52 protein-coding genes and 1 tRNA gene (1 of these 53 running past the window's edge) are annotated in these 57671 nt (G+C 71.5%); 49 read left to right on the top strand and 4 right to left on the bottom strand.

The window, feature by feature from the left end:
* The 42 genes from rpsD to pyk all read left to right on the top strand — a co-directional run.
* Window positions 1-42, top strand: the final stretch of a protein-coding gene (gene rpsD, locus QZL85_RS15020; protein WP_295578284.1) for a 30S ribosomal protein S4. The gene continues 588 nt to the left of window position 1, outside the view; the window shows 42 of its 630 coding nt (coding positions 589-630); the start codon falls outside the window, past its left edge; the stop codon is at window positions 40-42.
* Window positions 43-115: 73 nt separating this feature from the next.
* Window positions 116-433 (top strand): ATPase, encoded by a 318-nt coding sequence (locus QZL85_RS15015; RefSeq protein ID WP_295578282.1) that lies wholly within the window; start codon window positions 116-118, stop codon window positions 431-433.
* A 66-nt stretch (window positions 434-499) separates the two neighbouring features.
* The gene (alaS, locus tag QZL85_RS15010) at window positions 500-3166 is read left to right on the top strand and encodes an alanine--tRNA ligase (RefSeq protein WP_295578280.1); all 2667 of its coding nucleotides are present in this window, start codon (window positions 500-502) and stop codon (window positions 3164-3166) included.
* Window positions 3163-3636 carry a Holliday junction resolvase RuvX gene (gene ruvX / locus QZL85_RS15005; RefSeq protein ID WP_295578278.1) on the top strand — a complete coding sequence of 158 codons (474 nt, stop codon included), beginning with the start codon at window positions 3163-3165 and terminating at the stop codon, window positions 3634-3636. The genes alaS and ruvX overlap by 4 nt, the downstream gene beginning before the upstream one ends.
* Window positions 3636-5108: an endolytic transglycosylase MltG gene (gene mltG / locus QZL85_RS15000; RefSeq protein ID WP_295578276.1), complete on the top strand. Its 1473-nt coding sequence runs from the start codon at window positions 3636-3638 to the stop codon at window positions 5106-5108. Before ruvX ends, mltG begins: the two co-directional genes overlap by 1 nt.
* Before the next feature lie 3 nt (window positions 5109-5111).
* The gene (locus QZL85_RS14995; protein ID WP_295578272.1) at window positions 5112-5945 is read left to right on the top strand and encodes a shikimate dehydrogenase; all 834 of its coding nucleotides are present in this window, start codon (window positions 5112-5114) and stop codon (window positions 5943-5945) included.
* Window positions 5946-5949: 4 nt separating this feature from the next.
* Window positions 5950-7161 carry a chorismate synthase gene (aroC, locus tag QZL85_RS14990; protein ID WP_295578269.1) on the top strand — a complete coding sequence of 404 codons (1212 nt, stop codon included), beginning with the start codon at window positions 5950-5952 and terminating at the stop codon, window positions 7159-7161.
* Window positions 7158-7664 carry a shikimate kinase gene (locus QZL85_RS14985; RefSeq protein ID WP_295578267.1) on the top strand — a complete coding sequence of 169 codons (507 nt, stop codon included), beginning with the start codon at window positions 7158-7160 and terminating at the stop codon, window positions 7662-7664. The genes aroC and QZL85_RS14985 overlap by 4 nt, the downstream gene beginning before the upstream one ends.
* On the top strand, window positions 7661-8737 hold the full coding sequence (gene aroB / locus QZL85_RS14980; RefSeq protein WP_295578264.1) for a 3-dehydroquinate synthase: 1077 nt from the start codon (window positions 7661-7663) through the stop codon (window positions 8735-8737). The genes QZL85_RS14985 and aroB overlap by 4 nt, the downstream gene beginning before the upstream one ends.
* On the top strand, window positions 8734-9270 hold the full coding sequence (locus tag QZL85_RS14975) for a GNAT family N-acetyltransferase (RefSeq protein WP_295578260.1): 537 nt from the start codon (window positions 8734-8736) through the stop codon (window positions 9268-9270). Before aroB ends, QZL85_RS14975 begins: the two co-directional genes overlap by 4 nt.
* Before the next feature lie 25 nt (window positions 9271-9295).
* A complete protein-coding gene (aroQ, locus tag QZL85_RS14970; protein WP_295578256.1) occupies window positions 9296-9769 on the top strand; it encodes a type II 3-dehydroquinate dehydratase in 474 nt (157 codons plus the stop codon).
* A gap of 76 nt (window positions 9770-9845) precedes the next feature.
* Complete coding sequence (efp, locus tag QZL85_RS14965) at window positions 9846-10406, top strand: elongation factor P (protein ID WP_295578253.1); 561 nt, start codon at window positions 9846-9848, stop codon at window positions 10404-10406.
* A gap of 3 nt (window positions 10407-10409) precedes the next feature.
* The gene (gene nusB, locus QZL85_RS14960) at window positions 10410-10820 is read left to right on the top strand and encodes a transcription antitermination factor NusB (protein ID WP_295578250.1); all 411 of its coding nucleotides are present in this window, start codon (window positions 10410-10412) and stop codon (window positions 10818-10820) included.
* 23 nt (window positions 10821-10843) lie between these two features.
* Complete coding sequence (locus tag QZL85_RS14955) at window positions 10844-13786, top strand: DEAD/DEAH box helicase (RefSeq protein ID WP_295578246.1); 2943 nt, start codon at window positions 10844-10846, stop codon at window positions 13784-13786.
* An 80-nt stretch (window positions 13787-13866) separates the two neighbouring features.
* Entirely contained in the window at window positions 13867-15447 is a 1581-nt protein-coding gene (locus tag QZL85_RS14950; RefSeq protein ID WP_295578243.1) for a Rieske (2Fe-2S) protein, read from the top strand.
* Window positions 15448-15565: 118 nt separating this feature from the next.
* Window positions 15566-16111 carry a bifunctional pyr operon transcriptional regulator/uracil phosphoribosyltransferase PyrR gene (gene pyrR / locus QZL85_RS14945; RefSeq protein ID WP_295578240.1) on the top strand — a complete coding sequence of 182 codons (546 nt, stop codon included), beginning with the start codon at window positions 15566-15568 and terminating at the stop codon, window positions 16109-16111.
* Window positions 16108-17079, top strand: coding sequence for an aspartate carbamoyltransferase catalytic subunit (locus QZL85_RS14940; RefSeq protein ID WP_295578236.1), 972 nt, complete (start codon window positions 16108-16110; stop codon window positions 17077-17079). The genes pyrR and QZL85_RS14940 overlap by 4 nt, the downstream gene beginning before the upstream one ends.
* Entirely contained in the window at window positions 17076-18380 is a 1305-nt protein-coding gene (locus QZL85_RS14935) for a dihydroorotase (RefSeq protein ID WP_295578235.1), read from the top strand. The genes QZL85_RS14940 and QZL85_RS14935 overlap by 4 nt, the downstream gene beginning before the upstream one ends.
* On the top strand, window positions 18377-18898 hold the full coding sequence (locus QZL85_RS14930; RefSeq protein WP_295578233.1) for a hypothetical protein: 522 nt from the start codon (window positions 18377-18379) through the stop codon (window positions 18896-18898). The genes QZL85_RS14935 and QZL85_RS14930 overlap by 4 nt, the downstream gene beginning before the upstream one ends.
* A complete protein-coding gene (gene carA, locus QZL85_RS14925; protein ID WP_295578229.1) occupies window positions 18895-20040 on the top strand; it encodes a glutamine-hydrolyzing carbamoyl-phosphate synthase small subunit in 1146 nt (381 codons plus the stop codon). The genes QZL85_RS14930 and carA overlap by 4 nt, the downstream gene beginning before the upstream one ends.
* A complete protein-coding gene (carB, locus tag QZL85_RS14920) occupies window positions 20040-23327 on the top strand; it encodes a carbamoyl-phosphate synthase large subunit (RefSeq protein ID WP_295578226.1) in 3288 nt (1095 codons plus the stop codon). Before carA ends, carB begins: the two co-directional genes overlap by 1 nt.
* Window positions 23324-24187, top strand: a complete 864-nt coding sequence (gene pyrF, locus QZL85_RS14915) for an orotidine-5'-phosphate decarboxylase (RefSeq protein ID WP_295578224.1) — start codon at window positions 23324-23326, stop codon at window positions 24185-24187. The genes carB and pyrF overlap by 4 nt, the downstream gene beginning before the upstream one ends.
* Window positions 24180-25076 carry a guanylate kinase gene (gene gmk / locus QZL85_RS14910; RefSeq protein ID WP_295578222.1) on the top strand — a complete coding sequence of 299 codons (897 nt, stop codon included), beginning with the start codon at window positions 24180-24182 and terminating at the stop codon, window positions 25074-25076. Before pyrF ends, gmk begins: the two co-directional genes overlap by 8 nt.
* Window positions 25077-25163: 87 nt before the next feature.
* A complete protein-coding gene (rpoZ, locus tag QZL85_RS14905) occupies window positions 25164-25418 on the top strand; it encodes a DNA-directed RNA polymerase subunit omega (protein WP_028495727.1) in 255 nt (84 codons plus the stop codon).
* Between the two features lie 105 nt (window positions 25419-25523).
* Window positions 25524-26717, top strand: coding sequence for a methionine adenosyltransferase (metK, locus tag QZL85_RS14900; protein WP_295578219.1), 1194 nt, complete (start codon window positions 25524-25526; stop codon window positions 26715-26717).
* A gap of 10 nt (window positions 26718-26727) precedes the next feature.
* Window positions 26728-28680 (top strand): primosomal protein N', encoded by a 1953-nt coding sequence (locus tag QZL85_RS14895; protein WP_295578217.1) that lies wholly within the window; start codon window positions 26728-26730, stop codon window positions 28678-28680.
* 8 nt (window positions 28681-28688) lie between these two features.
* Window positions 28689-29621 (top strand): methionyl-tRNA formyltransferase, encoded by a 933-nt coding sequence (locus QZL85_RS14890; RefSeq protein ID WP_295578214.1) that lies wholly within the window; start codon window positions 28689-28691, stop codon window positions 29619-29621.
* Window positions 29618-30973 carry an RsmB/NOP family class I SAM-dependent RNA methyltransferase gene (locus QZL85_RS14885; protein ID WP_295578212.1) on the top strand — a complete coding sequence of 452 codons (1356 nt, stop codon included), beginning with the start codon at window positions 29618-29620 and terminating at the stop codon, window positions 30971-30973. The genes QZL85_RS14890 and QZL85_RS14885 overlap by 4 nt, the downstream gene beginning before the upstream one ends.
* 24 nt (window positions 30974-30997) lie before the next feature.
* The gene (gene rpe, locus QZL85_RS14880) at window positions 30998-31678 is read left to right on the top strand and encodes a ribulose-phosphate 3-epimerase (RefSeq protein ID WP_295578210.1); all 681 of its coding nucleotides are present in this window, start codon (window positions 30998-31000) and stop codon (window positions 31676-31678) included.
* A gap of 49 nt (window positions 31679-31727) precedes the next feature.
* On the top strand, window positions 31728-31991 hold the full coding sequence (locus tag QZL85_RS14875; protein WP_295578207.1) for a phosphoribosyl-ATP diphosphatase: 264 nt from the start codon (window positions 31728-31730) through the stop codon (window positions 31989-31991).
* A gap of 42 nt (window positions 31992-32033) precedes the next feature.
* On the top strand, window positions 32034-32876 hold the full coding sequence (gene hisG, locus QZL85_RS14870) for an ATP phosphoribosyltransferase (protein WP_295578205.1): 843 nt from the start codon (window positions 32034-32036) through the stop codon (window positions 32874-32876).
* Between the two features lies 1 nt (window position 32877).
* Window positions 32878-33642, top strand: coding sequence for an imidazole glycerol phosphate synthase subunit HisF (gene hisF / locus QZL85_RS14865; RefSeq protein ID WP_295578202.1), 765 nt, complete (start codon window positions 32878-32880; stop codon window positions 33640-33642).
* Window positions 33639-33995, top strand: coding sequence for a phosphoribosyl-AMP cyclohydrolase (gene hisI, locus QZL85_RS14860; RefSeq protein ID WP_295578200.1), 357 nt, complete (start codon window positions 33639-33641; stop codon window positions 33993-33995). The genes hisF and hisI overlap by 4 nt, the downstream gene beginning before the upstream one ends.
* Entirely contained in the window at window positions 33992-34591 is a 600-nt protein-coding gene (locus tag QZL85_RS14855) for a Trp biosynthesis-associated membrane protein (protein WP_295578197.1), read from the top strand. Before hisI ends, QZL85_RS14855 begins: the two co-directional genes overlap by 4 nt.
* A gap of 72 nt (window positions 34592-34663) precedes the next feature.
* Complete coding sequence (locus QZL85_RS14850; protein WP_295578195.1) at window positions 34664-34894, top strand: DUF6704 family protein; 231 nt, start codon at window positions 34664-34666, stop codon at window positions 34892-34894.
* Window position 34895: 1 nt separating this feature from the next.
* Entirely contained in the window at window positions 34896-35672 is a 777-nt protein-coding gene (trpC, locus tag QZL85_RS14845) for an indole-3-glycerol phosphate synthase TrpC (RefSeq protein WP_295578193.1), read from the top strand.
* The gene (trpB, locus tag QZL85_RS14840; RefSeq protein ID WP_295578191.1) at window positions 35669-36928 is read left to right on the top strand and encodes a tryptophan synthase subunit beta; all 1260 of its coding nucleotides are present in this window, start codon (window positions 35669-35671) and stop codon (window positions 36926-36928) included. Before trpC ends, trpB begins: the two co-directional genes overlap by 4 nt.
* The gene (gene trpA / locus QZL85_RS14835; protein ID WP_295578188.1) at window positions 36925-37710 is read left to right on the top strand and encodes a tryptophan synthase subunit alpha; all 786 of its coding nucleotides are present in this window, start codon (window positions 36925-36927) and stop codon (window positions 37708-37710) included. The genes trpB and trpA overlap by 4 nt, the downstream gene beginning before the upstream one ends.
* 163 nt (window positions 37711-37873) lie before the next feature.
* Window positions 37874-38842 (top strand): prolipoprotein diacylglyceryl transferase, encoded by a 969-nt coding sequence (gene lgt / locus QZL85_RS14830; protein WP_295578186.1) that lies wholly within the window; start codon window positions 37874-37876, stop codon window positions 38840-38842.
* Window positions 38843-38896: 54 nt separating this feature from the next.
* Window positions 38897-43486, top strand: a complete 4590-nt coding sequence (gltB, locus tag QZL85_RS14825) for a glutamate synthase large subunit (RefSeq protein ID WP_295578184.1) — start codon at window positions 38897-38899, stop codon at window positions 43484-43486.
* A complete protein-coding gene (locus QZL85_RS14820) occupies window positions 43479-44945 on the top strand; it encodes a glutamate synthase subunit beta (protein ID WP_295578182.1) in 1467 nt (488 codons plus the stop codon). The genes gltB and QZL85_RS14820 overlap by 8 nt, the downstream gene beginning before the upstream one ends.
* Before the next feature lie 50 nt (window positions 44946-44995).
* Window positions 44996-46444 carry a pyruvate kinase gene (pyk, locus tag QZL85_RS14815; RefSeq protein ID WP_295578181.1) on the top strand — a complete coding sequence of 483 codons (1449 nt, stop codon included), beginning with the start codon at window positions 44996-44998 and terminating at the stop codon, window positions 46442-46444.
* A 67-nt stretch (window positions 46445-46511) separates the two neighbouring features.
* Here pyk and QZL85_RS14810 read toward each other — a convergent pair whose 3' ends face one another.
* Entirely contained in the window at window positions 46512-47657 is a 1146-nt protein-coding gene (locus QZL85_RS14810) for a ScyD/ScyE family protein (RefSeq protein ID WP_295578179.1), read from the bottom strand.
* Between the two features lie 118 nt (window positions 47658-47775).
* Window positions 47776-47856: transfer RNA gene (locus tag QZL85_RS14805), tRNA-Leu, on the bottom strand.
* A 59-nt stretch (window positions 47857-47915) separates the two neighbouring features.
* Here QZL85_RS14805 and QZL85_RS14800 point away from each other — a divergent pair.
* A complete protein-coding gene (locus QZL85_RS14800) occupies window positions 47916-48536 on the top strand; it encodes an ANTAR domain-containing response regulator (RefSeq protein ID WP_295578177.1) in 621 nt (206 codons plus the stop codon).
* 12 nt (window positions 48537-48548) lie between these two features.
* On the opposite strand, the gene QZL85_RS14795 is transcribed toward QZL85_RS14800, so the two are convergent.
* A complete protein-coding gene (locus tag QZL85_RS14795) occupies window positions 48549-48983 on the bottom strand; it encodes a hotdog fold thioesterase (RefSeq protein WP_295578175.1) in 435 nt (144 codons plus the stop codon).
* A 56-nt stretch (window positions 48984-49039) separates the two neighbouring features.
* On the opposite strand from QZL85_RS14795, the gene polA reads away from it, so the two are divergent.
* Both polA and QZL85_RS14785 read left to right on the top strand, forming a co-directional pair.
* Window positions 49040-51673 carry a DNA polymerase I gene (gene polA / locus QZL85_RS14790; protein WP_295578174.1) on the top strand — a complete coding sequence of 878 codons (2634 nt, stop codon included), beginning with the start codon at window positions 49040-49042 and terminating at the stop codon, window positions 51671-51673.
* Between the two features lie 32 nt (window positions 51674-51705).
* Window positions 51706-53382: a DUF885 domain-containing protein gene (locus QZL85_RS14785; protein WP_295578173.1), complete on the top strand. Its 1677-nt coding sequence runs from the start codon at window positions 51706-51708 to the stop codon at window positions 53380-53382.
* A gap of 6 nt (window positions 53383-53388) precedes the next feature.
* Here the strand turns inward: QZL85_RS14785 and QZL85_RS14780 are convergent, their stop codons facing one another.
* Window positions 53389-54015: a phosphoribosyltransferase gene (locus QZL85_RS14780; protein ID WP_295578172.1), complete on the bottom strand. Its 627-nt coding sequence runs from the start codon at window positions 54013-54015 to the stop codon at window positions 53389-53391.
* A gap of 108 nt (window positions 54016-54123) precedes the next feature.
* Here QZL85_RS14780 and QZL85_RS14775 point away from each other — a divergent pair, with 108 nt between their 5' ends.
* From QZL85_RS14775 to QZL85_RS14760, 4 genes are all read left to right on the top strand, one after another.
* Complete coding sequence (locus tag QZL85_RS14775; RefSeq protein WP_295578171.1) at window positions 54124-55155, top strand: LLM class flavin-dependent oxidoreductase; 1032 nt, start codon at window positions 54124-54126, stop codon at window positions 55153-55155.
* Between the two features lie 32 nt (window positions 55156-55187).
* Window positions 55188-56549: an MFS transporter gene (locus QZL85_RS14770; protein WP_295578170.1), complete on the top strand. Its 1362-nt coding sequence runs from the start codon at window positions 55188-55190 to the stop codon at window positions 56547-56549.
* Window positions 56539-57315: an SGNH/GDSL hydrolase family protein gene (locus tag QZL85_RS14765; protein ID WP_295578169.1), complete on the top strand. Its 777-nt coding sequence runs from the start codon at window positions 56539-56541 to the stop codon at window positions 57313-57315. The genes QZL85_RS14770 and QZL85_RS14765 overlap by 11 nt, the downstream gene beginning before the upstream one ends.
* An 88-nt stretch (window positions 57316-57403) precedes the next feature.
* Window positions 57404-57661: a DUF6458 family protein gene (locus tag QZL85_RS14760; protein WP_028495755.1), complete on the top strand. Its 258-nt coding sequence runs from the start codon at window positions 57404-57406 to the stop codon at window positions 57659-57661.
* Window positions 57662-57671: the final 10 nt, after the last annotated feature.

Raw genomic sequence — 57671 nt, 5'->3', positions numbered from 1 at the left:
TGTGACGTGCAGCTCGTCGTCGAGTACTACGCCGCGCGCTGACACATCAGCACGCACACGAAGGGCGCCGGGGTCACCCCGGCGCCCTTCGTCGTTTGCGCCTAACATGGAACCCATGAAGAACGCGCTGTGGTTCCTGCTGGGCATCACCGGCGGCTTCGTGGCCGCACACCTCGTCAACAAGGACCCGCGTGGCCACGAGGTCCTCGCCGAGGTCGACGCCCGCATCTCCGAGTTCACGGAGCGCATCGGCGACGCCTACCGCGCGCAGGAGGCCAAGATCGAAGGCCTCGTCGCCGACGCGAAGGACGCCGCGTCCCACGTCGTCGACGCCGCGCAGAAGGCTGCATCGGCAGCCGCCGACGACGTCGCGGATGCCGCGGCCGAGGCCGTCGAGGCGTCCAAGGACGCCGCCGCCAAGCTCACCGACTGACCCGCGTCACCGCGGCGCCCCGTACGGGTGCGCCGCGTCCGCATGCTCTCCCGAGGGACCCACTCCATGAAGACCGCTGAGATCGCCCAGCGCTACCTGTCGTACTTCGAGAAGAACGACCACGTCATCGTGCCGTCGGCATCCCTCGTGAGCCCCGACCCCTCCGTCCTGTTCACGATCGCGGGCATGGTCCCGTTCATCCCGTACCTCAACGGCACCGTCCCGCCGCCCTACCTCCGCGCCGCGGACAACCAGAAGTGCATCCGCACGAACGACATCGAAGAGGTCGGCAAGACCGCTCGGCACGGCACGTTCTTCCAGATGCTCGGCAACTGGTCGTTCGGCGACTACTTCAAGGAGGAGGCGATCGGCTACGCGTGGGAGCTCCTGACCTCCGCGCGCGCCGACGGCGGCCTCGGCTTCGCCGAGCGCGACCTCTGGGTCACCGTCTACGAGACCGACGACGAGGCCGCCGCACTGTGGCAGAAGGTCGCGGGGCTCCCCGAGCACCGCATCCAGCGTCTCGGGCGCGAGGACAACTACTGGTCCACCGGGCAGCCGGGCCCCGCCGGCCCGTGCTCGGAGATCTACTTCGACCGGGGGCCGAAGTACGGCCAGGACGGCGGACCCGCCGTCGACGACAACCGGTTCACCGAGATCTGGAACCTCGTGTTCATGCAGGACGCGATCGCGAACGTCCGCTCCAAGGTCGACTTCGACATCGTGGGTGAGCTCCCCAACAAGAACATCGACACCGGCATGGGCCTGGAGCGCGTCGCGTTCATCACGCAGGGCGTCGACAACATGTACGAGACCGACCAGGTGCGCCCGGTCCTCGACCGCGCCGTCGAGCTGTCCGGCCGCCGGTACGGCGCCGACCACGGCGACGACGTGCGCTTCCGCGTCATCGCCGACCACATCCGCTCGTCCCTCATGCTCCTCTCCGACGGCGTCACGCCGTCCAACGAGGGCAGGGGGTACATCCTCCGCCGCCTCATGCGCCGCTCCGTGCGCGCCATGCGCCTGCTCGGCGTCGACGCCCCGACCTTCCCGGAGCTCTTCGCCGCGTCGCGTGACGCGATGAAGGCCGCCTATCCCGAGGTCGAGACCGACTGGCACCGCATCTCGCAGTACGCCGTCGCCGAGGAGGAGACGTTCCTGCGGACCCTCGCGGCCGGCTCGACGATCCTCGACCTCGCCGTCGAGGACACCAAGCGCTCCGGGGGCGACTCGCTCGCCGGCTCCGAGGCCTTCCTCCTGCACGACACGTACGGCTTCCCCATCGACCTCACCCTCGAGGTCGCCGAGGAGGCGGGGATCTCCGTCGACCGCGACGCGTTCGACGCGCTCATGCTGGAGCAGCGCACGCGCGCGAAGGCGGATGCCAAGTCCCGGCGCCGCGCCCTCGCCGACCTCAGCGTCTACAGCGCCCTCCGCGCGAAGGGCGAGACGGTCTTCACCGGCTACAGCGACCTGGAGACCGAGTCCACGGTGCTCGGCCTGCTCGTCGACGGCCAGCCGGTCGATCGCGCCGCGCAGGGGCAGATCGCCGAGGTCATCCTCGCGGAGACCGCGCTGTACGCCGAGTCCGGCGGCCAGGTCGCCGACAAGGGCGTCATCGTCGGCCCCGGGTTCGAGCTCGAGGTCATCGACGTGCAGAAGCCGGTGCCGGGACTCGTGAGCCACACCGTCGAGGTGACGACGGGTGAGGTCGGGGTCGGCCAGCCCGCGACGACCGTCGTGGATGCCGTGAACCGCCGCGCCGCGCGTCAGGCGCACTCCGCGACGCACCTCGTGCACGCGGCGCTGCGCGACACGCTCGGCAGGTCCGCGACGCAGGCCGGCTCGCTCAACCGCGCCGGATACATGCGCTTCGACTTCACGTGGGGCCAGGCGCTCTCCGAGGCGACCCGCACGGAGATCGAGGAGATCGCCAACAACGCCGTCCGGGACAACCTCGAGGTGACGACCCGCGTCCTCCCGCTCGCGGAGGCGAAGGAGCTCGGGGCCATGGCCCTCTTCGGCGAGAAGTACGGCCAGACCGTGCGCATGGTCGACATCGGCGGCCCCTGGTCGCGCGAGCTGTGCGCCGGCACGCACGTGTCCACGAGCGCCGAGGTCGGTCTCATCAACCTCGTCGGCGAGTCGTCGGTCGGCGCCTCCAACCGCCGCGTCGAAGCCCTCGTCGGACTCGACGCGTTCCGCGAGCTCGCGGCCGAGCGCGCCATCGTCTCCCAGCTGACCTCCTCGCTGAAGACGCCCCGCGACCAGATCCCCGCCCGCATCGCGGAGCTGACCGCGAACCTCAAGGCCGCCGAGAAGAAGATCGCCCAGTTCGAGGCGAAGGCCCTGGGCGAGCGGCTCCCCGCACTCCTGGAGACGGTCCAGCGCGCCGGCGCGCATCGCGTCGTCGCGCAGTCGCTCGGCGCCGTGGCCTCCGCGGACGACGTGCGCGGCCTCGCGCTGCAGCTGCGCGAGCGGCTCGGCTCCGATGCGGCCGTCGTCGCCCTCGGCGCGGATGTCGGCGGGCGTCCCGTCGTCATCGTCGCGACCAACGACGCCGCACGAGACGCCGGCGCCAAGGCGGGAGCCCTCGCGAAGACGGCGTCCGCGACGCTCGGCGGGGGCGGCGGCGGCCGCGACGACCTGGCGCAGGGCGGCGGCACCGACGTGTCGGCGCTGCCGGTCGCGCTCGCGGCGATCGTCACGGCGCTGGAGTCGGCGACCGCGTGAGCGGGTTCCGTCGCGGAGTCCGACTCGGCGTCGACGTCGGGACGGCCCGCGTGGGCGTCGCGCGATGCGACCGCGACGGCCTCCTGGCCGTCCCCGTCGAGACCGTCCCCCGCACCGACGCCGCCGCGGCCCGCGTCGCGGAGCTCGCGGCGGAGTACGACGCGTTCGAGATCCTCCTCGGCCTGCCCATTAGCCTGGGCGGCAGGGAGACCTCCTCGACCGCCGACGCACGCGCCTTCGCCGCGGCCGTCGGGGCGGCGTCCGGCCTGCCGATCCGGCTCGTCGACGAGCGTCTCAGCACGGTGTCGGCGCACGCGGCGCTGCGGGACTCTGGGAGAACACAGAAGTCGTCTCGTAGGATTGTCGACCAAGTCGCGGCGGTCGTCCTGCTCCAGCAGGCGATCGACGTCGAGAAGAGCACCGGCAACCCGGCCGGCACGCCATTGCCTGATCCGCAGGAGTTCGTCTGATGCCCGACACACCGTCGAACGACGATCAGTTCGCGGACCTCTTCAGCAAGCTGCCGACCCCGACCGAACGCGGGGGCGTGCACCCGGAGTCCGAGCCGCCGACGTCCGCCGGCGCGCCGTCCGCCCCGCTCAGCCGCCGCGCCGCCCGACAGGCCGCGACCACCGGAACGACGCCCACGGTGTCGAGCTCGCCGTCCGGGGCGCCCCTCGCCGCGTCCGCGGGTCCGGTCAGCGCACCGACCGCACCCGTCGCAACGGGCGCCGCGACCGCCGACTCCGGCGTCGCCGAGACGTCGCGCTCCACGATGACCATCGACGCGCTGTTCACCGATGAGACGCACCCCGGGGAGAAGCACCTCGTCGATGAGCGTCACGAGCGCGACCGCCGCAAGGGCCGCATCGCGGGGTGGGTGATCCTGCTCGTCGTCCTCGCGATCGTCGGCGGCATCGCCGCCGGTGGCCTGTGGGTCTGGAACACGTATGAGGAGCCCATCCGCGATCTGTTCGGGTGGAGCGAGCCGAAGGACTACGAGGCCGGAATGGCCGAGGGGGAGGCGCTCGTGACGATCGTCTCGGGCGACACCGGCGCCACGATCTCCGAGCACCTCTACGAGGCCGGGGTCACGAAGACCTCCGGCGCGTTCTACGACCACCTCATCTCGACGGGCCAGAACCCGACGTTCGTGCCCGGGGTGTTCACGCTGCAGCAGCAGATGACCTCCGCGGCGGCCCTCGAGGCCCTCATGGATCCCGCCAACAAGCAGGAGAACACCGCGCAGCTGCGGGAGGGCCTCACGGTCGAGAACACGCTGCCCCTCCTGGCGGACGGCATCGGCCTCCCCATCGAGGACTTCCAGGCCGCGGTCGCCGATCCGTCGGACTACGGCGTGGACGCGGACAGCCTGGAGGGCTGGCTCTTCCCGGCCACCTACACGTTCGATCCGGGCGTGACGGCGGAGGAGGTCATCCAGGCCCTCGTCGACAAGACGGTCAGCGTGCTGGACACCGTCGGCGTGCCCGCGGACCGCCGGGGCGAGATCCTCACGATCGCGTCGATCATCGAACGGGAGGCGCGCTTCGAGGACGACTTCTACAAGGTCTCGCGCGTCATCCAGAACCGTCTGGACGAAGGCAACGACGAGACCTACGGCAAGCTGCAGATGGACTCGACGGCGCAGTACGGCTACGGCGAGATGCACGACGGCACCGTCAGCTCGTCGCAGGAGGCCCTCGAGGACGACAACCCGTGGAACACGTACGTGCACGCGGGGCTGCCGGTCGGTCCGATCGCGAACCCCGGAGAGCTCGCGATCGATGCGGCGCTGAATCCCGTCGACGGGCCGTGGCTGTACTTCGTGACCGTGAACCTCGACACCGGCGAGACCGAGTTCACCGAGACGTACGCCGAGCACCAGCAGGCCATCGAGAAGTGGACCGCGTGGTGCGAGGACAACCCGGACTCGGGCTGCTGAGCGGTGGCGGACGCCGCGCTGGAGGTCTGGGGCGACCCGATCGAGCACAGCCTTTCGCCGGCGCTGCACGCGGCGGCGTACCGGCAACTCGGCTGGGACTGGACCTACGGCCGGCGTCGGGTGACGGAGGCCGCGTTCCCCGGCGAGCTCGCCGCATCCGCCCCCGCGCTGCGCGGACTGTCGCTCACGATGCCGCTCAAGGCGGCCGCGTTCGCGGCCGCCGCGACCCGCGATGAGCGCGCCGCGCTGACCGGCGCCGTCAACACGCTGCTCCTGACCGGCGCCGCGCCGCGCGGCTTCAACACCGACGTCGGCGGCATCGTCCGCTCGCTCGCCGAGGAGGGCGTCGACGGCGTCGAGGATGCCCGCATCGTCGGCGCCGGCGCCACCGCGACCTCCGCCCTCGTCGCCCTCGCCGAGCTCGGGGCCCGCCGCGTCGAGGTGGCGGCGCGCCGCCCCGCCGCCGTCACGCCCCTGCAGGTCCTGGGTGACCGGCTGGGGATCACGGTCCTGCCGGTGCCCCTGACCGCGGATCCCTTCGCGCCGGTGCCCCTCACGATCGCGACCCTCCCCGGCGGCGCGCCGCTGGAGCCGCTCACCGCCGACGCCCTCGCCACCGGGGGTGGCCTGCTGCTGGACGTCGTCTACGGGCACTGGCCCACGGCGCTCTCGGACGCCTGGGAACGCGTCGGCGGGCGCGCCGTCAGCGGGGCGGGGATGCTGCTGCACCAGGCGGTGCTGCAGATCCGGATCTTCCGCTCCGGCGACCCCGCCGAGCCCCTGCCGGACGAGACCGCCGTCGTGGCCGTCATGCGTCGCGCGCTCGTGGGAGGATAGGGCAATGCTCCGCGTGCTCACGGCCGGCGAATCGCACGGCCCCGAACTCGTCGCCGTCATGGAGGGCCTGCCCGCGGGCGTCCCCGTCTCGCGCGCCGCCATCCAGGCCGACCTCGCTCGCCGCAAGCTGGGCTACGGCCGCGGCTCGCGGATGAAGTTCGAGGAGGACGAGCTCACGATCTCCTCCGGCGTCGTGCACGGGACGAGCATCGGCAGCCCGATCGCGCTGCGCATCGGCAACACCGAATGGCCGAAGTGGGTCGAGGTCATGAGCCCGGAACCCGTCGAGCTCACGGAGAAGTCCCGGGGCCGCGGCGCCGCGCTGACCCGCCCGCGCCCCGGCCACGCCGACCTCGTCGGCATGCAGAAGTACGGCTTCGACGAGGCCCGTCCGATCCTCGAGCGGGCCAGCGCCCGGGAGACCGCCGCACGCGTCGCGCTCGGCGCCATCGCACGCGGCTTCCTCGGCGAACTCGGCATCCGCCTCGTCAGCCACACGCTCTCCATCGGCCCCGTCCGCGTGCCGGAGGACGTCGCCGTGCCGGCGCCGGACGATGTCGACGCGCTCGACGCCGACCCGCTGCGGTGCTTCGACGCCGCCACGAGCGCGGCCATGGTCGAGGAGGTCGACGCGGCCCGCAAGGACGGCGACACCCTCGGCGGCATCGTCGAGGTGCTCGCGTACGGGCTGCCGCCCGGGCTCGGCTCGCACGTGCAGTGGGACCGACGCCTCGACGCGAAGCTTGCACATGCGCTCATGAGCATCCAGGCCATCAAGGGTGTCGAGGTCGGCGACGGCTTCGAGACCACCCGGCGCCGGGGGTCCGCGGCGCACGACGAGCTGTTCGCCACGGGCGCCGGCATCGCACGCGCGACCGACAAGGCCGGCGGCACCGAGGGCGGCATGTCCACGGGGACGGTCCTCCGCGTCCGCGCCGGGATGAAGCCGATCGCCACGGTCCCGCACGCACTCCGGACCATCGACGTCGCGACGGGTGAGGCGGCCACGGCGCACCACCAGCGCTCCGACGTCTGCGCCGTTCCCGCGGCCGGTGTCGTGGCGGAGGCGATGGTCGCCATCGTGCTGGCCGAGGTCGTCCTGGAGAAGTTCGGCGGCGACAGCGTCGCCGAGACCCGTCGGAACCTCGACGGCTACCTCGCCGCCATCCCGGACAGCCTGCACACGGCCCCGGGCAGCGACGACTCGCTCGGATGACGAGCCCCGCGATCGTCCTCATCGGTCCGATGGGCGCGGGCAAGACCAGCATCGGCAAACGGGTCGCGAAGCGGCTCGGGGTGACCTTCTACGACAGCGACGTCGCGGTCGTGCGCGCCCACGGTCCCATCGAGGCGCTGTTCAGCACGCACGGCGAGGAGCACTTCCGCGCACTCGAGCGCGCCGCCGTGCACGCGGGCCTCGCGCAGGGCGGCATCGTCGCGCTCGGCGGGGGCGCGGTGCTGCATCCCGACACCCAGGCGGAGCTCGCCGGCCACCACGTCGTGCTGCTGACGGTGTCGCCGCACACGGTGGGTTCCCGCATCCGCGGGTCGAAGCGCCCGCTGCTGCACGGCGAGGACCCCATCGCGCGCTGGCGCGAGGTCTTCGAGTCCCGACGCGAGCTCTACGAGCAGCTCGCCGACGTCACCTTCGACACGTCCACCGGCCCCCTGCAGGACGTCGTCGACGCCATCACCGACTGGGTTCAGGAGAACACATGAGCCAGACCACCGTCATCACGGTCGCCGGCGACCAGCCGTACGACATCACGATCGGGCGCAGCATCCTGCCCATGATCGGCGACGTCCTTCCCGCGGCGGCCCGCCGCGTCCTCATCGTGCACCCGCCGACGCTGTCCGCACAGGCAGAGAAGCTCCGCGCGCTGCTGGGGGAGGACCGCCAGGTGCTCCTCGCCGAGATCCCGGATGCCGAGCAGGGCAAGCGCGTCGAGGTCGCCGCGTTCTGCTGGCAGGTCATGGGGCAGGCGGACTTCACACGCACCGATGTCGTGATCGGGTTCGGCGGCGGCGCCGTCACCGACCTCGCCGGCTTCGTCGCCGCGACGTGGCTGCGCGGCGTCACGCTCGTGCAGGTTCCGACGACGGTCCTCGGCATGGTGGATGCCGCCGTCGGCGGCAAGACCGGCATCAACACGGCCGAGGGGAAGAACCTGGTCGGCGCCTTCTGGCCGCCCCGCGCCGTGGTGTGCGATCTGGAGATGCTCGACTCGCTGAGCGACAACGAACGTGTCGCGGGCTTCGCCGAGGTCGTGAAGGCCGGCTTCATCTGGTACCCGGAGATCCTCGATATCATCGAGGCGGACCCGAAGGCCGCCGTCGACCCGCACAGCGCGGCCTTCCGGCGGTGCATCGAACTCGCCATCGAGATGAAGGCGCGCGTCGTGGGGGAGGACCTCCGTGAGGCGGGTCTGCGCGAAGTCCTCAACTACGGCCACACGCTCGGTCACGCCATCGAGCACTCCGAACGGTACCGCTGGCGGCACGGCGCCGCGATCTCGGTCGGCATGGTCTTCGCCGCGGAGCTGTCCCGTCTCGCGGGCCGACTGCCCGACGCCGTCGCGCAGCGGCACCGCGACATCCTCGAGCTCCTCGGGCTGCCGACCACGTACCGCGCGGGCGCGTGGCCGTCGCTGCTCGCCACGATGCAGCGCGACAAGAAGTCCCGCGGCTCGATGCTGCGCTTCATCGTGCTCGACGACATCGCCAAGCCCACCGTGCTGCAGGCGCCGGACGAGTCGCTGCTGTTCGCGGCCTACCAGGAGGTCGCGGGGTGACGGACCCCGTCGAGGTGCGGCGCGTGCGCCTGCACGAGTGGCGGGAGGTGCGGGACCTGCGGCTGGAGGCCGTCAGCGACCCCGCCGCCTCGATCGCCTTCCTCACGACGCGGGAGGAGGAGCTCGCCCGCGACGAGGCGTTCTGGCGGCAGCGCGCGGCGGGCGCCGCACTGGGCGACACCTCGGCGCAGTTCGTCGCGATCGCGGACGGTGACTGGGTGGGGACCGCCACCGTCCTGCTCCGCGAGCGCGGCACACGGGACCACCTCGGCCGCGAGGTCGAGGCTCCCCGTGCCGACATCGTGGGCGTGTTCCTCGCCGCCGCGCACCGGGGGACCGGGATCCTCCCGCGGCTCTTCGAGTCCGCCGCGGCGTGGGCCGCCGACCACGGCGTCGACGCGCTCACCCTCGACGTCCACGTCGACAACGCCCGCGCGCAGGCGGCCTACCGCACGGCAGGGTTCGTCCCCACCGGCGTGACGTTCACGAGCGCGATCGGGCCCGAGCTCGAGATGCGCCGCGCGCTGCCGTGAGCGCGGACGGCACTAGGGTGCTGACGTGAACACCTCGCGCCGCCTCCTGCTCGTCAACGGGCCGAACCTCAATCTCCTGGGGATGCGCGAACCCGAGATCTACGGCCGAGACACCCTCGCCGACGTCGAGCGGCTCGTGTCCGAGACCGCCGGGGCGCGCGGCTTCGAGGTCCGTGCCGTGCAGAGCAACCACGAGGGCGTCCTGATCGACGCCATCCACGCCGCCCGCGAGGACTGCGCCGGCATCGTGATCAATCCGGGCGGGCTGACGCACACCTCGGTGGTCCTCCGCGACGCGCTGTCCGGGGTCGCGCTGCCGGTCGCGGAGGTGCACATCTCCAACGTCTACGAGCGGGAGGCGTTCCGGCACCACTCGTTCGTGGCCGACGTCGCCGCCGTCCACGTGATCGGCGAGGGCGTGCCCGGGTACGCGCGTGCGACGCAGCTGCTCATCGACCTGCTCTCGGGCAGTTCCGACCTCCCAGCGGTCTTCCCGTAGAATCGACTGTCGGCCCGCGCTTCGACCCCGTCAGCGCTGCGGCCCCGAATCCCACACGAACGGAAACTTCACACTCATGGCATCTACCGCAGACATCAGGAACGGCGTCGTCCTCAAGATCGACGGACAGCTCTGGAGCGTCGTGGAGTTCCAGCACGTCAAGCCCGGCAAGGGCGGCGCGTTCGTCCGCACGAAGCTGAAGAACGTCGTCTCCGGCAAGACCGTCGACCGCACCTACAACGCGGGTACCAAGATCGAGATCGAGAACGTCGACCGTCGCGACTACACGTACCTGTACAACGACGGCGACAGCTTCGTCTTCATGGATGTCGCCGACTACGACCAGCTGAGCGTCCCGGCGGCGACCGTCGGCGACGCGAAGAACTTCCTGCTCGAGAACCAGCAGGTGCAGATCGCGCTCAACAACGACAACCCGCTCTACGTCGAGCTGCCGGCATCCGTCGTCCTCGAGATCACGTACACCGAGCCGGGCCTGCAGGGCGACCGCTCGTCGGCCGGCACGAAGCCCGCGACCGTCGAGACCGGCTACGAGATCCAGGTGCCGCTGTTCCTGGAGACCGGCACCAAGGTCAAGGTCGACACGCGCACGGGCGACTACCTCGGTCGCGTGAACTGAGCATTGAGCGCCCGCAGCAAGGCGCGCAAGCGCGCCCTGGACATCCTGTACCAGTCCGACATCCGCGGTGACGACCTCGCCGTGACGCTCGCCGCGGAGGCCCAGCGCGCTGCGAGCGAGCCGTCCCGCGAGGCGTCGTGGCTGTACGCCCGCGAGATCGTCGACGGTGTCATCGACAACCGCGACGACATCGACGAGCAGATCGTCACGCACGCGCGGGACTGGAAGATCGACCGGATGCCGGCCGTCGACCGGGCGATCCTCCGCATGGCGGTGTGGGAGCTCCTGCACAACGACGATGTGCCGACCGCCGTCGCGATCGACGAGGCCGTCGAGCTCGCGAAGGAGTTCTCCACCGACGACTCGAGCTCCTTCGTCCACGGCGTCCTCGCGCGCATCGCCCGCTCCAGCTGACTCCGGGACGAAGGCCCGCCGCCATGGATGCCGCGCGCCCGACGCCGGGTGAGCCGGCAGCGTCGTGGCGCTCGCTTCTCCCGTCGCCGCCCGCGGAACCCGTCGAATCGCTCGCCCTCGGCGTCGAACTGCGCCAGCGCGAGACATCCGCGGAGGCGCATTGGGCGCCGCGCCGCATCCAAGCCGTCACGCCGCGGAGGTTCGCGCGTGACCCGCACGACCTCCTCGTGGGCCTCCGGCCGCTCATGCGCGGCGCCGGTGGCTGGATCAAGGGCGACGTCACGTGGGAATCGCTGCGACGCAGCGGACGTGGCCGACGCTGGGGCGCGGCCCAGGTGCGCTGGTTCACCGAGCTGCACGCTCTCGCGCGCGACGACCGGATCCTCGGCGGGTTCACCGACACCTCGGAGTGGCTGACCCTCGACACCATCGAGGCCTCCCTCCTGTGGGTGCACCTCGGCGCCGCGGCGGCACTCGGCATCCCGGTGGTCCCCACCCGGAAGGACCTCGACGTCGCCCTCGCGCGCGGCGCGGACGTCGACGTCGTCCTGACGCGCGAGGACGAGGGCCTCCGACTCGCACCGCGTGTCGAGATCGACGGCGCCCCCGCGGACGCGCCCACCGTGCGCCCCGTGGCCCGCAGCGGCCTGTACGCCGTCGCGCCGGACGGCGCACGCCTTCGCGTGACGCTCGCCCCCGTCCCGCTCAGCGAGACCGCGCGGGCGGTGCTCCTGTCACCGGGGCCCATCATCGTCCCCGCACAGGAGGTCGACGATTTCGTGCGCGACGCGTATCCCGCGCTCTCCCGGCACCTCACGCCGGCGCCGGAGCTCGACCTTCCGGCCCCGCCGCACACGACCCTCGTCGCCGCGGTGGCCTTCCGGCCCGGCGACACGATCGAGTACACCTTCCGCTGGGAGCGCGCGGGTGCGGGGAGCGGTGCCTACGACCCGCCCGCCGACGACACCGAGTCCGCCGCGGCCGACGCCCTCGAACGCGCCTGGGCGGACTCCGTCCCGCTCCCGTTCGCCCCGGCCGCGACGCTGCGGGGCATCGACGCCGCCGAGTTCGGCGCACGCGCCCTGCCCCTCCTCGAATCGCTCGAGGGCGTCCGCGTCGTCGTGACGGGTACCCGGCGGAGCTACCGCGAGCTCACCGACGACCCGCGGATCACCGTCTCGACCGTCGAGTCCACGGACCCGGACTGGTTCGACCTGGGCATCATCGTCGAGATCGGCGGCCGGCGCGTCCCGTTCACACCGCTGTTCACCGCCCTCGCCCTCCGCCGGAAGAAGATCCTGCTCAGCGACGGACGGTACTTCTCCCTCGCGCACCCGGCCCTGGACCGTCTCCGCGAGCTCATCGACGAAGCCGCCGGGTTCGACGAGTGGGAGGCCGGGCCCCGCATCAGCCGCTACCAGACGGCGCTCTGGTCGGACTTCGAGGACCTCGCGGACATCTCCGCACCGGCGGTGAGCTGGCGGGAAGCGGCGAGCGCGCTGCGGAACGTCGACCGGGTCGAGCAGGCGCCGCTGCCCACGGGACTGCGCGCCGAGCTGCGCCCCTACCAGCGGGACGGTTTCGACCGGCTCGCGTTCCTGTGGCAGCACCGGCTCGGCGGCATCCTCGCGGACGACATGGGGCTCGGCAAGACGCTGCAGGTGCTCGCCCTCCTGGCGCACGCGCGGGAGACGGGGGAGCGGCGACCCTTCCTCGTGGTCGCACCGACCTCGGTGCTGTCGGTGTGGCGGGAGGAGGCCGCCCGGTTCACCCCCGGGCTTCGGGTGCGGGTCGTGGACTCGACATCCGCGACGCGCGGGACGCCGCTGGCCGTGGCCACGGCGGGCGCCGACATCATCGTCACGTCCTACACGCTGCTGCGCCTCGACGAGGCGGAGTTCACCGCCCCCGAGTGGGCCCTCGTGATCCTGGACGAGGCCCAGTTCGTGAAGAACCCACGCACGCGCGCGTATCGGGCCGCGGCGGGGCTGCACGCGGACGTCACCCTCGCCGTCACGGGGACCCCGCTGGAGAACAGCCTCGCGGAGCTCTGGACGCTCCTCTCCCTCACCTCGCCGGGCCTGTTCGCCTCGGCCCGCCGGTTCCGCGAGGAGTACGTCAAGCCGATCGAGCAGGGCAAGGTCCCGGAGAACGTCGAAGGCGGCCCGTACCGTGCGCGGCGGATCGAACGCCTGCGCCACCGCATCCGCCCCTTCGTCCTGCGGCGCACGAAGGAGCTCGTCGCGTCGGAGCTCCCACCCCGGCAGGAGCAGGAGCTGCGCATCGAGCTCAGCAGCGCGCACCGCGCCGTCTACGACACCGTCCTCCAGCGGGAGCGGCAGAAGGTGCTCGGGCTCCTCGAGGACCTCGACCGCAACCGGTTCATCGTCTTCCGCTCGCTGACGCTCCTGCGCATGCTCGCGCTGGCGCCGTCCCTCGTGGATGCCGGGAACATCCGCTCGAGCAAGCTCGACGCCCTGCTGGAGCGCCTCGACGAGGTCGTCGCGGAGGGGCACCGCGCGCTCGTCTTCAGCCAGTTCACCTCGTATCTGAGCCTCGTCTCCGCGGCGCTGGATGCACACGGCATCCGTCATGTCTCCCTCGACGGATCGACGCGCGACCGGGCCGGGACGGTCGAGGAGTTCCGCGCCGGCGACGCTCCGGTCTTCCTCATCAGCCTCAAGGCAGGCGGCTTCGGGCTCACCCTCACGGAGGCGGACTACGTCTTCCTGCTCGATCCGTGGTGGAACCCCGCAGCCGAGGCGCAGGCGATCGACCGCACGCACCGGATCGGCCAGCACCGCCCGGTCAACGTGTACCGGCTCATCGCGGACGGCACGATCGAGGAGAAGGTCCTGGCCCTTCAGGAGCGGAAGTCCCGACTCTTCCACGCCGTCCTCGACGACGATGAGATGCTCTCCCGCGCGCTCACGGCCGAGGACATCCGTGACCTGTTCGAGGACTGAGCGCGCGGTCCGCGTTTTCCACGGCTCGGCACCCGGGGTCGGCGGGTGCCTCCCGTAAACTCGGGGCAGGAGGATTCAGCATGCGCATCACCGGTCTCGGCCACGCAGGAATGTTCATCGAGACCACGGGCGGCAGCATCCTGTGCGATCCCGTGGTCAAGTCCTCCTTCTACGGCTCGTGGTTCGTGTTCCCGGACAACCGCGCCCTGGACTGGGAGCGCTACGGCGCCGCGGACTTCCTCTACATCTCGCACCGCCACCGCGACCACTTCGACCCGTGGGCGCTGCAGCGGTACGTGTCCAAGGACATCGAGGTCCTTCTGCCGGACTACCCGACGGACGACCTCGAGCAGGACCTCCGTGCGCTCGGGTACGACAACATCACGTACACGCACGCCGGCGAGATCATCGAGCGCGGCTCGCTGAAGCTCATGATCACACCGCTGCGCGCCCCCAGCGACGGTCCCATCGGCGACTCCAGCCTCTCCGTCGACGATGGGACCGCCTCGATCCTGAACCAGAACGACTCGCATCCGCTGGATCTCGAGAAGCTGCTGTCGTTCGGCAAGCCCGAGGCGTACTTCACGCAGTTCTCCGGCGCCATCTGGTGGCCGATGGTCTACGACCTGCCGCAGGAGGCGAAGCGGAACTTCGCGCATCTCAAGCGCGAAGCGCAGCACAAGCGCGCCATGTTCTACATCGACAAGGTCGACGCACCGCACGTGTTCCCCATGGCGGGCCCGCCGATGTTCCTGCGCGACGACCTCTTCCGCTACAACGGCCTGGGCCAGGAGGACGACTCGATCTTCACCGACCAGGCGCAGTTCCTGGCACGGATGAAGGAGGAGGCGCCGCAGTACGGCGGGCACATCTTCGTCCCGGGCACCGTCGTCACGCTCTCGGGCGGCGACCTGTCCGTCGAGCAGAGCCTGTACACGGATGCCGAGATCGAGCGCATCTTCAGCGACAAGTGGAGCTACCTCGAGGAGCAGCGCGCGTCCCGCCGACAGGAGATCGCCGACGAGGTCGCCTCGCGCGCGCCCGTCCTGCCGCCGGCCGAGATGCTCGCGGCGCTCCAGGAGTGGTGGGAGCCGCTGCTGCGCCGCGCGCGCACGATCCGCACGGGCGTCGGCGGTCCCGTCCGCTTCACGATCGGCGACCTCGACATGGTCGTGGACTTCCCCAAGGCGAAGGTCCGCGAGTACGCGGGCGAGGAGACCGGGTACTGGTTCACCATCCCCGCCGACCTCGTCTCCACGACCATCGCCGATCACGAGATCGACTGGTCGAACTCGATCTTCCTGTCGATGCAGTTCCAGGCCGGCCGCGTCGGGAAGTTCAACGAGTTCATCTACACCTTCCTCAAGTGCCTGTCCCGCGACCGCATCGAGTACGTGGAGAACTGGTACGCCGAGCAGGCGGACGTGTCCGAGGACATCGATCTGGCCGACTGGACCGTGCAGCGGCGGTGCCCGCACCTGCGCGCCGATCTGTCGAAGACCGGCAAGATCGAGGACGGCGTGCTCACGTGCTCGCTGCACGACTGGAAGTGGGACCTCGCCACGGGGAAGTGCCTGACGACGCACGGCCACCCCGTGCGCGCGTCGCGGAGCGTCGACGGCGAGATCACAGAGGCCGCGACGGTGCCCGCCGCCGTCTGACCAGCCGAACACGGCGCACGACCATCCATCCGGTTCGTCGCAGGCGAGCGCGCCCGGTAGGCTGATCTCGTCGAAGCAACCTTTAACACCGTCCAGAGAGGCGGAGAAGGGAGCGCGGATGAGCACGCCCACCGTGCAGCCCCGCACCGTGATGTCCACGGCCGACATCGCCCGTGCCCTGACTCGGATCTCCCACGAGATCCTCGAGTCCAACAAGGGCCCCGATGACCTCGTCATCCTCGGCATCCCGACCCGCGGCGTCGCCCTCGCCGACCGGGTGGCGGCCCTCGTCTCGGAGTTCGGTGGAGCGCGCGTCGCGAGCGGATCCCTGGACATCACGATGTACCGCGACGACCTGCATCGGAACCCGACGCGCGCGCCCCGGCCCACGCAGATCCCCGCCGGCGGGATCGACGGGAAGACCGTGATCCTCGTCGACGACGTGCTCTTCTCCGGACGCTCGATCCGCGCGGCCCTCGACGCCCTGCAGGACATCGGCCGCCCCGCTGCCGTGCGCCTGGCGATCCTCGTCGACCGCGGGCACCGGGAACTCCCCATCCGGCCCGACTTCGTCGGCAAGAACCTGCCGAGCGCGCGCCAGGAGCGCGTCAACGTCCTCCTCGCCGAGGTCGACGGCGTCGAAGAGGTGACGATCGCATCATGAGGCACCTCCTGGACACCAAGACCCTCGCGCGCGCAGACGCCCTGCGCATCCTCGACGTCGCGGAGGATATGCGCGACACCCAGAGCCGCGAGATCAAGAAGCTCCCGACGCTGCGCGGCAAGACCGTCGTGAACCTCTTCTTCGAGGACTCCACCCGCACCCGCATTTCGTTCGAGGCCGCCGCCAAGCGCCTCTCGGCGGACGTCATCAACTTCTCCGCGAAGGGGTCGTCGGTCTCCAAGGGGGAGTCGCTGCAGGACACCGCGCAGACGCTGCAGGCCATGGGCGCGGATGCCGTCGTCATCCGCCACGGCGCCTCCGGCGCCCCCCAGACGCTGGCCACGAGCGGCTGGATCTCCGCGGGAGTCGTCAACGCCGGCGACGGCACGCACGAGCACCCCACGCAGGCGCTGCTCGACGCCTTCACGATGCGCAAGCGCCGCTTCGGCGCGGACAGCCGCGGGCGCGACCTGCAGGGCATGGCCGTGACGATCGTCGGCGACATCCTGCACTCCCGCGTCGCCCGCTCCAACGTGTGGCTGCTGTCGACACTCGGCGCCGAGGTTACCCTCGTCGCCCCACCCACCCTCGTCCCGCAGGACGTGTCCGCGTGGCCGGCCCGCGTCGTCTACGACCTCGATGAGGCGCTGGCCGCGGGACCCGACGCCGTGATGATGCTCCGCATCCAGCTCGAACGCATGAACGCCGCCTATTTCCCCACTGAACGGGAGTATTCCCGCCGCTGGGGTCTGGACGCGCGGCGCGTGGAGTCGCTCCCGGCGGATAGCATTGTCATGCACCCCGGGCCGATGAACCGGGGTCTGGAGATCTCCGCCGACGCCGCCGATTCCCCGCGCTCGACCGTGCTCGAACAGGTCGCGAACGGCGTCTCGGTGCGCATGGCGGCGCTGTACCTGCTGCTGGCGGGCGAGCGGGACACGACGAACGCAGAGGAGGCCGCACGGTGACCGAGACCATCCTCATCCGCGGAGCCCGCATCGAGGGGTCGGCGCCCGCCGACCTCGTGATCGCGGACGGACGCATCGACGAGATCGGCACCGGCCTCAGCCGCGCCGGGGCACGGGTCGTGGACGCCGACGGGCTGCTCGCCCTGCCGGGACTCGTCGACCTGCACACGCACCTCCGCGAACCCGGCTACGAGGCGTCCGAGACGATCCTCACGGGCTCCCGCGCCGCCGCCGCCGGCGGCTACACGACGGTGTTCGCGATGCCGAACACCTCGCCCGTGGCCGACACCGCCGGGGTCGTCGAGCAGGAGCTCGCGCTCGGCGAAGCGGCCGGCTACGTCCACGTGCAGCCGATCGGCGCCGTGACGGTCGGGCAGAAGGGGGAGCGGCTCGCCGAACTCGGCGCCATGGCCTCCTCGCGCGCCCGCGTCCGCGTGTTCAGCGACGACGGATTCTGCGTCTTCGACCCGCTCATCATGCGGCGCGCCCTCGAGTACGTGAAGGCGTTCGACGGCGTCGTCGCCCAGCACGCGCAGGATCCGCGCCTCACCGAGGGCGCGCAGATGAACGAGGGCACCGTCTCGGCCGAGCTCGGACTCGCCGGCTGGCCGGCCGTCGCCGAGGAGTCGATCATCGCCCGCGACGTGCTGCTCGCCGAGCACGTCGGCTCCCGCCTGCACGTCTGCCATCTCTCCACCGCCGGGTCGGTCGACATCATCCGCTGGGCCAAGAAGCGCGGCGTCAACGTGACGGCCGAGGTGACCCCGCATCACCTGCTCCTCACCGAGGAGCTCGTCCGCGGCTACGACGCGCGCTACAAGGTCAACCCGCCGCTCCGCCGCGACGAGGACGTGCGTGCCGTCCGCGAGGGGCTCGCCGACGGCACGATCGACATCGTCGCGACCGATCACGCCCCCCATCCCGCCGAGGCGAAGTCCTGCGAATGGCAGGCGGCCGCCAACGGCATGGTCGGCCTCGAGTCCGCGCTCCGCGTCGTGCAACAGGCGGTCGTCGACACGGGCCTCCTGGACTGGGCCGACGTCGCCCGCGTCATGTCGACGGCGCCCGCGCGCATCGGACGCCTCGACGATGCGGGCACGCCGCTCGTCGTGGGCGCCCCCGCATCCCTGACGCTGTACGACCCGGCGCCGGTGCGGGCCTTCACACGCGACGACCTGCACGGGCGCAGCACGAACTCGCCCTACGTCGGCCGCGAGCTGCCCGGGCAGGTGCAGTGGACCTTCTTCCGCGGCGCCCCCACGGTCGAAAGCGGCGTCCTCCGCGCGGAGGTGCGCGCATGACCCGCGAAGCCGCCGTCCTGATCTTCATCGTCCTCGCGGTCGTCCTCATCGCGCTCGGCGTGTGGGCGTGGCTACGACGAGCACGCCGCGACAGCGATCTCGCGGCCCCCGTCGGGGAGATCCCGGACGGCGCGCGCACCCGCGCCGTCTTCGACGGCCTGTACGTCGCCACGACCCGGCACGACGAGCCGCTCGAGCGCCTCGCCATCCGCGGGCTCGGGTTCCGCTCCCGGGCCGCGGTGACCGTGACCGACCTCGGCGTCGCACTCGACCTCACCGGCCAGCCGCGGCTCTTCCTGCCCCTCGAGCGCATCGCCTCGGTCGGGCAGGCCACCGTCGCCATCGACCGCGTCGTCGAGAAGGACGGCCTCGTCCGCCTCTCCTGGCACGCGACCGACGAGACGCTCGTCGACACGTACCTGCGCGCGCAGGACGCGTCCGCACGCCGCGTCGTCGACGCGATCGCCGGCATCCTGCCCGCACCGACCTCCACTACCCCGACGGGAACCGACGCATGAGCTTCACCACCGACCCCGCCGTCCTCGTGCTCGAGGACGGCGCCCGCCACACCGGCCGCGCGTACGGCGCGCGGGGCGTGACCCTCGGCGAGGTCGTCTTCTCCACCGGCATGACCGGCTACCAGGAGACCCTCACCGACCCGTCCTACGCGGGCCAGATCGTGCTGCAGACCGCGCCGCACATCGGCAACACCGGCATGAACGACGAGGACCCCGAGTCGCGGCGCATCTGGGTCGCCGGCTACATCGTCCGCGACCCCTCGCGGGTCGTGTCGAACTGGCGCGCCCAGGAGTCCCTCGACGACGCCCTCGAGCGCGACGGGATCGTCGGGATCAGCGGCATCGACACCCGGGCCGTCACCCGGCACATCCGCTCCGCCGGCTCGATGCGCGGCGGGGTGTTCTCCGGCGAGTCCGCCGACCTGGATGCCGACGAGCAGCTGCGCATGGTCCGCGAAGCGCCGCAGATGGCGGGGCAGAACCTGTCCGCCGCCGTGTCGGTCTCCGAGGCGCAGGTGACGCCCGCCGTCGGCGAGCGCCTCGGCAACCTCGCCGTCCTCGACCTCGGGGTGAAGCAGTCCACCGTCACGAACCTCGCCGCGCGCGGCTTCGACGTGCACGTGCTGCCGCAGAGCGTCACGATCGACGAGATCCGCGCGATCGAGCCGGTCGCGGTGTTCTACTCCAACGGCCCGGGCGACCCGGCCGCCTCCGACGACCACGTCGCCCTGCTGCGCGCCGTGCTCGACGAGCGGCTTCCGTTCTTCGGCATCTGCTTCGGCAACCAGCTGCTGGGCCGCGCGCTCGGCTTCGGCACCTACAAGCTGCCCTTCGGCCACCGCGGCATCAACCAGCCGGTGCTCGACAAGCAGACCGGCCGCGTCGAGATCACGGCGCACAACCACGGCTTCGCCGTCGATGCGCCGATCGAGGGCGTCACGGACAGCCCGAACGGCTACGGCCGGGTCGAGGTCAGCCACGTCGACCTCAACGACAACGTCGTGGAGGGACTGCGCGCCCTCGACATCCCGGCCTTCTCGGTGCAGTACCACCCCGAGTCGGCGGCCGGCCCGCACGACGCCAACTACCTGTTCGACCGCTTCCGCGACCTCGTCGTGTCGACCCTGAAGGACAAGAACTAGTGCCCAAGCGCGACGACATCCACTCCGTCCTCGTCATCGGCTCCGGCCCCATCGTCATCGGCCAGGCCTGCGAGTTCGACTACTCCGGCACCCAGGCGTGCCGCGTGCTGCGCGAGGAGGGCGTGCGCGTCATCCTCGTCAACTCGAACCCCGCGACGATCATGACCGACCCCGACTTCGCAGACGCGACCTACATCGAGCCGATCACCTGGCAGGTCATCGAGACGATCATCGCGAAGGAGCGCCCGGACGCCATCCTGCCGACCCTCGGCGGTCAGACGGCCCTCAACGCGGCGATCGACCTGCACAACCACGGCATCCTCGAGAAGTACGACATCGAGCTCATCGGCGCGAACTTCGAAGCCATCAACAAGGGCGAGGACCGCCAGATCTTCAAGCAGCTCGTCCTGGACGCGGGCGCCGACGTCGCCGACAGCCGCATCTGCCACACGATGGACGAGGTGCTCGCCGGCGCCGCCGAGCTCGGCTACCCGCTCGTCGTCCGTCCGTCCTTCACGATGGGGGGCCTCGGCTCCGGGTTCGCCTACGACGAGCGCGACCTCCGCCGCATCGCCGGCGCGGGCCTCCGCGACTCGCCGACGACCGAGGTGCTCCTGGAGGAGTCGATCCTCGGCTGGAAGGAGTACGAGCTCGAGCTCATGCGCGACACGGCCGACAACACGGTCGTCGTCTGCTCCATCGAGAACGTCGACCCCGTGGGCGTGCACACCGGCGACTCCATCACGGTCGCGCCGGCGCTCACCCTCACCGACCGCGAGTACCAGAAGCTGCGCGACATCGGCATCGACATCATCCGCGCGGTGGGTGTCGACACCGGCGGGTGCAACATCCAGTTCGCCGTCGACCCGGCCACCGGCCGCATCATCGTCATCGAGATGAACCCGCGCGTCTCGCGCTCTTCGGCCCTCGCGTCGAAGGCGACCGGATTCCCGATCGCCAAGATCGCCGCCAAGCTCGCGATCGGGTACCGCCTGGACGAGATCCCGAACGACATCACCAAGGTGACGCCGGCGAGCTTCGAGCCGACGCTGGACTACGTCGTGGTCAAGGTGCCGCGATTCAACTTCGAGAAGTTCCCGAACGCCGATACGACCCTCACCACCACGATGAAGTCCGTCGGCGAGGCCATGGCCATCGGCCGCAACTACGCCTCGGCCCTGCAGAAGGCGCTGCGGTCGCTCGAGAAGCGCGGCTCGAGCTTCCACTGGGGCGACGAGCCGCGGTCCATGGAGGAGTTGCTGGAGATCTCGAAGGTCCCCACCGACGGACGCATCGTCGTGCTGCAGCAGGCGCTCCGCAAGGGCGCGACCCTCGAGCAGGCCTTCGAGGCCACGAAGATCGACCCGTGGTTCCTGGACCAGATGATCCTCATCAACGAGGTCGCGGACTTCATCGCCGCCGCCGGCGCGCTGGATGAGGCGACCATCCGGATCGCGAAGGACCACGGCTTCAGCGACGCGCAGATCGCGCAGCTGCGGGGCCTGGAGGAGACCGAGGTGCGGGGCATCCGGCACGGGCTCGACATCCGCCCCGTCTACAAGACCGTCGACACCTGCGCGGGGGAGTTCCCGGCCCAGACGCCGTACCACTACTCCTCGTACGACGCCGAGACCGAGGTCACGCCGTCGGAGCGGCAGAAGATCGTCATCATCGGCTCCGGGCCGAACCGCATCGGCCAGGGTGTCGAGTTCGACTACTCGTGCGTGCACGCCTCGTTCGCCCTCGCCGACGCCGGGTACGAGACCGTCATGGTCAACTGCAACCCGGAGACCGTGTCCACGGACTACGACACGTCGGACCGCCTGTACTTCGAGCCGCTGACCCTCGAGGACGTCCTCGAGGTGCTGCACGCCGAAGCCCGCTCCGGCCAGATCCTCGGCGTCATCTGCCAGCTCGGCGGGCAGACGCCGCTCGGCCTGGCGAAGGGGATCGAGGCCGCGGGCTACCCGATCCTCGGCACCCAGCCGGCGGCCATCGACATGGCCGAGGAGCGGAGCCTGTTCTCCGGGCTCCTCGACGAGGCCGGGCTCATCGCCCCGCGCCACGGCACCGCCACCGACGAGGCCGGCGCCATCGTGATCGCCGAGGAGATCGGCTATCCGGTCCTCGTGCGCCCGAGCTTCGTGCTCGGCGGCCGCGGCATGGAGATCGTCTACGACACCGACAGCCTCCGCGACTACTTCGTCCGCGTCGCCGACCAGGCGATCATCGGCGAGGGCGCGCCGCTGCTCGTCGACCGCTTCCTCGACGACGCCGTGGAGATCGACGTCGACGCGCTGTACGACGGCGAGGAGCTCTACATCGGCGGCGTCATGGAGCACCTCGAGGAGGCCGGCATCCACTCCGGCGACTCCAGCTGCACCCTGCCGCCCATGTCGCTGGGTCGCAACGAGATCGACCGCGTCCGCATCGCGACCCTCGCGATCGCCAAGGGCGTCGGCGTCCGGGGCCTCCTGAACGTGCAGTTCGCCGTCTCGGCCGGTGTGCTCTACGTCATCGAGGCGAACCCGCGCGCCTCGCGGACCGTCCCGTTCGTCTCCAAGGCGCTCGGCATCCCGCTCGCGAAGGCGGCCGCCCGCATCATGGCCGGCTCCTCCATCGCCGAGCTGAAGGCCGAGGGACTGCTGCCGGCACAGGACGGCTCGCGCGTGCCGCTGGACGCCCCCGTCGCGGTCAAGGAGGCGGTGCTGCCCTTCAAGCGGTTCCGCACCGCCGACGGGCACACCGTCGATTCGGTGCTCGGCCCGGAGATGCGCTCCACGGGCGAGGTCATGGGCATCGACCGTGACTTCCCGACCGCGTTCGCGAAGAGCCAGGCGGCGGCGTACGGCGGGATGCCGACGTCGGGCACCGTGTTCCTCTCCGTGGCCGACGACGACAAGCGCGCCGTCATCCTGCCCGCCCACCGGCTGCAGGAGCTCGGCTTCCGCCTCGTCGCGACCGAGGGCACGGCGGAGGTCCTGGCGCGCAACGGCATCCGCGTGGAGGTCGTGAACAAGTACTCCGCGACGCACGAGTCCGGTGAGCCCAACGTCGTCGACCTCATCAACGCCGGCGAGATCGACATCATCGTGAACACGCCGTCCGGCGGCATCGCCCGCGCCGACGGCTACGAGATCCGCGCCGCGGCGGTCGCCGCCGACAAGGCGCTGTTCACGACGATGGCGGTGCTCGGCGCGGCCGTGAGCGCCCTCCCCGTGCTCCGGGAAGGGTTCCGCGTCCGGAGCCTGCAGGAGTACGCGGCGGACCGGGCGGCCTCGGCGTGAGCGGATTCGGCGGGCGCCTGCACGCCGCGATGGCGGAGCGCGGCCAGCTGTGCGTCGGGATCGACCCGCACGCGTCGCTGCTGGCCGAATGGGGTCTGGATGCCGACGCGGCCGGTGCCCGCGAGTTCGGTCTACGCGTGGTCGAGGCCGCCGCCGGCCGGGTCGCCGTCGTGAAGCCGCAGGTGGCGTTCTACGAGCGGTACGGGTCCGCCGGGTTCGCGGCCCTCGAGGTCGTCCTGCGCGCCGCCCGCGACGCGGGGCTCCTGGTGATCGCCGACGCCAAGCGCGGCGACATCGGATCGACGATGGACGCGTACGCCGAGGCGTGGCTCGCTGCCGGCTCGCCGCTGGAGGCGGATGCCGTGACGGTCAGTCCGTACCTCGGCCCGGACGCGCTCCGCGGCACGATCGCGCACGCCGTCCGCGGCGGCAAGGGCCTCTTCGTCCTCGCCGCGACGAGCAACCCCGAGGCGCGGGGGCTGCAGTCCGCCGAGGTCACCGTCGTCGACGCCGAGCGCGGGCAGACCGTCGCGGACTGGGTGGCGACCCACGCCGGTGCGGCCAACCGCTCCGCGGTCCGGGGCGACGACGTGCTCGGCCCGGTCGGCTTCGTCGTCGGCGCGACGATCGACCGCGACGAGCTGGGCCTGCGCGCCGAGACGCTCGCCGCAGCGCCGATCCTCGCCCCCGGCTTCGGCGCGCAGGGCGCGCGCCTGACCGACCTGGGCCGCCTCTTCGGCGCGCTCGCACCCCAGGTGCTCGCCTCGGCGAGCCGCAGCATCCTCGGTGCGGGACCCGACGGTCTCGCCGCCGCGATCGATGCCCACAACGAAGAACTGCAGGAGAGTCGCCGTGGCTGACGGACAGCGTCCCCCCGAGGTCGATCGGGCAGCGGCATCCCGTCGCGCGGTCGCCGCCCGTCGCGAGCGCGCGTCGCTCAAGCGCGACGTGACCACCCGCGTCATCACGCCCCAGGAGCTGCTGCGCCGCGCCCTGGCCGACCCGGCGTCGCCCGCGGGCGCCATGCGGGTGCCGGAGTTCCTCACCGCCATCCCGGCGATCGGAGAGGGCAAGCGCGACCGCATCCTCGCCGAACTCGGCATCTCACCCGTCAAGCGGCTCGGGGGGCTCGGGACGCGGCAGCGCGTCGCGCTGCAGGAGTTCCTCGACGGGCGCTGGCCGGAGCCCGCGCCGCGCACCGGACGCAGCCGGCTGCTCGTGCTCGCCGGGCCGACGGCCGTCGGCAAGGGCACCGTGGCCGCGCACATCAAGTCGCACCACCCCGAGATCCTGCTGTCCGTCTCCGCGACGACGCGGGCGCCCCGCCCCGGCGAGGTCGAGGGGGAGCACTACTTCTTCGTCGGCGACGCCGAGTTCGACCGGCTCATCGCCGACGGGGCGCTCCTCGAGTACGCCACCGTGCACAACAAGCACCGCTACGGCACGCCCAAGGCCCCCATCGACGCGGCCCTCGCGGAGGGTCGCACCGTGCTGCTGGAGATCGACCTGCAGGGCGCGCGGCAGGTGCGGGCCGCCGCACCGGCCTCCACCCTCGTCTTCCTCCTGCCGCCGAGCTGGGACGAGCTCGTCCAGCGGCTCGTCGGCCGGGGCACCGAAGACGAAGAGGAGCGGACCCGGCGACTGCGCACCGCGCGGCGGGAGCTCGCGTCACAGGGGGAGTTCGACTATCTCGTCGTCAACGACGAGGTCGCCCGCGCGGCGGAGCAGGTCGCCGCGCTCGCGCGGTGACGCCCGCCCGTCCGGTAGACTGGTGGGATGCCGCGGCGCCGCCGCGCCACGATCTTTCCCATGACATCCGATCCAGGAGGTTTCGCCATGGCCGGAACGAACCAGGGCATCATCGACCCGCCCATCGACGCGCTGCTCGACAAGGTGGACTCGAAGTACCAGCTCGTCATCTACGCATCCAAGCGCGCGCGTCAGATCAACGACTACTACTCCGACCTGCACGAGGGGAACCTGTTCGACAACGTGGGCCCGCTCGTGGACTCCAGCGTCGAGGACAAGCCGCTCACCATCGCGATGCACGAGATCCACGAGGACAAGCTCCGCCTTCGCCCGGCCGAGTGACTCTATGACGCCGCGAGGCGTCACCATGCCCGTGTGCCCTGACATGTCAGGTGCCGCGGGCATGATGGTTTCCGCACCCGTTCGCTTCCGTCTCCTGGAGAGCCGATGACCCAGCTGCGCCTGTTCACGTCCGAGTCCGTCACGGAGGGGCATCCGGACAAGATCTGCGACCAGATCTCCGACAGCATCCTCGATGCGATCCTCACCGACGATCCCGACGGGCGCGTCGCGGTGGAGACCCTCGTGACGACCGGCCTCGTGCACGTCGCCGGCGAGGTGTCCACGAGCGCGTACGTGGAGATCCCGGCGATCGTCCGCGACGTCGTCAACCGGATCGGCTACACGTCGTCCGAGACCGGCTTCGACGGCGACTCGTGCGGCGTGAGCGTGTCGATCGGCGCGCAGTCCTCCGACATCGCCGCGGGCGTCGACAAGGCCTTCGAGCGGCGCGAGGACGGGTCCGAGGACCCGCACGACCTGCAGGGCGCGGGCGACCAGGGGATCATGTTCGGCTACGCGACGAACGAGACCCCGCAGCTCATGCCGATGGCGATCTGGACCGCGCACCGCATCGCCGAGCGCCTGGCCGAGGTGCGCCGCGACGGCAGCCTGCCGTTCCTGCGGCCCGACGGCAAGACGCAGGTGACCCTCGGCTACGACGGCACCGTCCCCAAGACCGTCGAGTCCGTCGTCCTCTCGACGCAGCACCAGCCCGACATCTCGCAGAAGGCGCTCCGCGCAGCGATCCGCGCCGAGGTCATCGAGCCGGTCCTCGAGCGCACGGGACTGGACCTGCCGGACGTCAAGTACTACATCAACCCCGCCGGCCCGTTCGTGATCGGCGGCCCGAAGGGCGACGCCGGCCTCACCGGCCGGAAGATCATCATCGACACCTACGGCGGCGCGTCGCGGCACGGCGGCGGCGCGTTCAGCGGCAAGGACCCGTCCAAGGTCGACCGGTCCGCCGCGTACGCCCTGCGGTGGGTGGCCAAGAACGCCGTCGCGGCGGGTCTCGCCGACCGGCTCGAAGTGCAGGTCGCGTACGCGATCGGCAAGGCCAAGCCCGTCGGCCTCTACGTCGAGAGCTTCGGCACCGGCCACGTCGCCGACGAGGTCATCACCGCGGCGATCCGCGAGGTGTTCGACCTGCGGCCGCACGCCATCATCGAGCGCCTCGACCTGCTGCGACCCATCTACGCGCAGACCGCCGCCTACGGCCACTTCGGCCGCGAACTGCCCGACTTCACGTGGGAGCGCACGGACCGCGTCGAGGAGCTCCGCGCGGCCGCACGACTGTAGAGCCGCGGCCGTGACGAGCGTCGCCCGCGTCCTCATCGACTCCCCGCTGCCCCAGCTCGACCGGCTCTTCGACTACGCCGTGCCGGCGGAACTGGATGCCGAGGCGCTGCCGGGCGTCCGGGTGAAGGTGCCGCTGCGCACCGCCGGGCGGGTCGTCGAGGGGTATCTCGTCGAGCGCGGGGAGGCGGAGACCTCCGGTCGGCCGCTGTCCGACCTCGACAGCGTCGTCTCGACCGTCCCGGTGCTCACCCCCGAGCTGTACGCCCTCGCGCGTCGCGCGGCGGACCGGGCCGCCGGCTCGGCGAGCGACATCCTGCGCCTCGCGATCCCGAAGCGCACGGTGCGCGCCGAGAAGGCGTGGCTCGCCGCCGAGGCACCGCCGGTCACGGCGGTCGCCGCCGAGGCCGCCGCCTGGGCCGCCGAGACCCTCGCCGGGTATCCGGGCCTCACCGAGGCGCTGGCGGCGGGGGAGCGGCTCGCGCTCGACGCGCCGCCGCGCCCCTCGACCGAGCGCGTCCTGGGGGCGTGGGCCGAGCTCCTCGCCGCGATCGCCGTGCACACGCTCGCCGCGGGCCGCAGCACCCTCCTCGTCGTGCCCGACCAGCGCGACGAGGACCAGGTGCTCGCCGCGCTCGAGGGACGGGCGCCCGAGGTGATCCGCGACGACGCGCGCCGGCCAGGGCCCGAGCGGTACGCGACCTACCTGCGCCTGCTGGCACCCGCGCCGTGCATCGTCGTCGGGAACCGGTCGACGGTGTACGCCCCGGCATCCGCGGTGGGCGTCGTCGTCGTGTGGGATGACGGCGATCCGCTGCTGGCCGAGCCGCTGAGCCCCGGCGTGCACGCCCGCGATGCGGCCCTCATCCGGCAGGAGCTCGAGGGCAGCGCCCTCGTCTTCGCGGGTCACACCCGGACCACCGACATCGAGCGTCTCGTGCAGATCGGCTTCGTCCGCGACATCCCGACGGCGCGGCGCGCGAGCCCGCGCGTCGTGCTCTCCGCCACGCGCGAGGGCGAGGCTCGCGGCGCGCGTGTGCCGTCGGCGGCGTTCGCGGCGGCGCGGGAAGCCCTCGCCGCGGGGGGCCCGGTGCTCGTCCAGGTGGCCCGACCGGGGTACGCGCCCGTCCTCGTGTGCGCGGACTGCCGCACCCCCGCGCGGTGCCGGCACTGCGGCGGACCGATGCGCGCGCGGCGGCCCGGCGCCGCACCGGAGTGCACGTGGTGCGGCCGGTCCGCGCCGAACTGGTCGTGCACGAACTGCGAGTCCACGAAGCTGCGGATGGCCTCGGCGGGCAGCGAGCGCACCGCCGACGAACTCGGCCGGGCGTTCCCGAACACGCGGATCATCGTCGCCGACGGGGAGCACCCCGTCACCCGCGTCGAGCACCGTCCCTCCCTCGTCGTGGCCACCCGCGGCGCCGAGCCCGCCGCCGTCGGCGGCTACCGCGCCGTCATCCTGCTCGACGGCGACCGCATGCTGATGGCGGAGCAGCTGCGGATCGGCGAGTCGTGCCTGCGCTGGTGGTCGCACGCCGCGACGCTCGCGGCGCCCGGCGCGCCAGTGCACCTGGTCGGGGTCTCCGGCCCCGTCGCCCGCGCACTGGCGACCTGGACGCAGCCGGCCTACGCCCGCGCCGAGCTCGCCGACCGCATCCCGCTGCACATGCCGCCCGCGGTCCGCGTCGCGGCGCTGGAGGGCACCGTGCCGGTCGTCGAGGCGACGCTCGCCGAGCTGCGGACCGCCGTGCCGTCGCTCGGCGCCGAGGCCGTGCTCGGCCCCGTGCCGCTCCCTGACGGCGGCGTGCGCGCCCTCGTCCGGTTCGACTATGCCCACGGCCGCGCCGTCGCCGAGCACCTGCGTGCCGCCGTCGTCGCGGAGGCGCTGCGCGCCCGCCGGGCGAGGGAGCGGGGCACGCGCAATACACTCAGAGTGCGGCTCGACGTGCCCGAGCTGGATCTGTGAGGAGTCCCATGCGCATCGTCTTCGCCGGGACGCCACACCCGGCCGTCCCCTCGCTGCAGGCCGTCGCGGCGTCCGCGCACGAGCTCGTCGGGGTCGTCACGCGCGGCGACGCGCCGCTCGGGCGCAAGCGCGTCCTCACGCCGTCGCCGGTCGCGACGGCGGGCGACGGCCTCGGTGTCCCCGTCGTGAAGGCCGACAGGCTGGACGCCACCGCGACGGCCGCGATCGAGGCCCTCCGACCCGACCTGGGCGTCATCGTCGCGTACGGCGGACTGGTCCGCGAGCCGCTCCTCTCGCTGCCCCGGCACGGCTGGATCAACCTGCACTTCTCCCTCCTGCCGGCGTGGCGCGGCGCCGCGCCGGTGCAGCGCTCGCTCATGGCGGGCGAGACCGTCACGGGCGCGAGCGTCTTCCAGCTCGTCCCGGCGCTCGACGCCGGCGACGTGTTCGGCGACGTGAGCTACGAGGTGCCCGCCGAGGCGACAGCGGGCGACGTGCTCGCGGACCTCGCCGAGCGGGGCGCCGCCCTGCTGGTCGACGTCGTCGACGCGATCGCGGCGGGCACGGCGCGCGCCGTCCCGCAGACCGGTGAGCCGACCCTCGCCCCGAAGCTCACGATCGCCGACGGCGCCCTGGACTTCACGGCATCCGCCGACGCCGTGATCGCCCGGTTCCGCGGCACGACCCCCGAGCCGGGCGCGCACACGTCCGTCGGCGGTCAGCGCCTCAAGGTCCTCTCGGCCGTCCGCGGCCCCGAGACCGACCTGGCCGCCGGCCGCCTCGCACTCGTCGACGGCGCCGTCCTCGTCGGCGCGCACGACGGCACCGTGGCGCTTCGCACCGTCCAGCCGGCCGGCAAGGGGCCGATGGCGGCCGCGGACTGGTGGCGGGGCCTCCGGTCGGACAACCCGCGCGTCGATGAGACGGCGGTGAGCTCGTGAACCTCGCCCGCCGGGTCGCGTACGAGACGCTCCGCGCCGTCCACGAGTCCGAGGCGTACGCCAACCTGCTGCTCCCGCGGGAGATCACGCTCGCCGGTCTCGACACCGCGGACGCGGGGCTCGCGACCGAGCTCACCTACGGAACGCTGCGCCTGCAGGGGACGTACGACGCGATCATCGCGGATGCCGCGGGCCGTGGACCGGATGCCATCGACCCCGACGTGCTCGACGCGCTCCGCCTCGGCGCGCACCAGCTGCTGTCGATGCGGGTCGCGACGCACGCCGCCGTCAACGAGACGGTCGACCTCGTGCGGGACACCGCGGGCACCAAGGCGACCGGTTTCGCCAACGCCGTGCTGCGCCGGATCTCGGAGCGGGCGCTCGAGGAGTGGCTGGACCGCATCGAGGCGGCGGCGCGCTCGGACGACGAGCGCCTGGGACTGCGCTACGCGCACCCGGTCTGGGTGATCCGGGCCTTCCGCCGCGCGCTGACCGCCGAGGACAGGGCCGACGAGCTCGAGGACCTCCTGGCCGCCGACAACGCCGCCCCGGGTGTCACGATGACGGCGCTCCCGGGGCTCGTCGACACGCCGGCCGGCGCTGAGGCGACGCCCTACTCGCCGATCGGCTTCCGCCTGGCCGGGGGAGACCCCGAGCGGCTCGTACGGCAGGCGGCCGGACGAGTGCGCGTGCAGGACGAGGGGTCGCAGCTCGCGGCGCTCGCCCTGACCCGCGCCGTGCCGATCCGCGGCGGCGAGCGCTGGCTCGACCTGTGCGCCGCGCCGGGTGGGAAGACGGCGGTCCTCGCCGCCGAGGCGCTCGCGGGGGGCGCGGCCCTGGAGGCCAACGAGCTCTCGCCCATCCGGGCGCGCCTCGTCCGCGACTCGGTGTCCGGCGTCCCTCTGGACGTACCGATCTCGGAGGAGGACGGCCGGGATCGGGCCGGCCGCGGCCGGTACGACCGCATCCTCGTGGACGCGCCGTGCACGGGCCTCGGCGCGCTGCGGCGGCGTCCGGAGGCACGCTGGCGGAAGAGCCCCGCCGACGTCGCCCCGCTCGTCGAGCTGCAGCGGGAGCTCCTCACGGCGGCCGTCGACGCCCTGGCCCCGGGGGGCATCGTCGCCTACGTCACGTGCTCCCCGCACCTGGCGGAGACCGCCGCGGTCGTCGCCGATGTCCGGCGTTCGCGCGGCGACGCGCTGGAGGAGCTCGACGCGCGGGCCGTTCTGGCATCCATCTCCCCACGGGAGATCGACCTACCCGAGCAGGCCGACGGGTCGGGCCGTGCCCAGCTGTGGCCGCACCGCCACGGCACGGATGCCATGTCGATCACGCTCCTGCGCCGCCGCTGAGGCCGGCCCCGCGATAATGGGGCCGTGCCCTCCGACGACGCCGCCATCCGCATCAACCCGAGCATCCTCGCCGCCGACTTCGTGAACATGCAGTCCGACCTCGCGCGCATCGCGGCGGCGGACTTCGTGCACGTCGACGTCATGGACAACCATTTCGTCCCGAATCTCACGTTCGGGCCGCAGATGGTCGAGCGGATCCAGGCCACGAGCCCCGTGCCCCTCGACGTGCATCTGATGATCGCCGATCCCGACCGGTGGGCTCCCGGCTACGCCGAGCTCGGCGCGGCATCGGTCACCTTCCATCTGGAGGCCGCCACCGATCCCGTCCGGCTCGCCCGGCGTCTGCGGGAGATCGGTGCCCGCGCGGGCGTCGCCGTCAAGCCCGCAACGCCCGTCGAGGCGCTCTACGACGTGCTCGACGAGTTCGACCAGATCCTCGTGATGACCGTCGAGCCGGGCTTCGGCGGGCAGAGCTTCATGCCCGATCAGATGCCCAAGCTCGCCCGCCTCGCCGACGAAGCGCGGGCGCGGGGGTCGCAGGTGTGGCTGCAGGTCGACGGAGGCATCAGCGCGTCGACGATCGCGCAGGCCGCCGAGGCCGGCGCCGACACCTTCGTCGCCGGATCGGCGGTGTTCGGCGCGGCCGATCCCGGCCAGGCGATCGCGGCGCTGCGCGCCGAGGCATCCGCGCATCACCGCCACTGACGCCGTCACGCGGCCACCGGGGCGTCCCGCGGGCCGGTAGCCTGTCAGGGTGAAGACGTTCGACGATCTGTTCGCGGAGCTGACCGCGACCGCGGCGGCACGCCCCGAAGGATCGGGCACGGTCGCCCAGCTCGACCGCGGCGTGCACGCGATCGGCAAGAAGATCGTCGAAGAGGCCGCCGAGGTGTGGATGGCGGCGGAGTTCCAGTCTCCGGACGAGGCGGCCGAGGAGATCTCGCAGCTGCTCTACCACCTCCAGGTGATGATGCTCGCGAAGGGCCTCAGCCTGCAGGACGTCTACCGACATCTCTGAGCGACGCCGCCGAGTACACCCCGAACCGAAAGCCCCCGCAACATGCTGCGTATCGCTGTGCCGAACAAGGGCTCGCTCGCCGAGACCGCCGCCGAGATGCTCGGAGAGGCGGGCTACATCGGCCGCCGCGACCCGAAGGACCTGCACGTCATCGACCCGGTCAACGAGGTCGAGTTCTTCTACCTACGCCCCAAGGACATCGCGACCTACGTCGGCTCCGGCGCCCTGGACGTCGGCATCACCGGCCGCGACCTGCTCCTGGATGCCCGGATGCCGGGTGCGCGGGAGATCGAGAAGCTCGGCTTCGGCGCCTCGACCTTCCGCTTCGCGGGCCCTCCCGGCGCCTTCACCGACCTCCGCGACCTCGACGGCGTGCGCGTCGCGACGGCGTACCCGGGGCTCGTGGACGCCTACCTCGACGAGCACGGCGTGGCCGTCGACCTCGTTCCGCTGGACGGCGCGGTCGAATCCGCCGTGCAGCTGGGGGTCGCCGACGCCGTCGCCGACGTCGTCTCGACGGGCACGACGCTCAAGCAGGCGGGCCTGGAGATCTTCGGACCCGTGCTGCTGGAATCCGAGGCCGTGCTCATCGGCGCACCGACGGAGGCGGAGGGCACCGACACGCTGCTGCGGCGCCTGCGCGGCGTGATGGTCGCCCGCCAGTACGTCCTGATCGACTACGACCTGCCGGCGGACCTCGTCGACGATGCCGTGGCCATCGCGCCGGGCATCGAGTCGCCCACGATCTCGCCGCTGCGCGACCCCGCGTGGGTCGCGGTGCGGGTCATGAGCCCGCGCACGAGCGTCAACCAGGTGATGGACGCGCTGTACGCGATCGGCGCGCGGGCGATCCTCGTCACCCCGATCCACAACGCCCGGCTCTGACATGTCTCCGGCCTGCCGCGTCATCCCGTGCCTCGACGTCGCCGACGGGCGCGTCGTCAAGGGCGTGAACTTCGAGAACCTCCGCGAGATGGGCGACCCCGTCGAGCTCGCCCGCCGGTATTACGAGCAGGGCGCCGACGAGCTCACCTTCCTCGACGTCACCGCGACGGTCGACGACCGCTCCACGACCTACGACGTCGTGCGGCGGACCGCCGAAGAGGTCTTCATCCCGCTCACCGTCGGCGGGGGCGTGCGGACCACCGACGACGTCGCGCGGCTGCTCGGCGTCGGGGCCGACAAGGTGGGCGTGAACTCCGCCGCGATCGCCCGTCCCGACCTCATCGACGAGATCGCCGACCGTTTCGGGGCGCAGGTGCTCGTGCTCTCCCTCGATGTCAAGCGCGCCCCCGGCACGACCTCGGGGTTCGTCGTGACGACCCACGGCGGCCGTACCCTCACGACCCTCGACGCCGTCGCCTGGGCGCGCGAGGCCATCGACCGCGGCGCGGGGGAGCTGCTCGTCAACTCGATCGACGCCGACGGCACGAAGGACGGGTTCGACCTCGAGCTCGTCCGGCTCATGCGCGAGGTCTCCAGCGTCCCCGTCATCGCGTCGGGGGGAGCAGGCAGTGCCGCGCACTTCGCCCCCGCCGTGCACGCGGGCGCGGATGCCGTCCTCGCGGCGTCGGTGTTCCACTCCGGGCAGCTGACGATCGGCGACGTCAAGGACGCGTTGGCCGCCGACGGGATCGAGGTGCGCCGATGACCGACGACATCGAGGCGCGGATCGCCCGCGTCGCGTTCGACGCGCAGGGCCTGACGCCCGCCATCATCCAGCAGTACGACACCGGCGAGGTGCTCATGCTCGGGTGGATGGATGCCGAGGCGCTGCGCCGCACGCTCACCTCGGGGCGGGTGACCTTCTGGTCCCGCTCCCGTCAGGAGTACTGGCGCAAGGGCGACACGTCCGGTCACGCGCAGTTCGTGAAGGGCGCGCGCCTGGACTGCGACGGCGATGCCCTGCTCATCACGGTCGACCAGGTCGGCGCCGCGTGCCACACCGGCGACCGCACCTGCTTCGACGCCGACGACCTCACCCCGGCCGTGGGGGAGCGGTGACCGCACGGCGTGCGCGGCTGTGGAGCGTCCTCGCGGTCATCCTCGGCGGGGCGCTGGCCCTCATCTCGTCGACCCAGACGTGGCTGGACGTCACGCTCCGCGGCGGCGCGAGCGAGACGCTGCACGTCCCCGGCGCCGCCGCCCTGCCTCTGCTCGCGCCGCTGAGCCTCGCCGCTTTGGCCCTGGGGCTGGCACTCACGATCGCCGGCCGGGTGACCCGCTACGTCTTCGGGGTCCTCGCCGTCGCGATCGGCGTGGGACTCCTCGCCGGCGCCTGGCGGATCGTGGCCGAGCATCCCGTCGACGCGGTCACCTCGACGATCGCCGAAGCCACCGGGCTCACCGGGACCGACACGGTGCGCGCCCTCGTGGCATCCCTCACCACCACCCCCTGGCCGTACATCGCGGTGGCGACAGCGCTGCTCATCGTCGCGGGCGGGGTTCTGACGCTCATGACGGCCCGCTCCTGGGGCGGTTCCGGACGGCGCTTCCGCACCGCCGCCGCACCGGCCGCCGACCGTCCCGGCTCGTCCCGCCCGCACGACGCGATCGATTCCTGGGACGACCTCAGTCGCGGCGATGACCCGACACGGTGATGCCCGGACGCCCCGCACCGCCCCGCTAGACTTGCCGAGCGGGCACGCCCGCCACGCACGCGAAGGAGAACAATGAGCAACAACATCGGCGACCCCGGCCACGGACACTCCCCGGCTGCCTGGGCGGCCGTCGTGATCATGCTCGTCGCGGTCACGGCCGGCACGCTCTTCTTCTTCCTCGACATGCCGGTGCTCGTGTGGGCATCGTTCGGTCTTCTGATCGTCGGTCTCCTGGTCGGCTGGGGCCTGGCCAAGGCCGGCTACGGTGTCGGCGGAGACAAGTACGTCGCGAAAGAGCACTGACGTGCTCGCCGACCTGACGGCCGGCGCGGTGCAGGATGCCGAAGAGCGCAGGCTCACCCGGCCGCTCGACGTCGTCGAGAAGATCGCCCTCGCCCAGCCGTCCGCGCGCGACGCCCTCGCGGCCCTCGCGCCCGCCGACCGCGTCAAGATCATCGCGGAGGTCAAGCGCGCGAGTCCCTCGCGCGGCGACCTCGCCGCGATCCCCGATCCCGCGCTCCAGGCATCCCGCTACGAGCAGGGCGGCGCGTCCACGATCTCCGTCCTGACCGAGGGACGCCGCTTCAAGGGGTCGCTCGCCGACCTGGAAGCCGTCAAGGCGGCCGTGTCGCTGCCCGTCCTCCGGAAGGACTTCATCGCGACGCCGTACCAGGTGCTCGAAGCCCGCGCGGCGGGTGCCGACCTCGTGCTGCTCATCGTCGCGGCCCTCGAACAGCCGCTCCTCGCCGAGCTGCACGGCCTCGTCCGCGAGCTGGGCATGACGCCGCTCGTCGAGACGCACTCCCTCGAAGAGGTGCAGCGCGCCGCCGACATCGGAGCCCAGCTCGTCGGCGTCAACGCCCGGAACCTCTCCACGTTCGAGCTGGACCGCGACCTGTTCGGCCGCCTCGCCGAGCACATCCCGGCCGGCGCCGTCCGGATCGCCGAATCGGCGGTGCTGACCCCCGCCGACGTCGCCCACTACCGCGCCTCCGGCGCGGACGTCGTCCTCATCGGCGAGGCGCTCGTCACGAACGACCCCGTCACGACCCTGCATGCGTTCCTGGAGGCTGGATCATGAGTCTGCGAGAAGCCGCCGGACCCTTCTTCGGCGAGTTCGGCGGGCGTTTCATGCCCGAGTCGCTCATCGCCGCGATCGACGAGCTCACCGCCGAATACGAATCGGCGAAGGCCGACCCCGCGTTCGACGCCGAGTTCCGCCGCCTCCTGCACAGCTACGCGGGCCGCCCGTCCGCGCTCACCGAGGTGCCGCGCTTCGCGGCGCACGCCGGCGGCGCGCGGATCTTCCTCAAGCGCGAGGACCTCAACCACACCGGGTCGCACAAGATCAACAACGTGCTCGGGCAGGCGCTGCTCACCCAGCGCCTCGGGAAGACCCGCGTCATCGCCGAGACCGGCGCCGGTCAGCACGGCGTCGCGACGGCCACCGCCGCCGCCCTGTTCGGCTTCGAGTGCACGATCTACATGGGCGAGGTCGACACCGAACGGCAGGCGCTGAACGTCGCCCGCATGCGCCTGCTCGGCGCCGAGGTCATCCCGGTCACGACCGGCTCGCGGACGCTCAAGGACGCCATCAACGAGGCGTACCGCGACTGGGTGGCATCCGTGGAGACGACGAACTACATCTTCGGCACCGCCGCAGGTCCGCATCCGTTCCCCGCGATGGTCCGCGACTTCCAGAAGGTGATCAGCGAGGAGGCGCGCCAGCAGCTCCTCGACGAGACCGGACGCCTGCCCGACCTCGTGGTCGCGTGCGTCGGCGGCGGCTCCAACGCCATCGGCATGTTCGACGCCTTCCTCGACGACGAGGGCGTCAAGCTCTACGGCGTCGAGGCCGCCGGCGACGGCGTGGACACGCCGCGGCACGCCGCCTCGATCGAGCGCGGCCGACCCGGTGTGCTGCACGGCGCCAAGACCTACGTCCTGCAGGACGAGGACGGCCAGACCGTCGAGTCGCACTCCATCTCCGCGGGCCTGGACTACCCGGGCGTGGGGCCGGAGCACGCGTGGCTCGCCGACATCGGCCGCGCCACGTACATCCCGGCCACCGACACCGAGGCCATGGACGCCCTGCGCCTCCTGTCGCTGACCGAGGGCATCATCCCGGCGATCGAGTCGGCGCACGCCCTCGCCGGGGCGCTGCGCCTCGGCCGGGAGCTCGGCCCCGACGCGATCATCGCGGTGAGCCTGTCCGGCCGCGGCGACAAGGACATGGACACCGCCGCGAAGTGGTTCGGCCTGTACGACGACGGCGCGGACCCCGTCGACACGCCGCCGGACACGGACGAGGCGAAGGGCGAGGGGACGGAGCTGTGAGCTCGCGCGTCGCCGCCGCCATCGACGCGGCCCACGCCGAGGGTCGCGGCGCGTTCATCGGGTACCTGCCGCTGGGCTTCCCCGACCTGCAGACGAGCATCGACGCGGCCGTGACCCTCGCGGAGAACGGCGCGGACATCCTCGAGCTCGGTCCGCCCTACTCCGACCCCGTGATGGACGGCACCGTCATCCAGGAGGCGACGCAGGCGGCACTGGCCGGCGGCTTCCGCCTCCGCGACACGTTCACGGCGGTCCGCGCGATCGCGGAGCGCGTCGATGTCCCCGTGCTCGTCATGACCTACTGGAACCCCGTGCTGCAGTACGGCGTGGACCGCTACGCCGACGACCTGCAGGCCGCCGGCGGGGCCGGGCTCATCACACCCGACATCACGCCGGACGCCGCCGCCGAGTGGATCGCCGCGTCGGAGCGCACGGGCCTGGACCGCGTCTTCCTCGCCGCGCCGACCTCGACCGACGAGCGCCTCGAGATGATCGTCGGCGCCTCGACCGGATTCGTGTACACCGTCTCGACGATGGGCATCACCGGCGAGCGCGCCGAGTTGGATGCCGCGGCCCGCGGCCTCGTCGCCCGCCTCCGCGCGCACGGCGCGGCGCACGCCTGCGTCGGCATCGGCATCTCCACGCCCGACCAGGTCGCCGGGGTGCTCGAATACGCCGACGGCGCGATCGTCGGCACCGCGCTGGTCCGCGCCCTGCGCGACGGCGGCCTCGAGCAGCTGGCATCCACCGCCCGCGCGCTGACGGCCGGCACCGCTCGCTGACCCACCCCCACCCCCGCCCTTCCCGCGAACCCACCGTGGCTCGCCGAGCCCCTGCAGGATTCGCGTCGGGGTCGTAGGGGTTCGGCGAGCCGATGTCGGTTCGACGGGGTCCTCGCGCGCCGACCGGCGCGGGGGAGCGGGCGGGGCGAAGTAGACTCGCGGCGTGACTTTCTCCGCGCTCTCCGTCGTCGCCAGCATCCCGAGCCCGCCGATCAGCAGCTTCCAGGTCGGACCGCTGACGATCCACTTCTACGCGCTCTGCATCCTCGCGGGCATCGTCGCGGCGGCGTTCCTCACGAACCACCGCCTCACCAAGCGCGGCGCGGAGCCGTGGGTCGTCATCGACATCTGCCTGCTCGCCGTCCCGCTCGCGATCGTCGGCGCCCGCATCTTCCACGTCCTGACCCACCCGGGCTTCTACTTCGGCGAGGACAAGAACCCGTGGGCGGTGCTGTTCATCTGGGAGGGCGGCATCGCCATCTTCGGCGCGCTCCTCGGCGGCGCCGTCGGCGCGTGGCTCGGCTGCCGCTGGACCGGCATCCGCTTCTGGAGCTTCGCCGACGCCCTCGCCCCCGGTCTGCTGCTCGCCCAGGCGATGGGACGCTTCGGCAACTGGTTCAACCAGGAGCTGTTCGGCCTGCCCACCGACCTGCCGTGGGGGCTGGAGATCAGCCCCGACAACCCCGCCTTCCCCGCCGGCCTCGCCGACGACACGCTCTTCCACCCCACGTTCCTGTACGAGGTCATCTGGAACCTCATCGGCGTCGTCGTGCTGCTGTGGCTCGGCCGGCGTCTGAGCATGCAGTGGGGTCGCCTGTTCGCCGTCTACCTCATCTGGTACAGCGCCGGGCGCATCGTGTGGGAGTCCATCCGCATCGATCCGAGCGAGATCTTCTTCGGTCTCCGCACGAACGTGTGGGCGGCCGTGCTCGGCGTGCTGGTCGGCATCGTCATCCTGGTCGTCCAGCGACGCCGTCACCTCGGCCTCGAGCCGTCGGTCTACGTGCCCGGTCGCGAGTGGACGCCCGACGGGGTTGTACAATCGGGGGACACCGATGACTTCGTGGACGTCAGCGCACCCACCACGCCCGAAGACATCCCAGACGCCGCCACAAGCAAAGTCACCACGTAAGAACACCGCGGGCCGACGTCGTCCCAGTTGAGCATCAATGTGAGGACGGTAGCGATGCCTTCGAGCCCCTATCGCGACGTCGACCGCCCCGGCGTGCTGCCGGGCATGCCCCCCAAGCAGGGCATGTACAACCCTGCCTTCGAGAAGGACGCCTGCGGCCTGGCGATGGTCGCGACGCTGCGCGGCGAGCCCGGCCACGACATCGTGCAGCTGGCCCTGACCGCGCTGCGCAACCTCGAGCACCGCGGCGCCATCGGCTCCGACGCGGGCACCGGTGACGGCGCCGGCATCCTCACGCAGATGCCGGACGCCTTCCTGCGCGCCGTCGTCGACTTCGACCTGCCGCCGGTGGGCGAGTACGCCGCCGGCATGGCGTTCCTGCCCCTGGAGGAGGCCGCGCGCCTCGCCGTCAAGGCGGGCGTCGAGAAGATCGCCGCCGCGGAGGGTCTCACGGTCCTCGGGTGGCGCGTGGTGCCCACCGAGCAGGAGAACCTCGGCAAGCTCGCCCACGCGGCGCGCCCGGCCTTCGAGCAGCTCTTCGTGTCGCACCCCGCCGCGGGCGACCAGCCGGCGCTGTCCGGCATCGACCTCGACCGTCGCGTGTACCGGCTCCGCAAGCGCGCCCGCCGCGAGCACGACGCGTACTTCGTGTCGCTGTCCTCGCGCACCATCGGCTACAAGGGCATGGTCACGACCCTGCAGCTGGAGCCCTTCTACCCCGACCTGCAGGATGAGCGGTTCGCGAGCGAGCTCGCCGTCGTGCACTCCCGCTACTCGACCAACACCTTCCCGTCCTGGCCGCTTGCACAGCCGCTGCGGATGCTCGCGCACAACGGCGAGATCAACACCGTCAACGGCAACCGCAACTGGATGCGGGCACGGCAGTCGCAGCTGGAGTCCCAGCTCATCGGCGACATCCGCCCGCTGCTGCCGATCTGCACGGAGGGCGCGAGTGACTCGGCATCGTTCGACGAGGTCCTCGAGCTCCTGACCCTCACCGGCCGCAGCCTTCCGCACGCGATCATGATGATGGTCCCGGAGGCGTACGAGAAGCAGGCCGACATCGACCCGCAGCTGCGCGCCTTCTACGACTACCACTCGATGCAGATGGAGCCGTGGGACGGTCCGGCCGCTCTCATCTTCACCGACGGCACCCTCGTCGGCGCGACGCTGGACCGCAACGGCCTCCGCCCCGGCCGCTGGACCGAGACCACCGACGGCCTCGTCGTGATCGGCAGCGAGACGGGCGTCCTCGACTTCGAGCCGGAGCGCATCAAGCGGCGCGGCCGGCTCCGCCCCGGCCGCATGTTCCTCGTCGACACCGCCAACCGGCGCATCGTCGAGGAAGACGAGATCAAGACGCAGCTGGCTACGGCTCAGCCGTGGCAGGAATGGCTGGATGCCGGGCGCGTCCGCCTGAAGGACCTGCCCGAGCGGGAGCACATCGTGCACCCCATCGCATCGATCACGCGCCGCCAGCGCACCTTCGGCTACACCGAGGAGGAGGTGCGGATCCTCCTGACCCCGATGGGGCAGACCGGCGCCGAGCCGCTCGGCGCGATGGGGTCGGACACGCCCATCGCGGTGCTCAGCGAGCGCCCCCGGCTCCTGTTCGACTACTTCACGCAGCAGTTCGCGCAGGTGACGAACCCGCCGCTGGACTCCATCCGCGAAGAGGTCGTCACCTCGCTCTCGCACGGCATCGGGCCGGAGCGGAACCTGCTGTCCTGGGGTGCGGACCACACCCGCGTCATCACGTTGGACTTCCCGGTCATCGACAACGACGAGCTCGCCAAGCTCCAGAACATCGACAAGGCGCTCCCGGGCCGCCGGTCGGTCACGATCCGCGGGCTCTACCACTTCGACCAGGGCCCCGGCTCCATGGAGGCGCGCCTGGAGGCCATGTGCGCCGAGGTGGATGCCGCCATCGCCGACGGCGTCGAGTTCATCATCCTGAGCGACCGCGACTCGAACAAGGACCTCGTCCCGATCCCGTCGCTGCTCATGCTCTCCGCCATCCACCACCACCTCATCCGCCAGGAGAACCGGATGAAGGTCGGGCTCGTCGTCGAGGCCGGTGACGTGCGCGAGGTGCATCACGTCGCGACGCTCATCGGCTACGGCGCGTCCGCGGTGAACCCGTACCTCGCGATGGAGACCGTCGAGTACCTCGTGCGCGCCGGGTTCATCACGAACGTCACGCCCGAGAAGGCGGTGCGGAACCTCATCTACGCGCTCGGCAAGGGCGTCCTGAAGATCATGTCGAAGATGGGCATCTCCACGGTGTCCTCCTACGCCGGCGCTCAGGTGTTCGAGGCCGTGGGCCTCTCGCACGAGTTCGTCGACAAGTACTTCACGGGCACCGAGACCAAGCTCGGCGGCGTCGGGATCACCGAGATCTCCGCCGAGAACCAGGCGCGCCACGACTACGCGTACCCCGAGGACGAGGCGGCCCGCGCCCACGAGCGTCTCTGGACCGGCGGCGAGTACCAGTGGCGGCGCGACGGCTCTCCGCACCTGTTCAACCCCGACACGGTCTTCCGGCTGCAGCACTCCACGCGTACGCGCCGGTACGACATCTTCCGGGAGTACACGAAGCTCGTCGACGACCAGGCGAAGGAGCTGAAGACCCTGCGCGGGATGTTCGCCCTGCGCGCGGGTCATCGCCCGCCCGTGCCCATCGACGAGGTCGAGCCGGTCTCTTCGATCGTGAAGCGCTTCTCCACCGGCGCGATGAGCTACGGCTCCATCTCGAAGGAAGCCCACGAGACGCTCGCCATCGCGATGAACAGCATCGGCGCGAAGTCGAACACGGGGGAGGGCGGCGAGGACACCGACCGTCTGCTCGACCCGCAGCGCCGCAGCGCGATCAAGCAGGTCGCGTCCGGCCGCTTCGGCGTCACGAGCATGTACCTCACGCACGCCGACGACATCCAGATCAAGCTCGCGCAGGGCGCGAAGCCCGGCGAGGGCGGTCAGCTGCCGCCCGCGAAGGTGTACCCGTGGATCGCGCGGACGCGCGGGGGCACGCCCGGCGTCGGCCTCATCTCGCCGCCGCCGCACCACGACATCTACTCGATCGAAGACCTCAAGCAGCTCATCTTCGACCTCAAGCGCGCGAACCCCGGGGCGCGGGTGCACGTCAAGCTCGTGAGCCAGTCGGGCATCGGCGCGGTGGCCGCGGGCACCGCGAAGGCCCTCGCCGACGTCATCCTGGTCTCCGGCCACGACGGCGGCACCGGCGCGAGCCCGTTGAACTCGCTCAAGCACGCCGGCACCCCGTGGGAGCTGGGACTCGCCGAGACGCAGCAGACCCTCATGCTCAACGACATGCGCGACCGCGTCGTGGTGCAGGCCGACGGGCAGCTCAAGACGGGTCGCGACGTCATCATCGCGGCGCTCCTGGGCGCCGAGGAGTTCGGCTTCGCGACGACCGCGCTGGTCGTCGAAGGCTGCATCATGATGCGCGTCTGCCACCTCGACACCTGCCCCGTGGGCGTCGCGACGCAGAACCCCGTGCTGCGCGAGCGCTTCACCGGCAAGCCGGAGTTCGTCGTGAACTTCATGGAGTTCATCGCGCAGGAAGTGCGCGAGTACCTCGCCGAGCTCGGCTTCCGCTCGCTCGAGGAGGCCGTCGGCCACAACGAGCTGCTGGATGTCAACGGCGCGGTCGAGCACTGGAAGGCCAACGGGCTGGACCTCGCGCCCATCCTCGAGGGTCCCGCCTTCGCGGCGGACGTGCCGCGGCGCAACGCGCGGGCTCAGGACCACGAGCTCGAGGACCACTTCGACGTGCAGCTCATCGAACGCGCTCAGGATGTGCTGGTCCACGGCGGTCACATCGCCATCGACCTGCCGGTCCGCAACACCGCCCGCGCCGTCGGGACGATGCTCGGGCATCACGTCACCCGCGCGCACGGTGAGAACGGCCTGCCCTCGGGCTCGATCGAGGTCAACCTCACGGGCTCCGCGGGTCAGTCCTTCGGTGCTTTCCTGCCCGCGGGCATCACGCTGCGACTCGAGGGCGACTCGAACGACTACGTGGGCAAGGGCCTCTCCGGCGGTCAGATCGTCGTCCGGCCCCCACGGGCCGCGACGTTCGACGCCTCCCAGAACGTCATCGCCGGCAACGTCATCGGCTACGGCGCGACGCAGGGCACGATGTTCCTGCGCGGCGTCGTGGGGGAGCGGTTCTTCGTCCGCAACTCCGGCGCCACCGCCGTCGTCGAGGGCGTCGGCGACCACGCCCTGGAGTACATGACGGGCGGTCTCGCCGTCATCCTCGGCACGACGGGGCGCAATCTCGGCGCCGGCATGTCGGGCGGTTCCGCGTACGTCTACAAGCTGGACACCGCGCTGGTGAACCGCGAGGCGATCGCGAACGGCGAGCTGGAGCTCCTCGACCTCGGCGCGGGCGACGCGGAGATCCTCCGCGACCTGCTCGTGCAGCATGTGGCCGAGACGGACTCCGCTCTCGCCGCCGCACTCCTGGACGACTTCGACGCCGAGGTGTCGAACTTCGTCCGCATCCTGCCGCGCGATTACGCCGCGGTTCTGCAGACCCGCCAGGAGGCGGCCGCCGAGGGGCTGGACCCCGATGGCGACGTCGTCTGGACCCGAATCCTGGAGGTGACCGGTGGCTGACCCCAAGGGCTTTCTGAAAGTCACCGAGCGCGAGCTTCCCGCGCGTCGGCCCATCCCCGTCCGCATCATGGACTGGAAAGAGGTGTACGAGCCCGGCGACTCCGCCGTGCTCCGCCGCCAGGCCGGTCGCTGTATGGACTGCGGCATCCCGTTCTGCCACAAGGGCTGTCCCCTCGGCAACCTGATCCCGGAGTGGAACGACCTGACGTGGCGCGGCGAGGGCCGCTCCGCGATCGAGCGTCTGCACGCGACGAACAACTTCCCGGAGTTCACGGGGCGGCTGTGTCCCGCGCCGTGCGAGAGCTCGTGCGTGCTGGGGATCAACCAGCCCGCCGTCACGATCAAGCAGATCGAGGTCTCGATCATCGATGACGCGTTCGCGAACGGCTGGGTCGAGCCCGAGCCGCCCGCTCGCCTCACCGGCAAGACCGTCGCGGTGGTCGGCTCCGGCCCCGCGGGCCTCGCCGCCGCCCAGCAGCTCACCCGCGCCGGTCACACCGTCGCGGTGTACGAGCGCGACGACCGCATCGGCGGGCTGCTGCGCTACGGCATCCCGGATTTCAAGATGGAGAAGCGCCACCTCGAGTCGCGCCTGCGGCAGATGCAGATCGAGGGCACGCGCTTCCGCGCGGGCGTCGAGATCGGCACGGACCTGTCCTGGAGCGACCTGCGCGCCCGGTACGACGCGGTCGTCGTCGCGACCGGCGCCACCGTGCCGCGCGACCTGCCCATCCCGGGTCGCGACCTCGCCGGCGTGCACTTCGCGATGGAGTACCTCGTCGAGTCGAACAAGGTCGTCGCGGGCGACCAGGTCGCGAACCAGATCCACGCCGAGGGCAAGCACGTCATCGTCATCGGCGGCGGCGACACCGGCGCCGACTGCATCGGCACGGCCCACCGCCAGGGCGCGCTGAGCGTCACGAATCTCGCGATCGGCAAGGAGCCGCCGTCGTCCCGCCCCGACCACCAGCCGTGGCCCATGACGCCGACCGTCTTCGAGATGCAGTCCGCGCACGAGGAAGGCGGAGAGCGCACGTTCCTCGCGTCGACCGTCGAGTTCCTCGCGAACGACGCCGGCGAGGTCCGGGCCCTCCGGGTCGCCGAGACCGAGTACCGCGACGGCACGCGCGTGCCCAAGAGCGGCACCGAGCGCGAGATCCCCGCCGATCTCGTCCTCATCGCGATGGGCTTCACGGGTCCCGAGCGCACCGCGCTCGAGCACCAGCTGGGCGCGATCTTCACCGGCCGCGGCAACGTGGAGCGCGGCGATGACTACCAGGCGACCGCGCCGGGCGTCTTCGTCGCCGGCGACGCGGGCCGCGGGCAGTCGCTCATCGTCTGGGCCATCGCCGAGGGACGCGCGGCGGCCGCGGCGGTGGACGAGTACCTTATGGGAGGGACGAACCTTCCCGCCCCCGTCCGACCGCGCGATATCGCGATCGGCTTGCAGTCCGCCTGAAGCGTAGGCTGTAAGGAACACTAACAAAACCCGAAGACCGGAGTCAGTACGTGAGACGCGCCAAGATCGTCGCCACCCTGGGACCCGCCACATCCTCGTATGAGAGCCTCCGCGCGATCATCGATGCCGGTGTCGACGTGACCCGATTCAACCTGAGCCACGGGGACTACAGCGAGCACGAGGCCCGTCTCGCCAACGTCCGGAAGGCCGCGGACGACGCCGGCCGCACGGTCGCCATCCTGGTGGACCTCCAGGGCCCCAAGATCCGTCTCGGCAAGTTCAAGGCGGGCCCGCACGACCTCGCGGTCGGCGACGTGTTCAAGATCACCACCGAGGACATCGAGGGCACCAAGGAGATCGTCTCGACGACCTTCAAGGGTCTCCCCGAAGACGTCACCCCCGGCGACTTCCTGCTGATCGACGACGGCAAGGTGCGCGTCCAGGTCACCTCCGTGGACGGCCCGGTCGTCACGACCGAGGTCATCGTGGCGGGGCCCGTCTCCAACAACAAGGGCATCAACCTGCCCGGCGTGGCCGTCAACGTCCCCGCCCTCTCCGACAAGGACGAGGCCGACCTCCGCTGGGGCCTCCGCGCCGGCGCGGACATCATCGCCCTGTCGTTCGTGCGCAACGCCGCCGACGTGCAGCGCGTGCACGCGATCATGGCGGAGGAGGGTCGCAAGATCCCCGTCATCGCCAAGATCGAGAAGCCGCAGGCCGTCGACAACCTCGAGGAGATCATCGACGCGTTCGACGGCATCATGGTCGCCCGTGGCGACCTCGGCGTCGAGCTGCCCCTCGAGGCCGTCCCGATCGTGCAGAAGCGGGCCGTCGAGCTCTGCCGCCGCATGGCCAAGCCCGTCATCGTCGCGACGCAGATGCTCGAGTCGATGATCGAGAACCCGGTCCCCACGCGCGCCGAGACCAGCGACGTGGCCAACGCCGTCCTCGATGGCGCGGACGCCGTCATGCTCTCCGGCGAGACGAGCGTCGGCAAGTACCCCGTCGTCGTCGTCGAGACGATGGCGCGGATCATCGCCTCGACCGAGGACCACGGCCTGGAGCGCATCGCGCCGTTCACGACCAAGCCCCGCACGCAGGGCGGCATCATCACGCTCGCCGCGGAGGAGGTCGCCAAGTTCGTCGAGGCGAAGTACATCTGCATCTTCACCGAGTCCGGCGACACGGCGCGGCGCATGTCGCGCCTGCGTCCCATGATCCCGATGATGGCGTTCGCCGCCGACCCGGCGATCCGCCGCCGCATGGCGATGACGTGGGGCGTGCAGTCGACCCTCGTCGAGCACGTCGCGCACACCGACCTCATGTTCCTGCAGGTGGACGACTTCTTCCTGAAGAACAAGCTGGCCGAGGAAGGCGACGTCGTCGTGGTGATCTCCGGATCGCCTCCCGGAATCATCGGCTCGACCAACGACATCCGCATCCACCGGATCGGCGACGCCGTGCACGGCAAGGCCCCGATCTACCAGGCCGGCAAGTAGCCCGGACAGCGGACACGAAGAGCGGATGCCACGCGGCATCCGCTCTTCGTCGTTCCCGGGGACGGGCTCACCACCCGCGGGTGACGGCGCATCCTTTCCCGCGGTGATGTCCGGCGCCCGCGAGGTCGCCGATCTTCCAGACCTCGCCGTTCAGGGTCGTGACGTAGGCGGTGTGCCGCGCGAAGGCGACCGATGTCGGAAGGTCCAGCTCGTCCGCGACGACCGAGAACCTGCCGTTCCGGTTCACCGCGAGGAGCTCGCCGCTGTCGGGCAGGCCCGGCGCACCCGCATCCACCTGCCCGGGGGAGTCGCCCTGCGACAGCGCGTACAGCCCGCACGGGCCGAACTCGACGTCCACGAGCAGGCTGTAGCCGGATGCCACGGTGCGCGGCTGCGGGTTCTTCAGCCCGAACGAGACCACGGTGCCGGTCTCCGGCAGGTGCGGGACCGGGCCCGCCTCGGCCATGTAGACACGCGGCACGCGGACGGCGAGCCCGGTGGGCACGATGTTCGCGAACTGCTCGACCTCGGTGACCACTCCCGACCACGACGCCTTGAGGACGCGGTTGTGGTGCCCGTCGGTGACGAGGAAGCCGCCGCGGACGGGCTCCATCGCGAAGACGACTCCGCGGGTGAGGAAGAAGTCGATGTCCGGCGGCGGCGGGTTCTTCAGCGACCAGTCGCCGATGTCGGCGATGACGGTGAAGCTGGACGGACCGTCGACACGGTAGATCCCGTCGACGTCGTTCCGCGTGCTGCCGGGGACGTCGTCACCGACGTTGGCCACGAGGACGTACGCGGTACGGCCGACGAAGGCCACATCGATGGGCCCGCCGATCGGGATGACCGACTTCGGCAGCCCGGTCACGAACGGCGTCTTCACGCCCGTGCGCGTGTCGATGCGCGTGACCTGGCCGATCGCGCCCTCGACGACGTACAGGGCGCCATCGGGCCCGATGGTGCTCCCGCTGGCCTGCTGCAGCCCCGAGACGAGGAGCGTCGCCGCGGGCGGAGCGGCGCCGCCGCCGGGACCTCTCGCCGGGGCGGTCGCGGTCGCCGCGGCCGGGGCGAGGAGCGATGACACGAGGAGCGCCGCGGCGGCGGCGCCCGTGAGCAGCGTCTTCTTGATCTTCATGGGGGTTCCTCCGGTCGACTGTCGTCGGTGCCGGCCGGCGTTGGATGCGCCGCCCATGACGGTGAGAACACCGCTCATGCTCCATCGTCAGCGCGGCCGACCTCAGGCTCCTCCGTCGCGGCGACGAGGTCAAGGGGGGGTGAGAAGGGGCCCGGTCGTCGCCGGCTGCACCGGGATGCGGGGTCGTACAGAGGGGTGCCGGTGGTGGGAGTCGAACCCACACGTCCGAAGACAACCGAGTTTGAGTCGGTCGCGTCTGCCATTCCGCCACACCGGCGCACGCCGGAATCGACCATACCGCAGGAACCAGCGCGCACTGGGCTCTAGGATGGACAGGTGACTGATCAGGAACAGCCCACGGCGTCCACGTCCTCCGCCCCCCGACGCGTCGTCGTCGCCGAGGACGAATCCCTGATCCGCCTCGACATCGTCGAGATCCTCCGCGACAACGGCTTCGACGTCGTCGGCGAGGCCGGTGACGGCGAGACCGCCGTCCAGCTCGCGACCGAGCTGCGCCCCGACCTGGTGATCATGGACGTCAAGATGCCGGTACTCGACGGCATCAGCGCCGCCGAGAAGCTCAGCAAGAGCCACATCGCGCCGGTCGTCCTCCTGACGGCCTTCAGCCAGAAGGAGCTCGTCGAGCGCGCGAGCGAAGCCGGCGCCCTCGCGTACGTCGTGAAGCCTTTCACGCCCAACGACCTGCTGCCCGCGATCGAGATCGCGCTGGCCCGCTACGAGCAGATCATCACGCTCGAGGCCGAGGTCGCCGACATGGTCGAGCGCTTCGAGACCCGCAAGCTCGTCGACCGCGCCAAGGGCCTCCTGAACGAGAAGATGGGCCTGTCGGAGCCGGAGGCGTTCCGCTGGATCCAGAAGGCGTCGATGGACCGCCGTCTCACGATGCAGGACGTCGCGAAGGCCATCATCGAGCAGCTCTCGCCCAAGAAGGCCTGACGCCGCGCGGGATCAGCTCGCGGGCAGATCCTTGATCATGTTCGTGATCCGGATCGTCGAGCAGCGCCGACCCTGATCGTCGGTGACGACGATCTCGTGCACCGTGACGCTGCGACCCAGGTGGATCGGCGTGCACACGCCCGTGACGATGCCGCTCGTGGCCGACCGGGTGTGGGTGGCGTTGATGTCGACGCCCACCGCGAGGCGACCGGGCCCCGCGTGGAGGTTCGCGGCCATCGAGCCCAGCGACTCCCCGAGGACGACGTAGGCGCCGCCGTGCATGAGCCCGACCGGCTGGGTGTTGCCCTCGACCGGCAGCGTCGCGACGCACCGGTCGACGCCGAACTCGGTGATCCGCATCCCCATCTTCTCGGCGAGCGCACCGAGTCCCCGGCGCGCCGCCCAGTCGAGTCCGTCGACGGATGCAGGGCTGGTGTCAGAGGTCATCGTTCGCCTTCGCACGGTCCGGATCGGGTGTCGCCTCCGCTGGCTAGGCTTGCAGGGTGACGGACTCCGCAAAGCCTACCCTTCTCGTCGTCGACGGCCATTCGCTGGCCTACCGTGCGTTCTTCGCGCTCCCGGTCGACAACTTCTCCACGAAGGACGGCCAGCACACGAACGGGATCTACGGCTTCCTGTCGATGTTCGTGAACCTCGTGAAGGCCGAGAAGCCCACCCATCTCGCGGTCGCGTTCGACACGTCGCGCCAGTCGTTCCGCACCCGGGAGTACGCGGAGTACAAGGCGAACAGGTCGGAGTCGCCGGCGGAGTTCAAGGGGCAGATCCCCCTCCTGCAGGAGTGCCTCCAGGCCATGAACGTCCGCGTCCTCACGAAGGAGGACTTCGAGGCCGACGACATCCTCGCGACCCTCGCGACGCAGGGGGCCGCGCTCGGCTACGACGTGCTGGTGTGCTCCGGCGACCGCGACACCATCCAACTCGTCACCGACGATGTGACGCTGCTCTACCCGAACGTGCAGGGCGTCTCGCAGCTCAAGCGCTACACGCCCGACGCCGTCGTCGAGAAGTACGGCCTCCCGCCGGAGAAGTACCCGGACATCGCCGCGCTCGTGGGGGAGACGAGCGACAACCTCCCGGGCGTGCCGAAGGTGGGCGAGAAGACCGCCGTCAAGTGGCTCACGCAGTACGGATCGCTCGATGAACTCCTCGCCCGCGCCGACGAGATCAAGGGCGTCGTGGGCGGCAACCTGCGCGAGCACCTCGACGGGGTCCGGCGCAACCGGGGGCTGAACACCCTGTTGCGCGACGTGGAGCTCGAGGCGAGCCCCGCCGACCTCGCCGTGCAGCCGATCGACGCCGAAGCCGTGCGCGACATCTTCTCGCGTCTGGAGTTCCGCACCCTGCTGCCGCGCGTCTTCGAAGCGATGGGGGCCGATCCGGCCGAGACCCCCGCCCGCCCGGGCGCCGCCGCCCCGAATGCGACCGAGCCCGACCCGGCGGGGATCGCCGCATGGGTGGCGGCGGCCGACGGCGAGGTCGGCGTGACCCTCGTGATGCAGGCCGGGCTCCCGGTCCGCATCGGCCTCGCGAGCACCGGAGCGGCCGTCGAGACCGCCTGGACCGACGAGGCCGCAGCCGCCCTCCGCCCCTGGCTGGAGGGCGATGCCCCGAAGGTGCTCACCGACGCGAAGCCGCAGGTCAAGGCGCTGCGCCGCGCCGGCGTCCGCCTGGCCGGACTCGCCTTCGATCCGTTGCTGGCCGGGTGGCTCCTGCGCCCGAGCCTGCCGGACAAGAACCTCTCCGACCTCGTCGGCCGCTACCTCGATGAGACGCTTCCCGAAGCAGACCCCACCCAGCTCGTCCCCGAGACGGAGGGCGCGACGCCCGGTCAGCTCTCCTGGTACACGCTGCGCGTGGCCGAGGCGCTGCGCGCCGAGCTGCCGGAGAGCGTGGCATCCGTCCTCGCCGACATCGAGCTGCCCACCCTCGACACCCTCGCCGACATGGAGCTCGCGGGCGTCGTCGTCTCGCACGTGAAGCTGTCGACGTTCTCCGCCGAGCTCGCCGCCCGCGCCGACGCGATCGCGCAGCAGGCGTACGCGACGATCGAGCGGGAGGTGAACCTCGGCTCGCCCAAGCAGCTGCAGGAGGTGCTCTTCGACCAGCTGCAGCTGCCGAAGACCCGCAAGACGAAGACGGGGTACTCCACGGATGCCGCCGTCCTGGCAGACCTGCAGGAGACGAACCCGCACCCGTTCCTCGACCTGCTGCTGCAGCACCGCGAGGCGATGAAGCTGCGGCAGATCATCGAGTCCCTCGACGTCGCGATCGCCGCGGACGGTCGGATCCGCACCACCTACGTCCAGACCGGCAGCCAGACGGGGCGCCTCTCCAGCACCGACCCCAACCTCCAGAACATCCCGATCCGCAACGAGGAGTCCAGCCGCATCCGCGCCGCCTTCGAGGTGGGCACGGGGTACGAGACGCTCCTCACGGCCGACTACTCGCAGATCGAGATGCGCATCATGGCGCACCTCTCCGGCGACCCGGGGCTCGTGGAGGCGTTCAACTCCGGTGAGGACCTGCACCGCTTCGTCGGCGCCCGCGTCTTCGGCGTCGAGCCGGCCGACGTCACATCCGCCATGCGCACGAAGGTGAAGGCCATGTCGTACGGCCTCGTCTACGGGCTGTCCGCGTTCGGTCTGTCCAAGCAGCTGCGCATCGAGCAGTCCGAGGCGAAACAGCTCATGATGGAGTACTTCGCGCGCTTCGGGGCTGTCCGCGACTACCTGCGCTCCTCCGTCGAGCAGGCCCGCATCGACGGCTTCACCGAGACGATCTTCGGGCGCCGTCGACCGTTCCCCGACCTGTCGAGCCCCAACCGGGTCCTCCGCGAGAATGCCGAACGCGCCGCCCTCAACGCGCCGATCCAGGGCAGCGCCGCCGACATCATGAAGATCGCGCTGTTCCGCATCCACGGCGAGTTCGCCGCCGAGCAGCTCACGTCGCGCGTGCTGCTGCAGATCCACGACGAGCTCGTCGTCGAGGTGGCTCCGGGGGAGTGGGATGCCGTCGAGCGCATCGTCCGCAGTCGCATGGGCGATGCGGCCGAGCTGACTGTGCCGCTGGACGTGCAGATCGGCCACGGCGCGGACTGGAACGAGGCGGGTCACTGATCTCGCGGCCCGGGTCGGTTTAGGCTCGGAGGATGACTGACGCACAGCGCACTCCCACGCCGATCGATGAGATCGCCGACGGCTGGGTCGACACCGTCGCCGAACTGTCCCCGGGCCTGGCGACCTACATCGGGCGATCCGAATACAACGACCGTCTCGACGATCTGTCGCCGGCAGGGACGGAGCGCGGCCGGGCGGCCGCCGCGGCGACCCTCGCGGCGCTGGAGGCGGCCGAGCCCGTCGACCAGGTCGACGTCGTGACCAAGGCCGACCTGAAGGGCGACCTGTCCCTGCACCTCGAGATGTACGACGCCGGCGCGCACCTGCGCGACCTCAACGTGATCGCCTCGCCCGCGCAGGACCTGCGCAGCGTCTTCGACCTCATGCCGACGAGCACCGTCGACGACTGGGCGGTCGTCGCCACCCGGCTCGGAGCGATCCCGGCCGCCATCGACGGCTACGTCGAAACCCTTCGTCAGGGGATCGCGCAGGGCGTCGTCCCCGCGCGCCGCCAGGTGTCCGAGGTCGTCACCCAGATCGGCCGGTACACCGCGGCCCAGGGCTTCTTCGCGACGTTCGCCGCCGAGGCCTCGCCGGAGGAGGGCTCGCTGCCCGCCTCGCTCGCCCGCGACCTGTCCGGCAACGCCGACGCCGCGCGCGTCGCGTATGACGGCCTCGCCTCCTTCCTCTCCGACGAGCTCGCGCCCGCCGCGGGCGCCGAGGACGCCGTGGGCCGCGAGCTGTACGCCCTGCACTCCCGCCGCTTCCTCGGGGCCACGATCGACCTCGACGAGACGTACGAGTGGGGGGTCGAGGAGCTGTCCCGCATGGTCGCCGAACAGGAGTCCATCGCGAAGGAGATCAAGGCCGGCGCGAGCGTCGAGGAGGCCGTCGCCTTCCTCGAGGCCGACGAGTCCCGCAAGCTCCGCGGCACCGACGCGCTCCAGAAGTGGATGCAGGAGACGAGCGACCGCGCCGTCGCCGAGCTCGGCCGCACGCACTTCGACATCCCGGACCCCATCAAGAAGCTCGAGTGCATGATCGCGCCCACGAACGAGGGCGGCATCTACTACACGGGCCCGACCGACGACTTCTCCCGTCCCGGCCGCATGTGGTGGTCGGTTCCGGAGGGCGTCGACACCTTCGACACCTGGCGCGAGCTGACGACCGTGTACCACGAGGGCGTCCCCGGCCACCACCTGCAGATCGCGCAGGCCGTGTACAACCGTGCGGAGCTCAACTCCTGGCGCCGGCTCCTCGCCGGCTCGAGCGGGCACGCGGAGGGCTGGGCGCTCTACGCGGAGCGCCTCATGGAACAGCTGGGCTACCTCGACGACCCGGCCGACCGTCTCGGCATGCTCGACGGTCAGCGCATGCGCGCCGCGCGCGTCGTGCTCGACATCGGCGTGCACCTGCAGAAGCCGAAGCTCGACGGCGAGGGGGTGTGGGACGCCGACTACGCGCTCGCGTTCATGCGCCGGAACGTCAACATGTCGGACGAGTTCATCCAGTTCGAGGTCAACCGCTACCTCGGCTGGCCCGGGCAGGCGCCGTCGTACAAGGTCGGCCAGCGCATCTGGGAGCAGATCCGCGACGAGGCCGAGCAGCGCGCGGGCGACGCGTTCGACATCAAGCAGTTCCACATGCGGGCGCTGACCCTCGGCGGCGTCGGACTGGACACCCTGCGGATGGCGCTCGCGCAGGGCTGAGCACCGTCAGTCGACGCGGAGGTCGCGGGCGAGCAGCGCCACGACCTCCGCGTCGCGCGTCTGACGGAAGTCGTCGTAGTACTGGCCCACCGCCCACAGGTTCCGCTGCGGGTGCGGGCACACGTACTCCTCCGCGACGCCCGGCTCCGGCCGCCAGGCCGCCGGTGCGACGGGCACCGCGAGCACGATGTGCGCCGCGCCGTGGGCGCGCAGCGAGCGGCATGCCGCCGTCGCCGTCGCGCCGGTCGCGACGCCGTCGTCCACGACGATGACTGTCCGCCCCGCGGGGTCGCGCCCCGGCACCGAGTAGAGCGCCTCGCGCCGCCGCAGCTCCTCCCGCTCCGCCTTCTCCACGGCGGCGAGCTGCGCCGGTGTCGCCCAGCCGTCGGCATCCGGATGCACGACACGGACCCCGTCGGCGATCGCCCCGACCGCGAACTCCTCGTGGCGCGGCGCGCCGAGCTTGCGCACCGCGACGGCGGTCAGCGGAAGGCCGAGCGCCCGCGCGACCTCTGCCGCGACGACGACGCCGCCGCGCGGCAGCCCGACGACGAGGGCGTCACCGCCGCGCCGGTCATCCAGCGCGCGAGCGAGGTCGCGGCCCGCCGCGGCGCGATCCTCGAAGAGGGCCATGGGGCCACCGTACGCTGGTGAGTGCGCCGGCGGAATGCGCCGCGATCCCATCGGGAATGCACGCCCGATGCGCCGAGTTCCATTCATCAGCATGGAAAGGGACGAATCATGACGGTACACCTGGGCCTGGACACCTTCGGCGACATCACCCTGGACGCGGAGGGTCGGCGCGTCAGCGACGCGCAGACGATCCGGCACGTCGTCGATCAGGCGGTGCTCGCCGACGAGGTGGGCGTCCACTTCTTCGGCGTGGGGGAGCACCACCGCCCGGAGTTCGCGGTCTCGAGCCCCGAGATCGTCCTCGCGGCCGCCGCGGCGCGCACCTCGCACATCCGACTCGGCACGGCCGTCACGGTGCTCTCCAGTGACGACCCGGTGCGGGTGTTCGAGCGCTTCTCGACGCTGGATGCCGTCTCGCACGGTCGCGCGGAGGTCATCCTCGGCCGCGGGTCCTTCATCGAGTCGTTCCCCCTGTTCGGCTACGACCTGCACGACTACGAGACGCTCTTCGAGGAGAAGCTCGAGCTGTTCTCGCAGCTGCTCACCGAGAAGCCCGTCACCTGGCAGGGATCGCTCCGCGCGTCGCTGGACCAGGCGGACGTCTACCCGAAGACCGAACACGGCCTCACGGCGTGGGTCGGCGTCGGCGGCAGCCCGGAGTCCGTCGTGCGCACGGCTCGGCACGGCTACGGCCTCATGCTGGCCATCATCGGCGGGCCGGCCGGGCGCTTCCGGCCGTTCGTCGACCTCTACCACCGTTCGCTGGACAGCTTCGGGCGCGGGAAGCTCCCGATCGGGGTCCACTCCCCGGGTCACGTCGCCGACACCGACCAGCAGGCGTGGGAGGAGGCGTACCCGGGCGTGCAGTCGATGAACGACACGATCGGCCGGGAGCGCGGCTGGCCGCCGTACAACCGGCTGCGCTTCCAGCACGACGTCGGCCCCGAGGGCGCCCTCTACGTCGGCTCGCCGGAGACGGTGGCCCGGAAGATCGCGGACACCGTCCGCACCCTCGGCGCGGACCGGTTCGACATGAAGTTCTCCACCGGCACGCTCGGGCACGAGCGGATGATGCGCTCCATCGAGCTCTACGGCACCCAGGTGGCGCCGCTCGTGCAGGACATGCTCGCGTCGCGGTGACGGCGGGTCCCCGGCATCCGTAGCATTCAGTCATGACCGATGTCACGACTCCGACGGTGGTGGCGCGCCTCGACGCCCTCCCGTTCACGCGCGGCCACGCCCGCATCCTCGGCGGCTCCGGCGTCGGCTGGGCACTGGACGCCATGGACGTCGGCCTCATCTCGTTCGTCATCACGGTGCTCGTCAGCGAGTGGTCGCTGACGGGGGAGCAGGCCTCGTGGATCGCGTCCGCAGGCTTCGTGGGGATGGCGGTGGGCGCGACGCTCGGCGGGCTCCTCGCCGACCGACTCGGTCGCCGCTCGGTGTTCGCGATCACGCTCCTGATCTACGGCGTCGCGACCGGCGCGAGCGCGCTCGTCGGCGGTCTCGCGCTCCTCCTCGTGCTGCGCTTCTTCGTCGGCCTGGGCCTGGGGGCCGAGCTGCCCGTGGCGAGCACGTACGTCAGCGAGTTCGCCCCCGCCCGCATGCGCGGGCGCCTCATCGTCATCCTGGAGGCGTTCTGGGCCGTCGGCTGGACGGCCGCCGCGCTCATCGGCTTCTTCGTCATCCCGAACGTCGACGAGGGGTGGAGGTGGGCCTTCGCGATCGGGGCCATCCCGGCCGTCTACGCCCTCGTGATCCGGTGGGGACTGCCGGAGTCGGCGCGCTGGCTGGAGCGGCAGGGCCGGCGCGGCGAGGCAGAGGCCGTCGTGGCGCGCCTCGAGGCGTCGCCGGCGCTCGCCTCGTCGCAGCGTCGCCGCGTCGAGCCGGACGCCCCGGCGACGACCCTGGCGGGCCCCGCCGCGACGACGGCGGGGGAGCGGCTCCGGGCTCTCTGGTCGGCGGAGTTCTCGGTGCGCACGGCGTGCCTGTGGCTCGTCTGGTTCTGCGTGAACTTCGCCTACTACGGTGCGTTCATCTGGATCCCGACCCTGCTGTTCTCGCAGGGGTACGACCTCGTGAAGTCGTTCGGGTTCACCCTCATCATCACCCTCGCCCAGCTGCCCGGATACGCCGTGGCCGCGTGGCTGATCGAGGTGTGGGGGAGGCGCCTGACGCTGTCCGTCTTCCTCGCCGGCTCCGCGGTCTCGGCCGTCCTGTTCGGTCAGGCCGGCACTGAGACGCTCATCATCGCGTCCGGCATGGCCCTGTCGTTCTTCAACCTCGGCGCCTGGGGCGCGCTCTACGCCGTCACGCCGGAGATGTACCCGACATCGCTGCGCGCGACGGGCTCGGGCTGGGCGGCCGGGGTCGGCCGGATCGCCTCGATCCTCGCGCCGCTGAGCGTGCCGCCGCTCCTCGCATTCGGGGGCGTGCCCGTGCTGTTCATCGTCTTCGCCGTGTTCTTCGTGGTGGCCGCAGGCGCCGCGTGGGGACTCGTCGACAAGAGGGGACAGACGCTCGATGACCGCTGAGCACACGCCGGCCGTGCGCTTCGCCGCCATCGGCGACTCGTTCACCGAGGGTGTGGGTGACGAGCTCCCGGACGGCAGGGTGCGCGGCTGGGCGGATCTCGTCGCCGAGGGGTGGGCGCGCTCGCGCGGTGACGAGATCGCCTACGCCAACTTCGCCATCCGCGGCAAGCTCGTGTGGCCGATCGTGCACCAGCAGCTCGAGGCCGCCCTGGCTCTGCGTCCCACTCACCTCTCGTTCAACGGCGGCGGGAACGACATGCTGCGTCCGCGCACGTCGATCGCGCACATCGCGGATGCGTTCACGCACGTGCTGCGCCGGTGCGACGAGGAGGGCGTCACCCTGATCCTGCTCTCGGGCGCGAACCCGTCGGCGCAGCTGCCGATGGGCCGTGTCATCCGACGGCGCGGCGACCTCATGTCGGCCGCCGTGATCGAGCGGATGGGCGATCACGGCGACGTCGTCCAGGCCCTCAACTGGCCGGATGCCGAGCTGTCCCGGCCCGCCTACTGGTCCGAGGACCGCCTCCACATGAACGCGCGCGGCCACCACCGGGTCGCGGCACGCGTGCTCACCGCACTCGGGGAGAGCGTCCCCGACGGGTGGTGGTCGCTTCCCGAACTGCCGGAGGCCGTGCGACTCCGGCGCGCGGAGTACATGCGGGATCACCTCGGGCCGTGGGTGCGGCGCCGGCTCACCGGCACATCGTCCGGCGACGGTCGGGCACCGAAATACGGCACCTGGACCGCCGTCTCGGCGGCGGATTAAGCACAATCGGCGCGGCGCTGTCAAGAGGAGGCGCCGCGCCGCGGGGATCGGTCATGATGACACCACGACCGACCCACAAGGAGTCAAAATGAGCATCGGAGCCGGAATCGCGCTCTTCGTCATCGGAGCCATCCTCGTCTACGCCGTCAACGTGGACGTGGAGTTCGTCAACCTCGACATGATCGGCTACATCCTGATGGGCGCGGGCGCTCTCATCTTCATCATCGGCATCGTCATGATGCTGCGCCGCCGCCAGACCGAGTCCGTCACGCGGACCGTCGATCCGGTCGCCGGCGAGCGCGTCACGCGCAACTCCACCAGCACCTCGGGTGACCCGACCGTCTGAACCGTCCCCA

The sequence above is a fragment of the uncultured Microbacterium sp. genome (genome assembly GCF_900078385.1).
In the GTDB taxonomy this organism is placed as follows: Bacteria; Actinomycetota; Actinomycetes; order Actinomycetales; family Microbacteriaceae; genus Microbacterium.
The sequence above is the reverse complement of the archived record's forward strand: the minus strand, read 5'-3'. Positions and strand labels throughout refer to the sequence as shown.

Coding starts and splice junctions, on each gene's coding strand:
- QZL85_RS15015 (WP_295578282.1), top strand. CDS start 116: ATGAAGAACGCGCTGTGGTTCCTGCTGGGCATCACCGGCGGCTTCGTG.
- alaS (WP_295578280.1), top strand. CDS start 500: ATGAAGACCGCTGAGATCGCCCAGCGCTACCTGTCGTACTTCGAGAAG.
- mltG (WP_295578276.1), top strand. CDS start 3,636: ATGCCCGACACACCGTCGAACGACGATCAGTTCGCGGACCTCTTCAGC.
- aroC (WP_295578269.1), top strand. CDS start 5,950: ATGCTCCGCGTGCTCACGGCCGGCGAATCGCACGGCCCCGAACTCGTC.
- QZL85_RS14985 (WP_295578267.1), top strand. CDS start 7,158: ATGACGAGCCCCGCGATCGTCCTCATCGGTCCGATGGGCGCGGGCAAG.
- aroB (WP_295578264.1), top strand. CDS start 7,661: ATGAGCCAGACCACCGTCATCACGGTCGCCGGCGACCAGCCGTACGAC.
- efp (WP_295578253.1), top strand. CDS start 9,846: ATGGCATCTACCGCAGACATCAGGAACGGCGTCGTCCTCAAGATCGAC.
- QZL85_RS14955 (WP_295578246.1), top strand. CDS start 10,844: ATGGATGCCGCGCGCCCGACGCCGGGTGAGCCGGCAGCGTCGTGGCGC.
- QZL85_RS14950 (WP_295578243.1), top strand. CDS start 13,867: ATGCGCATCACCGGTCTCGGCCACGCAGGAATGTTCATCGAGACCACG.
- pyrR (WP_295578240.1), top strand. CDS start 15,566: ATGAGCACGCCCACCGTGCAGCCCCGCACCGTGATGTCCACGGCCGAC.
- QZL85_RS14940 (WP_295578236.1), top strand. CDS start 16,108: ATGAGGCACCTCCTGGACACCAAGACCCTCGCGCGCGCAGACGCCCTG.
- QZL85_RS14930 (WP_295578233.1), top strand. CDS start 18,377: ATGACCCGCGAAGCCGCCGTCCTGATCTTCATCGTCCTCGCGGTCGTC.
- carA (WP_295578229.1), top strand. CDS start 18,895: ATGAGCTTCACCACCGACCCCGCCGTCCTCGTGCTCGAGGACGGCGCC.
- rpoZ (WP_028495727.1), top strand. CDS start 25,164: ATGGCCGGAACGAACCAGGGCATCATCGACCCGCCCATCGACGCGCTG.
- metK (WP_295578219.1), top strand. CDS start 25,524: ATGACCCAGCTGCGCCTGTTCACGTCCGAGTCCGTCACGGAGGGGCAT.
- QZL85_RS14890 (WP_295578214.1), top strand. CDS start 28,689: ATGCGCATCGTCTTCGCCGGGACGCCACACCCGGCCGTCCCCTCGCTG.
- hisG (WP_295578205.1), top strand. CDS start 32,034: ATGCTGCGTATCGCTGTGCCGAACAAGGGCTCGCTCGCCGAGACCGCC.
- hisF (WP_295578202.1), top strand. CDS start 32,878: ATGTCTCCGGCCTGCCGCGTCATCCCGTGCCTCGACGTCGCCGACGGG.
- hisI (WP_295578200.1), top strand. CDS start 33,639: ATGACCGACGACATCGAGGCGCGGATCGCCCGCGTCGCGTTCGACGCG.
- QZL85_RS14850 (WP_295578195.1), top strand. CDS start 34,664: ATGAGCAACAACATCGGCGACCCCGGCCACGGACACTCCCCGGCTGCC.
- trpB (WP_295578191.1), top strand. CDS start 35,669: ATGAGTCTGCGAGAAGCCGCCGGACCCTTCTTCGGCGAGTTCGGCGGG.
- gltB (WP_295578184.1), top strand. CDS start 38,897: ATGCCTTCGAGCCCCTATCGCGACGTCGACCGCCCCGGCGTGCTGCCG.
- QZL85_RS14810 (WP_295578179.1), bottom strand. CDS start 47,657: ATGAGCGGTGTTCTCACCGTCATGGGCGGCGCATCCAACGCCGGCCGG.
- QZL85_RS14795 (WP_295578175.1), bottom strand. CDS start 48,983: ATGACCTCTGACACCAGCCCTGCATCCGTCGACGGACTCGACTGGGCG.
- QZL85_RS14785 (WP_295578173.1), top strand. CDS start 51,706: ATGACTGACGCACAGCGCACTCCCACGCCGATCGATGAGATCGCCGAC.
- QZL85_RS14780 (WP_295578172.1), bottom strand. CDS start 54,015: ATGGCCCTCTTCGAGGATCGCGCCGCGGCGGGCCGCGACCTCGCTCGC.
- QZL85_RS14775 (WP_295578171.1), top strand. CDS start 54,124: ATGACGGTACACCTGGGCCTGGACACCTTCGGCGACATCACCCTGGAC.
- QZL85_RS14770 (WP_295578170.1), top strand. CDS start 55,188: ATGACCGATGTCACGACTCCGACGGTGGTGGCGCGCCTCGACGCCCTC.
- QZL85_RS14765 (WP_295578169.1), top strand. CDS start 56,539: ATGACCGCTGAGCACACGCCGGCCGTGCGCTTCGCCGCCATCGGCGAC.
- QZL85_RS14760 (WP_028495755.1), top strand. CDS start 57,404: ATGAGCATCGGAGCCGGAATCGCGCTCTTCGTCATCGGAGCCATCCTC.